This is a genomic window from Conexibacter sp. DBS9H8 (assembly GCF_023330685.1).
Classification (GTDB): Bacteria; Actinomycetota; Thermoleophilia; order Solirubrobacterales; family Solirubrobacteraceae; genus Palsa-465.
This window is the reverse complement of the sequence record NZ_CP097128.1, coordinates 1,809,709-1,865,714: the sequence shown is the minus strand read 5'-3', so window position 1 is coordinate 1,865,714 and position 56,006 is coordinate 1,809,709. Positions and strand designations below refer to the sequence as shown.

The window sequence follows — 56,006 nt, the reverse complement described above, 5'->3', positions numbered from 1 at the left end:
GCCTCGAGGCACACCAGACGATGCTCAACGTCACCGCGAACAACCTCGCCAACGTCGACACGATCGGCTACAAGGCCCAGCGGACGACGTTCGAGTCCGAGCTGGCGACCCTGATCAACGGCGGCTCGGGCCAGACGGCCAACAACGGCGGGACCAACCCAGTCCAGTACGGCCTCGGGGTCCAGGTCGGTTCGATCGACAACATCATGGGGGCGGGCTCGCTGCAGTCGACCGGCAACGCGCTCGACGTCGCGATCCAGGGTGACGGGTTCCTCACGGTCGGCAACTCGACGGCGACGCCGGCGGTCCCCAAGACCGGGTCGGGCACCACGTTCACCCAGACGGTCGCCTCCGGCTCACCGGCCACCGCGGTCGGGACCGGCACCTTCCCGACCGCCTACGGCTACACCCGGGCGGGAAACCTCACCACCGACTCCCAGGGGTTCCTGACGACCGCCAGCGGCCAGTACGTGATGGGCTTCACCGCCCCGCCGACGAGCACGACCGCCACCCCGAACACCTACATCTACATCCCGCCCGGCTCGACGAACGTGTCGATCGGCCCGAGCGGCCAGGTCACCTACACCGACAACATCGTCGGCGACCCGAACAACGGACTGACGGTCACCGCCGGCTACATCGGCCTGGCGACGTTCCCCAACGAGGCGGGACTCAACCGCGAGGCGGGGACGCAGTGGAGCGCCTCACCGAACTCGGGCGCCGCCCAGTACGGGGTCGCCGACAACGGCGGGTTCGCCAACACCCAGGTGATCTCCGGCGAACTCGAGCAGTCCAACGTTGACATGGCGACCGAGTTCACCAACATGATCGAGGCGGAGCGCGGCTACCAGGCGAACTCGAGCGTCATCACGACGGCGAACACGATGATGCAGACGCTCATCCAGATGGCCCCCTGATCCCGAACCTCAGAGAGAGACACGACCATGATCGCGCTGCACCGGCTCGGCCACCAGGCCGAGGAGTTCCATCTCAACCAGGACCTGATCGTGACGGTCGAGGCGAGTCCGGACACGGTGATCACCCTCACCACCGGCACCAAGATCGTCGTCGCCGAGCCGGTGGGGCGCGTCGTGGAGAAGGTGTCGCTGTACCGGGCGGCGATCCTCGCCCGCGCGATCGAACGTTACCCCCGCGTGATCGAGGTGCTGAGCGAGCTGACCGAGGTCGGTCCGGCCGCCGACGGATGACCCCCTGAAGGTTCTCGGCTTCGGGCCGACTACTGAGAACATGAAGCCATCGAGTGCCATCGGAATCGCCGTGGCCACGGCCGGGATCCTGATGGGTGCGCTGATGGGGGGCACCAGTCCGGCCTCATTCATCGACATCCCCGCCTTCCTGATCATCTTCGGCGGCACCTTCGGCGTGACGATGGCGAGCTGTGGCTGGGAGTCGATGCGGGAGATCCCCGCCCTCTACAAGATCGCTTTCCGCGCGCCGCCCGACGGGACCCGGGAACGGGTCGCGCTGATGGTCTCCCTCGCCGAGCAGGCCCGGCGAGAGGGGCTGCTCGCCCTCGACGATCGCATCCGCGAGATCGACGACGAGTTCACCCGCAAAGGCCTGCAGCTCGTCGTCGACGGGATCGATCCCGACCTTGTCCGTGAGGTGCTCGAGGCGGAGATCGAGGGGATGCTCGCCCGCCACACGGCGGGCGCCGCCCCATTTGACAAGGCGGGCGGGTTCGCCCCGACGATGGGGATCATCGGCACGGTGATGGGTCTCGTCCACGTCCTCCAGAACCTCTCCCAGCCGGCGACCCTCGGACCGTCGATCTCGACCGCCTTCGTCGCCACGCTGCTGGGGATCGGGTCGGCGAACGTCGTCTACCTGCCGGTCGCCAACCGGCTCAAGGGACTGTCGGCGAGCGAACTGACTCTGCGCACGCTGACGATGGACGGGATCCTCGCCGTCCAGGCCGGCGACAACCCGCGCGTCGTGGAGGAGAAGCTCTCCTCCTACGTCGCGCCGATGGCCCGCAACGCAGAGGAGGAGGAGGCCACTCCGGTCGCCAGCCTTCAGGACCGCCGCGTCGCTGAGGCGGCCTGAGATGTCCGAGACCGGCGCCAAGGCACGGGCTCAGCGCCCCAAGTCCCGCCACCGCCACGTCGGCGAGCACGAGAACCACGAGCGCTGGCTGCTCACCTACAGCGACATGATCACCCTGCTGATGGCCCTGTTCATGGTGCTGTTCTCGATCTCCTCGGTCAACACGTCGAAGTTCAAGTACCTGCAGAAGTCGCTGCGCGAGGCCTTCTCCCCCGCCCACGTCCTCTCCGGCGGCTCCTCGATCCTCCAGAGCGGCTCGGCCGCCACCCCGACCCGCAGTCTCGTGCCGGCGACCGAGGGGTCGGCGGTCCATTCGATCACGCCGACCGCGCCCTCCACGGTCGCCCAGATGCTCGCCTTCAAGGCCGCCCTCAGCGCCGCCCAGCTCGAACAGGAGAGCCTGCTCGCGCTCGCTCGCCGGATCAACAACTACGCCCGAGCCCACGGGTTCGCCAACCAGGTCAACGCCGTCGTCGCCCGCCGCGGCCTCGTCATCACCGTGCTCACCGACAAGCTGCTGTTCGCCTCAGGGGAGGCGTCGCTGCAACCGGCCGGACTGCCCCTGCTCGATGAGATCGCCCGTCTGCTCAACCTCGACACCGAGCGCCACCCGATCGTTGTCGAGGGCTACACCGACAATGTCCCGATCGACACCGTCGAGTTTCCCTCCAACTGGGAGCTGTCCACCGACCGGGCGACGACCGTCGTCCGCTATCTGATCGGTCGCGGCGTCCCCGAGGATCGCCTCAGCGCGGCCGGCTACGCCGATCAGTTCCCGGTCGCCTCCAACGCGACCGCGGCCGGCCGGGCCAAGAACCGGCGTGTCGAGATCGTGCTCGAACGCATCAACCCCGACCTCGCCCAGACCCAGCCATGAAGAAGAAACTCCTCATCCTCCTGCCGGTGCTCCTGCTCGCCGTCGGCGGCGTCGGGGCCTACGCGTTCGTCCTCCCCCACAAGCCCGCCCCGCCGCTCAAGCTTGTCGGCAACGTCGTGGCGCTCCCGGGCCAGTTCACCCTCAACCTCGCCGGGGGCCACTACGCGACCCTCAGCGTCGCGCTGCTGCTGCCGGCGACCGTGAAGGGGGGGCCGGCGGATGAGCCGGTGATCTCCTCGATCGTCACCAACGACGTGACCGGCCAACCGATGGCCGCGCTCATCTCCGCCCGTGGCCGGTCGATCCTCGAGCACCGGATCATGGAGAACATCAACGGGGAGACGAATGCGGTCGTCACCCGGGTGTACTTCACCAACCTGGCGGTGCAGTGATGAGCCCGGAACGCCACGACGGTGACCTCGGCGGCGTCCGCGATCTGCGCCGCCTCGCCGACGTCCCGGTTGATGTGACGGTGGAGATCGGGCGGACCCGGATGACCGTCGGGGAGATGCTCGAACTCCATCAGGGCTCGATCGTCACCCTCAACCGGATGGCCGGCGAGCCCGTCGACCTGCTCGTCAACGGCACGCCGATCGCCCGGGGGGAGGTCGTCGTCGTCGACGAACAGTTCGGGCTGCGGGTGACCGACGTCCTCGGCGGCGAGGAGCCTCAGCCGGTGGCGACGGCCGTCGTCGCCGCCGCCGAGGCGAGTGCCTGAAGCGCCGCGACGTAGCGCGCGCCCGTCCACACCTCCGCCGCGGCGAACGCCGCGCCAGCGAGCGCAGCGCGCCGCTCGGGGGCGGCGAGAAGGCCCTCCACCGCCTGACGAAGGGCGAGCGGATCGCCCGGCGGGACGAGTTCGGCCGTCACTCCCGCGCGGACGTACCCCTCGAGGCTGCGCACGTCGGAGGCGACGATCGCCGCCCCCGCGTCCGTCGCCGCGGCGAGGCGGATGTGACCCCGCCCGACGAGCCCGTCGGTGACGGCGATGACCGAGATCGTCGCCCGGTCGAGCAGTGCGCTGACGGTGTCGGCGTCGAGCTCGACGCTGATGTGCGCCCCCGCCCGGGTCTGCGCGTTGAGGGCCTCGACCCGCACCCGGTCCGCGGCGCCGACGACGACCTCGAGGTCCCAGCCACGGCCGGCCGCTGCGGCGAACAGCGTCTCCCAGTCACAGTGGGCGCGGCCGGCGGCGAGCACCGGGCCCGCGGCGCGAGGCCGGGGCGGCGGTGTCCCCACCTCACTCACCCGGGCGGCAAAGGGGATGAGGACGAACCGATCCGGCTCGAGCCCGAACCGCGACGGATAGACCGCACGCTCGGCGGGCGTGAGCACCTGAGCGACGGCGAGGCTGCGGCCCAGCGCCCACGACTCGACGCGGGCGATCAGCCGCCCGGTCCACCCGCGCGGCGGATGATCGAAGAACTGCAGGACGACGAGCTTGCGCCGCCGGCCCAGCAGCGCCCGGGAGATCAACAGCGTCCGCCACCCCGGGTCATAGCGGTTGACGGCGACCGCATCCGCCCACCCGGAGAGCCCGGCGAGGACAAGGCCGCGCCGCCACCCGGCCGCGGGCAACCAGCGAGCGACCGGCTCGGGGAGCCGGGCGAGCACGGCGGTGAGGGCCGTCCACGGATGGGGCCCGTCCGGCTGCCCGACCCAGCTGTACCAGCCGTCGGCGATCACACGCGGCCGGCGCGGCAAAGACGGGGTGAACAGGGGGCGGCACACGGGTCCGGTCATTCAAGCAACCGTCGCTCGCGCCGAACACCGGGGGAAAGCGCCACCGAGACCGGCGCGATGACCGTTCACAGAAGGACGACCGATGCCCGACGCCAGCCGCGCCCGCCAACTTGTCGTGTTCACCCTCGGGTCCGAGCAGTACGCGCTGCCGATCGAGCAGGTGCACGAGATCATCCGCTACAACGAACCGCGGTCGGTCGCCTCCCGGATCCCATGGGTGCGCGGGGTGATCAGCCTGCGCGGCCGGATCGTCCCCGTCTACGACCTCGCCGCCCGGCTCGGCCTGGAGGCCGGTCTCACCGAGATCACCAAGATCGTCATCGTTGAGGCGGGCACGGAGATCGCCGGGGTGATCGTCGACGAGGTCGAGGAGGTCCTCACCGTCGAGGCGGACCGATATGAGGAGGTGCCCGGCGCCGACAGCGAGCTGATCGAGTCGATCGCCAAACTCGGGGACCGGCTCGTCGTCCTGCTGAGACCCTCGACGATCTTTGCCCCTCAGGACCACCTCGTCGCGGCCTGACCCGGGCCGCCACCGTCCCGTCCGCGCATGCCTGTCCTCGACACCGAGCCGCCACCCGCCCGCGTTGTCGTCGCCGACGACAGCGCGCTGATGCGCCAGATCGTCTCCGCGTCACTGACCCGCGCGGGCATCCGCGTCGTCGGGTCGGCCGCTGACGGCGACCAGGCGCTCGCGGTCTGTGAGCGGGAGCGTCCGGACGCGCTGATGCTGGACCTGACGATGCCCGGTCTTGACGGGATCGGCGTCCTCAAGCGACTCCAGGCCAGCGCACCGCAGCTGCCGGTTGTCGTCGTCTCGGCCTTCTTCCCCAGCCAGGGTGCGCGGGCCGTTGACGCCCTCGCTGAGGGCGCGTTCGACCTCGTGCCCAAACCGGCGGCGGGCGAGGGTCTCGACGGGTTCGCCACCCAGCTCGTGGAGAAGGTCAAGGCGGCGACCTCCGGACTGCTCGGTGGACGGGCCGGCGCCGGCGAGAGAGTGCACCGCGGCCGCCTGCGCGGCGCGAGCCTGCGGACCGAACACGCCCGTGCGGTCATCATCGCCACCTCCACCGGAGGGCCGCGGGCCCTTGCGGAGCTCGTCCCCCGCCTGCCCGATCACCTCGGGGTCGGGACGCTGATCGTCCAGCACATGCCGCCGAACTTCACCCGGTCCCTCGCCGCCCGGCTCGACCAGGCGTCTGCCCTCACCGTGCAGGAGGCGGTCGGCGGTGAAATCCTCGACCCGCGCGTCGCGCTGCTCGCTCCCGGCGGCCGGCACCTGCGTCTCGACGACTCCGGACGCACCCAGCTCAGTGACGAGCCGGAGATCGGCGCGCTGCGTCCGCGGGCGGATCTCACGATCGCTGACGTGGCTCGCGTGTTCGGCGAGCGCACCCTGCTCGTCGTGCTCACCGGGATGGGGGAGGACGGGCTGCTCGGCGCCGGCGCGGTCAAGCGTCACGGCGGGCGCGTGCTCGTGCAGGAGCAGGAGAGCTGCACCGTTTACGGGATGCCGCGCGCCGTCGTCGAGGCCGATCTCGCCGACGAGGTTCTCTCCTTGACCGAACTGGTTGATGCGATCAGAGAGGAAGCCCGATGAGCCTCAGCACCGACGGACCCGCCCGCACCGGGGCCAACCGGCGCACCTACCCGCGCCCGCGCCCGGCGACCTCCGACGATTACGTCGACTTCTGCCTGTTCCTCCAGCAGCTCTGCGGCATCGAGCTGCTCCAGTACAAGCGGCCGCAGATGGAACGGCGCCTGCGCTCGTTCTACGCCCAGCGGGGGGTCACCGACCTGCGCGACAGCTTCCCGGCGCTCCGCGGCGACGCCACCCACCTCAGCGAACTGCTCGACCGGGTGACGATCAACGTCAGCCAGCTGTGGCGCAACCCCGAGCAGTGGGACCTGATCGAGGCGAAGCTGATCCCCGCACTCGCCGAGCGGGGAGGCATCAACGCCTGGAGCGCGGGCTGCTCCTACGGCGCCGAGGCGTACACGCTCGCCGCCCTCTGTCACCTGGCCGGCGCGGGCTCGCGCTTGCGCGTCACGATCCACGGCACCGACATCGATCGGCGCATGATCGCCCGGGCGCGGCGGGGCCGGTTCAGTGAGGAGGACGCGCGCAGCGCCCCGCGGGCCAAGCTGCTCGCCGGCTTCGCGGAGACCGAGGGAAACTGGCAGGCCAAGCCGGGGCTGATGGCGATGACGAGCTTCGAGCTCGGGGATCTGCTGACGATGTCCCCCCGGCCGGGCTCCTATGACCTGATCCTGTGTCGCAACACCGTGATCTACTTCAACGAACCGATCCGCGATCAGTTGCACGCCCGGCTGGCGAGCGCCCTGCGCCCCGGCGGCTTCCTGATGGTCGGCTCGACCGAGCGGGTCGCCCACGCCGCCGAGCTCGGGCTCGCTTCCGCGTACCCGTTCATCTACCGCAAGAGCTGATGGACACCTCCGAATACATGCCGATGTTCCTCGCCGAGTCCCGCGAGCATCTCCAGGACCTCAACCTCGCCGTCGTCGCCCTGGAGAACGACCCGGCCGACCGTGAGACCGTCGATCAGATCTTCCGGATCGCTCACTCGCTCAAAGGGATGTCGGCGACGATGGGGTTCGCCCAGATCGCCGCGCTGACGCATGAGATGGAGGAGGTGTTCGAGCTGCTGCGCCAGCGCTCTGGCGGGCTCTCCCAGGACGCGGTCGACGCCGTTCTCGCCTGCCTCGACGCGCTGTCGGCGGCGGTCGACTCGATCGAGGAGGTCGGTCGCGAGGACCTCGATCCGGCGTTGCTGATCGACCGTCTCGCCCGGCTCGTGCGGACGACCGCCGCCGGCCAGGTGATGCACGTGCTCGTCTCCCTCGACGAGGCGACCGTGATGCCGGCCGTCCGCGCTCACATGGTGCTTGCCGCGCTCGGTGAGCACGGGGCGATCAACTCGAGCCTCCCCGGCCCCGACGATCTCGACACCTTCAAGGGCCTGGAGATCGAAGCGTGGGTGACGACCGAGCAGGCTCCGAGCGAGCTCGCCGCCGCGATCACCCGCGTCTCCGACGTTGCCGCCGTCGAGGTGACCGAGCACACCGGTGAGCTGCCGGGAGCGTCGCCGGCTCCTGTCACCACCGGGCCGGCCGCCGCTCCCGCCGCAGAGGAGGCCGCGCAGACGCCGGGGCCGCGCCCCCATGCCGTCTACGCGAACCACAGCGCCCAGACCGTCCGAGTCGACGCCGAACGGCTTGACCAGCTGATGCACCTGATGGGAGAGCTGGTGATCCACCGGACGGCTGTGGAGGTGCACACCCAGGGGCTCGGCTCAGCCGCGCTCAACAGCGCGATGCAGAACCTCACCCGCTCCTCCCAGGCCCTCCAGTCGATGGTGATGCAGGTGCGGATGATCCCGGTCGACGTCGTTTTCATGCGCTTCCCCCGCCTCGTCCGAGACCTCAGCACGAAGCTGAACAAGGAGGTCGAGCTCGACCTGCTCGGCCGGGACACCGAGCTTGACCGCAGCGTCGTCGATGCGCTCGGGGATCCGCTCGTCCACCTTGTCCGCAACAGCCTCGACCACGGCCTCGAGCCGCCGGCCGAACGGGAGGCGGCGGGCAAGCCGCGGCTCGGCCGGCTCACCATCGCCGCCCGCCACAGCGGCGGCAGCGTCGTCATCGAGGTGCGTGACGACGGGCGCGGGATCAACCCCCAAGCCGTCGCCGCCAAGGCGGCCGCGGCCGGGCTGATCGACCCCGATGCGGTCGCCTCGATCGACACGCGAGCCGCGATCGAGCTGCTCTTCGCCCCCGGCTTCTCGACCGCGGAGACGACCTCGGACATCTCCGGTCGCGGCGTCGGGATGGACGCGGTGCGGGCGAAGGTCCGCGAGCTCGGCGGCGAGGTGCTCGTCGAGTCGACCCGCGGGGCAGGCACAAGCGCCCAGATCCGCCTGCCGCTCACCCTCGCGATCGTCTCCGTCCTGCAGGTCGACATCGCCGGAGCCTCTTTCGCGCTGCCGATCGATCGCGTCGAACGCGCGCTGCGCCTGAGCGAGCAGAACGTCCGCTCGGTCACCGGCCGCCGGGTCCTCGCCCTCGCCGACGGGATCATCCCCCTGCTCGACGGGGCCGCCACGTTCGGGCAGACACCGACGGGCACCGAGGATCTCGTCGTCATCGTCCGCGGTGCCACCGGCCGTGTCGGGCTCACCGTCGACGCGCTCGTCGGCCAGCGCGAGCTCGTCACCCGCCCGCTGCCGCCGGTCGCCACCGAGGGCCAGCCCGTCTCCGGCGGGGCCGTCCTCGCGGACGGCCAGATCGCCCTGATCGTCGACTGTGACGCACTGATCCCGAACCTCGGATCCGGCGCGGCGGCCCCTCCCGCCCCACCGGCCCCGTCGCGAACCAACGGATAGGAGCATTCGTGACCACGTACAACGAGAGCCAGCTCGACGCCCTCAGGGAGTTGGCGAACATCGCCTCCGGAACGGCGGCGACCTCCCTCTCCCAGATGCTCGGCCGCGAGATCGGGCTGTCGGTGCCCCGGGCCCTCGCCCTCCCGTTTGCCGACGCCGTCGACGCTGTCGGGGAGCCGTCGGAGACGGTGACCGCCGTCGCCCTGCCCGTCGACGGGGACATCAGCGGCGCCGTCCTGCTGCTCATCGATGAGGCCGGCGCAGCCGCGCTGTGTGGCCTGCTCGGCGTCGAACCGGACAGTGAGATCGGCGACTCGGCGCTGTGTGAGATCGGGAACATCCTCGGGGCCGGCTACCTGAGCGCGATCGGCGCGATCACCGGCCATGAGCTCCTCCCCTGCCCGCCCCATTCGGCCACCGACATGCTCGGCGCCGTCGTCGCCTCGATGCTCGCCCAGGCCGCCGGGGCCGACGACACCGCCCTGCTGCTGGACTCCGAACTCGACGTCGCCGGCGAGCCGTGCGCGATCAGCTTCCTGCTGATCGCCGAGGCCGACGCGATCAGCCACCTCCTCGCCCCGCTCGGCCTCGCCTCCGGCGGCGCCTAGCCCGATGCTCGCGAACGTGCGCATGGGTGAACTGAAGGTCGCCGACACGCTGGGAGACGAGCTCGCCGTCGTTGGACTCGGATCCTGTATCGCCCTCGCGCTCTGTGACTCTGAGGCGCCGGTGGCGGGCCTTGCCCACGTCGTCCTCTCCACCAGCCCCGGCGGCGGAAGCGACCAACCCGGCAAATATGCGGACACGGCCGTCCCGGCCCTCCTCGCCGCCGTCCTCGGCGCCGGGGCGCGACGCCGGCGGCTGCGGGCGGTCCTGATCGGTGGCGCGCGGATGTTCGCGACCGGGCTTGACATCGGGGCCCGCAACGCCGAGGCGGTGACCGCCGCGCTGACGAGCGCGGGGATCCCGATCAGCGCCACCGACGTCGGCGGCATTCGGGGGCGGACCGCCCGCGTCCAGGTCGGCGGCGAGGTCACCTCCCAGATGGCCGGCCTCGAGCGCAACGTCCTGCTCGTGCTCGGCCGGGCGGTGCTCGCATGAGCTCGGACTCGCTCAGCCCCGATCAGATCACCGCACTGTTCGAAGCCGCCCGCTCCGGCCAGGTTCCCGAGGCCGCCGGCACCCCCCGACGCCAGCCGCGGCTGCGTTCGGTCGACTTCTCGCGCCCGACGAAGTTCAGCTCCGACCACCAGCGGCGCATCGCCCGCGCGCTCGATACGTTCTGTGCGACCGCGGGTACCCGGCTGTCGGCGGAGCTGCGCGCCCCCGTCGAGTTCGAGACGATCAACACGATGCAGCTCACCTGGTCCGCCGCCCAGGCGCTGCTGCCCAGCCACTCGATCGCCGTCACCCTCGAGGCCGACCCGATCGCCACCCGGATGGTGCTGATGGTCGAATCCGTCTTCGCCCTCGCCGGCATCGAGTGCCTGCTCGGAGGCAGCGCCGACCGCGCCCCGCGGGAGCGGCGCTTCTCCGAGATCGACTGGGCCCTCACCCGCCGGCTGCTCACCTCGCTCGTCAGCCAGCTCTCGGCCGTCTGGCGCGACCTCGGCGGCGTGAGCTTCAGCCTCGGTGAGATCGAGTCCCACACCGACAGCTCGGCGATCGCCTCGGTCTCCGAGCCGACGTTCGCCGCGGTGATCGAGGCGCGGCTCAACCGGCGGTCGAGCTCGATCTCCCTGCTCATCCCGTGGCAGGCGATCGACCCGATCTCCGACCGGGTGGCCGGGCGGGACACGACCTCCGGGGCGGAGGGGATCGACACGCGGATGGGGCGGGCCCTCGCCGCCGCGCCGATCACCCTGCGCGCCGAGGTGGCCGCCGTCGACCTGGAGATCGCCGACATCCTCTCCCTCGGGCCGGGCTCGATCGTGCGCCTCGGCGGCCGGGCCGAGGCGGGGATCTCCCTGTTTGCCGAGAACACCCGGCTCGGACGGGCCAAGCCGGGGGTCCGCGGCGCCCGCCGCGCCGTGCAGATCCTCGGAGCCGAGGGCCTCGACTGATGGCCGCCATCCTGCCCCAGCGCCAGGCGCTCACCCAGCTCGGTGCCGCGACCGCGGAAGCGGTCGCCCGGACCCTCGAGATGCTCGCCCCCGGCACCGTCGAGCGCGGTGAGGTGACCGTCATCCCGGACGCGTCGAGCCCGTTCACCGGGCTGCCCGAGCCAGCCCTCGCCGCGTCGGTGAGCTACGTCGACGGCGTCACCGGGGCGAACATCTTCCTGATGAGCCAACCGTGCGCGCGGGCGCTCGCGGGGGCGATGGGCGTACCCCCCGAACCGGACGGCCCGCTCAGTGAGCTCGAGATGTCCGCGGTCGGTGAGGCGGCCAACCAGACCCTCGCCGCCGCGGCCGCCGCGACGAGCGTCGTGATCGGCCAGGAGATCGCGATCTCCCCGCCGGACGTGCGCCTGCTCAACAGCACCGCCGAGATCCGCGACATCTACGGGCAGGCGCCGTACTCGGCGAGCACGACCTTCACGATCGCCGGGGAGGGCTGCCGGCTCATCCAGCTCGTGCCGAGCGCGTTCGTCGTGCGGATAGCCCGGGCGATCGAGGAGCGCAGCTTCGAGGTCGCCGTCGACGCGGCCAACGGCGGCCACCCCCAACATGCCGATGCCCGGCCGATCTCCGTCGGCGAGGCGCTCAGCGGCACCCGGCTGCGGGTCTGGGCCGAGCTCGGCCGGGCCGAGATGGCCCTCGGTGAGGCGATCGAGCTCCCCGCCGGCGCCCTCGTCGAACTCGACCGCACCGCCGAGGCTCCCGTCGACCTGTTCGTCAACGGGCTCTGCTTCGGGCACGGGCGCCTGCTCATCACCGAGGACGGCGAATGGGCGATCGAGGTCGAATCGGTCACCCACGCGAGCCTGCGCCAGACCAGCTCACTCGCGTTTGCCGGCATCTCCTCCCTGTCTGAACCCGAAGCGCAACCGATCCTGAAAGGACCCCACTGACATGGCCCGAGTGCTCGTTGTCGACGATGCCGCGTTCATGCGCAAGATGCTCTCTGACGCCCTCACCTCCGGAGGGCACGAGATCGTCGGGGAGGCGGGGAACGGCGCCGAAGCCGTCAACCGCTTCCAGGAGCTCAAGCCCGAGCTCACCACCCTCGACATCACGATGCCGGAGAAGGACGGCCTCGCCGCGCTCGCCGAGATCATGGCGATCGACCCGGCCGCCAAGGTCGTGATGTGCTCGGCGCTGGGCCAGGAGGGAAAGGTCCTCCAGGCGGTGAAGCTCGGGGCGCGGGACTTCGTCGTCAAGCCGTTCCAAGCCGCACGGGTCCTCGAGGCGGTCGGCAAGGCGCTCGCCTGAGCACCTGCCGCCGTGACGCCACTCGCCGCGGTGGCCGTCAATCGCGTGCGCCCGCGGTGACTTAAGTCCCGCCCGCCCCGGCCGATCACACGGGCCGACTCCCCCTCGATGGAGTCAGGCTCGTCATGAAGTCGCACGCCCCTGCCCACGCCCATATCCCCGTCCCCGCCCCCGACACGGGGTTTGAGGCGACGCGGATCCACCTCACCCCGACCGCGGCCGCGCACGTGAGCGCCGGCGCCGGCGGCGGGATTCTCCGCACCGTCGTCGCCCTGGCGATCGTCATCGCGGTCATCTACGGGCTCACCTGGCTGATCCGCAAGCTCAAGGGCCGCGATCTCGTGAGCGCCGGCGAGGGGCTCGAGCGCATCGCCTCCCTCCCCCTCGGCGCCGGACAGTCGGTCGCGCTCGTCCGCGTCGGCAGCGAGCTGCACCTGCTCGGCGTCGGGGCGCACACGGTCACCTCGATCCACCGCTTCAGCGAAGACGAGGCGGTGGAGGCGGGGCTGCCGGTCTCCCCGCCCGGCACGCCCGGGGCCGGGCGCCCCAGCCCGCTCAGCCTCGGTGGCCTCGGGCTTGGCCTCGGAGGCCTGCGCGGGGTGACCGACCCCGATGGCCGTGCCCGCGCCCTCGACACGCTCCGGCGGATTACCCAGCGATGAAGCTCGGCTCCTCCAGCGCGGTGCAGATCCTGCTGCTCGTCGGCGGCCTGTCCCTCATCCCCGCGCTCCTCTTCACCGTCACCGGGTTCACCCGGATCCTGATCGTGCTCGGGTTCATCCGGACCGCGGTCGGCACGACCAGCTCACCGCCCAACCAGGTCCTCGTCGGCATCGCCCTGTTCCTGACGATCTTCGTGATGATGCCGACCCTCAACCAGATCAAGCGGGTCGCCTGGGTGCCGCTCGAGCACAACCAGATCTCCACGACCCAGGCGATCACCCGCGCCGAGCAGCCCCTGCGCGAGTTCATGTTCAAGCAGACCGGCAATGAGGAGCTGTCCCTGTTCGTCGGGCTGTCGCACATCAACACCCCCCAGACCGAAGCGCAGGTCCCGACCTGGGTGCTGGTCCCCGCGTTCATCATGAGCGAGCTCAAACAGGCCTTTCAGATCGGCTTCCTGATCTTCCTGCCGTTCCTGATCATCGACCTGATCGTCTCCTCGACGCTGATGAGCATGGGGATGATGATGCTGCCACCGACGTTCATCTCGATGCCGTTCAAGATCCTCCTGTTCGTCCTCGTCGACGGCTGGGATCTGATCGCCCGCGCACTCGTGGCGAGCTTCCACTGATCCCGATGCCGGCCCCCCTGACCCGATGAACCAGGACACGGTCGTCAGTCTCGCCAACCAGGCGATGACGCTCGCCCTCGAGCTCGGCGGTCCGATCCTCCTCGCCGGTCTCGCCGTCGGTCTCGCCGTCTCCCTGTTCCAGGCGGTCACCTCCCTGCAGGAGCAGACCCTCTCCTTCATCCCCAAGATCATCGCCCTCGCGCTGCTGATCACCCTGCTCGGCCCGTGGATGCTCGACCAGCTCGTCCACTATGCGAGCAGCCTGTGGCAGCAGATCCCGCAACTGGTGAGCCCGTGAACCTCACCACCCTCGCCCACGCGCTCGATCTCATCAGCGCCGGGCACGTCACCGCGTTCTTCCTCGTTCTTGCCCGGATCACCCCCCTGTTCCTGCTCGCACCGGTGTTCTCCTCCAAGCTGCTGATCCCCCAGGCCCGCGGGGTGCTCGCGGTCGCCCTCGCGCTCGGGTTGACCACCGTCGCCGCGCACGGCGAGACGATTCCGACGGGAACGGTCACCATCGTCGGACTGATCCTCGTCAACTTCATCGTCGGCCTCGCGCTCGCCCTGGCGATCGGCTGCGTGTTCGCGGCGATCACCGGAGCCGGGGTGCTCGCCGACAGCCTGTCGGGGTTCAGCTTCGGCTCCCAGATCGATCCGATCTTCGGCAACCAGGGCGGCACCCTGACGACGGTCTACAGCATGATCGGGATGGCGCTGTTCCTCGCCGTCGGCGGCGACGCCTGGACGCTGCGCGGGATCGACGCGACCTTTCGGGTCGCTCCGCTCGCCGCCCCGCTCAGCGACGGCCAGCTCCGCGGCCTGATCGGTGGCGCCGAGGCGATGGTCGGCGTCGTCTTCCTCGGCGCGGTCGAGGTGATCGCTCCGGTGATGTTCGCCGTCGTCATCGCCGACATCGCCTTTGGCCTCGTCTCCCGGGTCGCCCCGCAGCTGAACGTCTACGCGGTCGGCTTCCCGGTGAAGATCGGGGTCTCGCTGCTGCTCGTCGGCGTTTCCCTTCCCCTCATCGCCGGCTGGATGTCGGGCGCCCTGCAGAACGCGATGACCACCTTCCTGCAGACGATCTGACGCCATGGCAAACGACGACAAGACCGAGAAGCCGACCGCCAAGCACCGCCGTGAGGCACGGGCGAAGGGCCAGGTCGCCAAGTCCACCGATCTCAGCGGCGCCGTCGTGGTGAGCGCCGGCCTGATCGCCGTACTTGCCTTCAGCGGCGCGATCGCCCACTCGACCGGCGCAGCGATGGTCGCGATCTTCGGACAGATCGCCCGTCCGGCGAACGTCATGACCGGCGCCGGGCTGCACGGCCTGATGTCGCTGCTGGCCAGCACGGTGATCGGTGCCGTCGCCCCGATCGCCGGGGTCTGCCTCGCCGCCGCGGTCATCGTCAACGTCGCCCAGGCCGGCCTCAAGTACAGCCCCAAGGCGCTCAAGCCGACCTTCTCCAAGCTCAACCCGTTGACCAACGCGAAGCGGATCTTCGGGCCCCGCGCGGGTTTTGAGACGGCCAAGTCGATCGCGAAGGTCGCCGTCGTCGGCTCGCTGATCGCGCTCACGCTCGTCCCGGACATGACCCACATCCAGGCGAGCGTCGGGACCGGCCCCGGCGCGCTCGCGGTAATGCTGCGCACCAACCTCACCGGACTCGCCCTCCGGGCGGGGGCCGGCTACCTGCTGATCGGCGTGATCGACTACGCCTGGCAGCGCCGCCAGGTCGAGAAGTCGCTGAAGATGACCAAGCAGGAGGTGCGCGACGAGTTCAAGGCCCACGACCTCCCGGCCGAGGTGAAGTCGGCGATCCGCCGCCGCCAGCTCCAAGCCGCCCGGGCGCGGATGATGGCCGCCGTCCCGCGGGCCGACGTCGTCGTCACCAACCCGACGCACTTCGCCGTCGCTCTCCAGTACAGCGGGGACGTCCCCGCCCCGGTCGTCGTCGCCAAGGGCCAGGACAACGTCGCCCTCTCGATCCGGCGGATCGCGAACGAGCACGCGATTCCGATCGTCGAGAACAAGCCGCTCGCACGGGAGCTGTTCCGGGTCGTCGAGGTCGACCAGATGATCCCCGCCGACCTGTATGCCGCCGTCGCGGAGGTCCTCGCCTTCGTCTACCGGATGGCCGCGCGGCGAAAGGTCGCGGTATGAGCGCCACCGGCCTGCCCACCCCGGCCGCCGCCCCGCGCGGGTTCGCGCGCGTGCTCGCGCACACGGACCTGCTCGCCGCCGTCGCCGTCGTGACGATCGTGACGATGCTCGTCGTGCCGCTGCCGCCGACCCTGCTCGACCTGCTGATCACCCTCAACATCTCCGGCGGACTCGTGATCGTCGTGGTGACGATGTACGTCAACAAAGCGCTCGAGTTCAGCGTCTTCCCGTCGCTGCTGCTGTTGACGACGATGTTCCGGCTCGCGATCAACGTCAGCGTCACCCGGCGGATCCTGTCGACCGGGAACGCCGGCTCGGTCGTGCACGCCTTCGGCCAGTTCGTCGTCGGCAACAACGTCCTGATCGGTCTGATCATCTTCCTCATCCTCGTCGTCATCCAGTTCGTCGTCATCACCAACGGCGCCGGCCGGGTCGCGGAGGTGTCCGCCCGCTTCACCCTCGACGCGATGCCCGGCAAGCAGATGGCGATCGACGCCGACATGAACGCCGGTCTGATCACCGACCAGGAGGCGCGCGCCCGGCGCCAGGAGATCACCCGCGAGGCGGACTTCTACGGCTCGATGGACGGCGCCTCCAAGTTCGTCCGCGGCGACGCGATGGCCGCCGTGCTGATCACCCTGATCAACCTGATCGGCGGGATCGTGATGGGCGTGCTGATCCACCATGACTCCTTCGGCACGGCGATCCACACGTACTCGATGTTGACCGTCGGCGACGGTCTCGCCGCCCAGATCCCGGCGCTGCTGATCTCGGTCGCCACCGGCATCCTCGTCACCCGCAGCGCGAGCCAGCGTGATCTCGGCTCGGAGATCGCCGGGCAGATCCTCAGCCAGCAGCGCGCTCCGATCGTCGCCGGGGCGGCGATCTGCGCCTTCGCGATGGTCCCCGGCCTGCCGAAGATCCCGTTCCTGCTGATCGGGGTGATGCTCATCTTCGTCGGCCGCTACGTGACCAAGCACGGGGTGCCCGAGAGCCTGCTGGCGGTGTCGCCGGCGGCCGGGCCGGCGACACCGGGGATCGCCCCGCCCGCCGCCGGTGCCCTCGGCGACGGAGTCGCGCGCGAGACGGTGCTCAAGGAGCTCGCGATCGACGCGCTCGAGTTGAGCGTCGGCTTCGGGCTCGTGCCGCTCGTGGACCGCGGTGCCGGCGGCACGCTCGCGGGCCGCGTGTCGCTCATCCGCCGTCAGATCGCAACGGAGATGGGAATGGTCATCCCGCGCGTGCGAATCCACGACGAGCTCGACCTCGAGGCCCACGAGTACGAGTTCAAGGTGCGCGGGGTCGCGGTCGCCCGCGGCAAGGTCCTGCCCGGCCATCTGCTTGCCATGGATCCGGGCGACGTCGTCGGCAGCGTCGACGGCATCCCGACCGTCGAGCCCGCCTTCGGCATGGCCGCCCTGTGGATCCACGAGGGTCAGCGGCCCGCGGCGGAGGCGGCCGGCTACACCGTCGTCGACGGTGAGTCGGTGATCGTCACGCACCTCACCGAGACGATCCGAGGGCACGCGGCGGAGCTGCTCACCCGCCAGGACGTGCGCCAGCTCCTCGACCAGCTCAAGACGACGAATGAGGCGGTCGTCAATGAGGTCGTCCCCGACATCCTCAGCCTCGGCGAGATCCAGCGGGTCCTCCAGTGCCTGCTCGGTGAGGGCGTGTCGATCCGCGACCTGTCAACGATCGTCGAGGCCGTCTCGGACAAGGCGCGGCTGACCCGGGACCCGGTGCTGCTGGCCGAGTACGCCCGCCAGGCGCTCGGCCGATCGATCACCGCCCCCTACCTCGGGGTCGACCAGACCCTGCACGCGATCACGCTCGACCCGGCCGTCGAGGCGGAGGTCGTCGCCGCGCTCACCCAGACGACCGAGGGCGAGCTGCTGGCGATGGAGCCCGCCCGCGCCCAGGCGATGCTGACGGCGTTGCGCCAGCAGGCCGAGCAGGCCAACGCCCGCCTTGGGGCGCGTCCGGTGCTGCTCTGCTCCGCCCGGGTCCGCCGCCACATCCGACGTCTCGTCGAGCACGCCCTCCCCCACCTTGCCGTCTGCTCCTACAACGAGATCGCAGCCGGTGTCAGCGTCGAAACGATCGGAGTCGTCCACACATGAGCATCATCGACCGCCCCACCGACGCCGCCGACCGCGCCCCGAGCCGCTGGCTCCCGGACCGCCCCGGCTCTCCGGTTCGTACCTACCGTGGCAAGAACCTCGAGCAGCTGCTGCCACGAATCCGCCGAGAGCTCGGGGAGAACGCGGTGATCCTTCGCGAGCGTGAGGGCCTGATCGGCGGGGTCGGCGGTTTCTTCGCCACGCGCTTCATCGAGGTCCAGGCCCGGGCGGGCGGTCCCGCCGTCGATCTCTACGACGCCGACGATGACGCCGCGCCCGCCTCGCTCCCATCCGGCGGAGACGATGGCGGGCTGCCACTCGAGCTCCCGCGGCTCAGTGGTCTCGCCCTCGCCCCCGCCCCGCCGGTTCTCCCGTCGTTGCCGTCACTGCCGGGTCTGCCGGCACCGAGTGATTTCTCCAGCCGGCTCGATCAGGCGGTGCAGGCCTGGGCCGCCTCGGCGGTCGAGCCGGAGGCGACCCCGGAGGTCGCTCCGGCCGTCGCTGTCGTCGAGGGTGGCCCCGTCGCGGTGGACGTGGTCGTCGAGGCGCCGCTCCCCGCAGTGGACATCCGGGTCGACGCGACGCCCCGCTCGGCGGAGTCCGCCATCGAGCCGACGGCCCCCGCGGCCGAGCCCCGCCTCGACCCAACCCCCACCGTGATCCCGGCGGCGGACGGCGGGAGCCGGCGAGCCTCGGCGGCCCGGCCGCGTGGGGCTCGCCGGAGCACGGTCCGGCACCGCCTCGAGCCGTTCGGCGTCGACCGCGTCGCCGCGCAGGCCGTTCACACCGAGCTGACCGCGTTGGGCACCTCAAGCGCCTTTGCCGCCGCCCTGATCGAAGCCGCCGGCGCCCACGGAGCCGCCGCGCCGGGTGGCCTCCGCGGCGCAGTCCGCCAGGAACTCGCCCGCCGACTCCCTCCCGCTCCGGTCCTTCCCTCCGGGGGCGGCGCGATCGCCTTCGTCGGCGCCGGCGGCTCCGGGAAGACGGTCGCGGTCGCCGCCCTCGCCGACGCGTACCGTCGCCACTCGACCCTGCCGGTGTCGGTCGCCTCCCTCGACGCCCCGGCGACCGCTCGCCGCCTGGGCGAACTGCTCGCCGGGGACGGTATCCCGCTCACCCGGATCGGTGCCGGCGGTCGCGGCGCGGTCGCCCGGGCGGAGGCAGCCGCGGCTGCCCGGGTCGCCCGTGAACGGGAGGACGGGGTCGTCATCATCGACACGCCGTCGGTGTCCCCCGCCGACCCGGAGGCGGTCGGCGCGCTCGCCGCCCGGCTGGCGGCGATCGCCCCGGACGCCGTCTACCTGACCCTCGGCGCCCATCTCGGCGGCGCCGCCGCCGCCCGCCTCCTGGCGGGACTCGGCGGCCTCGCGCCGACCGGCCTGCTGATCAGCCACGCCGACGAGAGCGACCAGTTCGGAGTCGGCATCGAGCTCGCGGCCTCCTCCGGCCTCCCGATCGCCTACCTCACCGCCGCCGCCGACCACCGTCGCGCGCTGATCGGCACCGACCCGGCCGCGCTCGCGCAACTGCTGCTGTCATGAGCCGTCCCGCAGAGGAGGAGGAGGCCACCGATCCCACCGCCGCACCGGTCGCGGCGACCAAGGCGTCCCGGGCGGGGACGGGCAAGGGATCGTCGGGCAACAGGAGCAAGAGCAAGAACAAGGGTAAGGGTAAGGGCAGGCGCGGGGCCGCACCCGAGGCCGGGGCGCTCCCGAGCGTCGCCGGCCACCCCCGGGCCCGAGCGAGCGTCACCCAGATCAAAGCGGGCGTCGGTCTCGGCGCCTTCGGACTCGCCCTGATGCTCTCACTGAAGGCGAGCGTCCCCCTCGTCATGGCAGCCGAGCGGGCGCTGATCGCCGGCGTCTGCGGGTACGTGATCGCCTGGGGCTGCGCCGTCGCGGTCTGGCGGGCGCTGCTCGCCGCCGAGCTGCGAGCGCGCGCCGACGCGCTGCGCGCCGCCCGTGAGGACGCCGGACGGCCCGCTCGCTGAGCGCGGGCCGCGGTCGTATTCGTCGCTCAAGTCGCGACGACACCGGCCGATGATGGAGGGCAAGAGGCGGACACGGAGTCCAGCCTCGGGACGACAACCCACACGCGATCAAGGAGATCGACATGTCCCTGTTCATCAACACCAACTCTGAGGCGCTGATCGCCCAGAACAACCTGACTCAGACCGAGAACGCGCTGAGCACCGCGACGACCGACCTGTCCTCGGGCCTGCGGATCAACACCGCCGCCGACGACGCCGCCGGCTATTCGATCGTGGCGGACCTCACCGGCCAGGTCAACGGCCTCAACCAGGCCTCCAACAACGCCCAGGACGCGGTCTCCCTCGTCCAGACGGCCGACGGCGGTCTCAACGACGTGCAGCAGGTCCTCCAGCGGGTCCGTGAGCTCGCGGTCGAGTACAACGGCGGCACGCTCAACACCCAGGACCAGAACGCGATCGTCTCCGAGGTGGGTCAGCTCGCCGCGGAGATCAGCGACATCCAGAACCAGTCGCAGTTCAACGGCATCAGCCTGTTCAACGGCAGCCAGGCGACCCTGACCTTCCAGGTCGGCGCCAACGACGGGGACACGATCAGCGTCAACCTGACGAACCTCAGCTCGATCACCGCCGGGGTCAGCACGCTCGCCAACACCGCGGGAGCCCTCGGGGCGTCCAACGTGCTGTCGACGATCGACGGTCTGATCAACGACGTGTCGGAGTCCGCCTCCTCCCTCGGTGCGGTGCAGAACCGTCTCTCCTACACGCTCAACAACCTCTCCACCTACTCGGAGAACCTGTCGGCCGCGCAGTCGACGATCCAGGACGTCGACATGGCGGCGGAGACCTCGGTCTTCACCCAGCAGCAGATCCTGGAACAGTCGGGAATCTCGATGCTCTCCCAGGCCGAGCAGGCCCCCCAGCAGGTTCTCAAGCTGATCCAGAACCTGTAAGCCCTTCGCCCGGTCCGGCGGCGTCCTCAAGGCTCCGCCGGGCCGCGCCGGGGTGATGCGTGTCCGTCACCCCGGCGCCCGGCGACCAAGCTCAGAGGCGGCAGGCGTGCCCGACCCTCTGGGACACACACATTCCCGCCCTGCGTCGGCGGGATCACATACAGCACCGTCTCCGCGTTCATCGAGGGAACCGGAACAGGGGTGGGGCGCCGCTGGCGCCCCACCCCTGAGGTGCCTCAGGAGCCCGCCGGCCCCGGGCCCCGCCACTCAAGGAGACCTCGAAGCGGCCGACCACTGAGGACACGGTGTCCTCGATCACCACCCCGTCACCGCGGCCCGACGGCCCGCCTCGCGTCACCCTCGGCGTCGCCACCTACACCCGCGACACCTTCCTCGAGGCGGCGGTCACCAGCGCCCTGGAACAGGACTTCCCGTCGCTGGAGGTGCTCGTCGTTCTCGACGGTGGCGCCAACCCGCGGACGGAGGCGATCCTCGCCCGCCTCGGCGCCGATCCCCGCCTGCGGATCGTGCGTCACCCCGACAACCGTGGGATCGCCGCCGCCTACAACACGATCGTCGACGCCGCCGCGGGTGAGCTGATCGCGATGCTCGGGGATGATGACGTCGCCCTCCCCGGGCGGATCAGCCGCCAGGTCGCGATCTTCGACCGTCACCCGGACACCGCGATCGTGCACGGCGACGCGACGATCATCGACGCGACCGGAGCGACGATCGGCCACTGGCCGAGCCGGGAGCTGGCGCCCCGGCAGCTGCTCGCCGCGCTGCTGTTCGGCCACAACCACATCGTCGACCCGACGCGGATGGTGCACCGCCGCGTGTACGCGGCGATCGGCGGCTATGACGGCCGCTTCCCGATCGCCAACGACTTCGACCTGTGGCTCCGCGCCGCCCCGCACTTCCGCTTCCGCCACTGCCCCGGCGGGCCGCTCGTCGCCGTGCGCCGCCACGGTGGGAACGCCTCCGATGAGACGGCCGGACGGGCCGCCGAGCAGGCCGACCTTGAGGGGATCCTCGCCGACGCGCTGCACCGTCACGACCTGCGCGAACTCTGCCCCGAGCTCGACTGGGCGGTCCTGGAACCGGCAACCGCCACCCGGCGGGCCCTCGAGCAGATCGCCGGGCGGCTCGAGCGCCGCGCCGTTCCCGTCCCCGGCCTCGCCGCCCGCCTGCGCGCCCGCGCCGCCGCCCTCCCTGCCCCGCCCCGGCCGCCGCGGTCGCCCTCGCGGGGCCGGCTGATGATGACCGCATTTGGTTGGAAGGACCCCGGGGGCGGCACGACCGTTCCCCGACTGGCCGCCAAGGCGCTCGCCCGCCGCGGGTGGGAGGTGACCGTCTTTCATGCCGCGACGGCGCTCACCCCCTCGCGGGTGCCCTATGAGACGGTGGAGTGGGAGGAGGACGGCGTGCGGCTCATCGGCGTGCACAACCGGCCCCACGGTCTCTTTGACATGGCCCGCCCGGATCGTGAGCTCGACGACCCCGAGATCACCAGCCGGTTCTCCGCCGCCCTCGACCGCCATCGGCCCGACGTCGTCCACTTCCACAACCTGCACAACCTCGGTGCGGCGCTGATCGACGCCGCCGCCGTCCGCGGCCTGCCCGCCTACTTCAGCACCCACAACTACTGGCTCATCTGTCCGCGCGGATATCTGATGGACGGTGGGGGCGGGATCTGTCCGGGCCCCGGCGACGGATCCCGGTGTGCCCGCTGCACCGGTGTGGAGGACCCACGCCCCCACCAGCGCCGCCTCGACGGGATCCGCTCCCGGGCCCGGCTCGGCCTCGACCGGATTCTCGCCGTGTCGACGGCGGTCCGCAGCACCCTCGTCCACGCGGGCTACCCGGCGGAGATGATCGACGTCGTTCCCCAGGCAATGCCCCACGAGCAGGAGATCTGGCAGCGGGTCGGATCCCGGCGCCGGCCGGGACGGCGCGGGGACCAGCTCACCGTCGCCTTCCTCGGCTCGGCCTACCCGCACAAGGGCCCGCAGCTGCTCGCCGCCGCCGCCCAGCTCACCCGGGCGCCCGTCCGGGTCAAGATCATCGGGGAGACGGCTCCGGCGATGGTCGAGGCGCTCGCGCAGATCGACACCCGTGGGGTGGTCGAACTGTGCGGTCCCTTCACGCCGGCGCAACTGCCCGAACTCCTCGCCGATGTCGATGCGGCCGCGCTCCCGTCCCTGTGGTGGGACTGCGCCCCGCTCGCCGCCGCCGAGTGCCGGGCCGCCGGCCTACCGCTGATCGTTCCGCGGCTCGGCGGTCTCGCCGAGGTCGTCACCGACGGCGTCGACGGGCTCGTCTTCACCGCCCTCGATCCCGCGAGCCTCGCCGGAGCGCTCGACCGTCTCACGCTCGAGCCCGGGCTGCTGGAGCGGCTCCAGCGCGGCATCGGTCCGCCGGCGAGCTTCGACGCCTACGTCGACACCCTCGAGCGGTACTACCGCGGCGAACGCGGCGACACCGACGACCGTCCCGAGGGCCCGACCGTCCGCTGGCAGGGCGCGTTCGGGGCGCCGACCAGCCTGTCCATCGTCAACGACCAGATCACCGAACGGCTCACCGTCGCCCTCCAGCGAGTCCAGGCCGATGGGAAGAGCCTTGACGCGCCGTTGCCTCACACCGCGGCGGTCGAGGTCCGCCATCAGTGGCCGCCGGACCTCTCCCCCGCCCCCGCGGGTGCCCTCTGCGTGATCCTGCCCTGGGAGTTCGGGGCGGTCCCGCGCGCCTGGCTCGAGCCGATCGCCGACCACGTCGACGAGCTGTGGGTGCCGAGCGAGTACGTCCGCCGGATGTACCTCGACGGCGGCATCGCGGCCGAGCGCGTGCAGGTGATCCCCAACGGCGTCGACCTCGAGCTCTTCTCCCCCGCCGACGCGACCCGGCCCGCCCGCGCACCGACGACCGACCCCTCACCTCCGGCGTCCGCCGAGCCCGTGCGGTTCCTGTTCGTCGGCGGGCTGATCTACCGCAAGGGCCCGGACGTGCTCCTGGCGGCGTGGCAGCGGGCGTTTGCCGGGCGCGAGGACGTCGTGCTCGTGATCAAGGACTTCGGCGCCGACGGGATCTACCGCGCCGGCGGTCCGGCCGACCCCATGCGCGACCCGATCCGAGCCCACGTCAGCGCCGGCGCACGGGCGCGGATCGAGCTGATCGACACCGAGCTGAGCCCGGCCGAGCTCGCCGACCTGTACCGCTCCTGTGACGTGCTCGTGCACCCCTACCGGGGGGAGGGGTTCGCGATGCCCGTCCTCGAGGCGATGGCGTGTGGCCTGCCGGTGATCTGCACCGCCGGCGGTCCGACCGACGAGTTCTGCCCTCCGGCGGCGGGTTGGCGGATTCCCGCCCGGCGCGCCGGCTTCCCCGCCGCCCAGCTCGGGGAGCTCGTCCCCGAGGGCACCCCGTGGCTGCTCGATCCCGACGTCGAAGCCCTCACCCGGACGCTCGCCAGCGTCGCCGCCGACCCGGCGGGACGCCGGGCCCGCGGCGCGGCGGCGCGCGCCGCGGCGGAGGCGCTCAGCTGGGATCGCGTCGCCGCCCGCGCCGAGGCGCGGATCGTCGCCCTCGCCCAGCGGAGCCCGGGTGCAGCGCCCGCCCGCACCCGCGCCGGCAGGGAGCCCCGGCCCCCCGGCACCGACCGCTCGTTGCGACTGCTCGCCGTCCCGGCCTGGCGTGGCCGAGACGATCTGGCGGCCCTCCTCGCGGCGTGGGCGGCGGCTACGCAGACCGACGGCGACGCTCACCTGCTGCTCCTCGCGGACCCGGACGCGGCCGGGGACTCCGCCGCCCTCGAGGCCCACGTGCTCGCGGCCGCCGCCCGCGCGGACGTCGATCTCGATCGCTGCGCGGACGTGCATGTCCTCAGCCGTGCCGCCCGAGACCTCAGCGGCGGGTCCCTGCACGCGAGCGTCGACGCCTTGGTCGTCCTGCACCCCGCCAGCGCCGGCCACGTCCGCGCCGCCCAAGCGGCCGGCACGCCGGTGCTCGGCGTCAACGAGCTCCCCGCGCTGCTCGCCGGTCGCCGTCCACGGGCGGAGGTGCCGGCATGCCGGTGAGCTCGATCATCATCGTCACCTACGGGCAGCGTGCCCGCACGGAGGCGTGCCTCGCCTCCCTCGAGCGCTGTCTCGGAACCCGGCTCGGCGACGACTGGGAGCTGGTGATCGTCGACAACGCCTCCCCCGACGACACCCGGCAGCTGCTGGTGGGCTGGACGGACCGGGCGACCGTCAGCCTGCTGGAGGAGAACGTCCACTTCGCCGCGGGCTGCAACCACGGGGCCCGCCTCGCCTCCGGGGACGTCCTCGTCTTCCTCAACAACGACACAGAGGTGGCTCCGGGAGCCCTGGAGACCCTTGCGGAGCAGGCCCGCGAGCCGGGCGTCGCCGCCGCCGGCTGTCGTCTGCTCTACCCCGACGGCACCCTCCAGCACGCCGGGGTCGCCTTCCTCGCCTCCCCGGCCCACGGCGGCGCCGCGATGGCCGAACACGTCCTCCACCACCGTGAGGGAGAGCTCGCGGCGAGTACCGGCCGCTGGGAGGCCGACTGCGTCACCGCCGCCTGTGTCGCCGTCTCGACGAGCGCCTTCGCCTCCGTCGGCGGCTTCGACGAAGGCTACGTCGACGGGCTCGAGGACGTCGACCTGTGCCTGAAGCTGCGCAGCGTCGGGGGCCGGATCGTCTACCGCGGCGACGTCAGCATCATCCACCATGAGGGCGCCTCCCGCGGACAGGGCGCCGCCCAGTGGTTGACCCCGGAGCGGGCCGCCCGGATGGCCGGCAACGACCGCCGCTTCATCAGCCGCTGGGGAACGCTGCTGGGGCCCGACGACGACCTCGCCGCCGCCGTCTGGGACGCCCGGCTCGAGCGTCACCCACCGGCCCGGGATCCCGCCGCGGTCGGTGACGTGCTCGTGCTCGGCGCCCCCGCGGGGATCGGGCCGCTCGGTGACGAAACCCGCGCCCTGCTGCTCAGCCTCGAGGCGACCGGTTGGACGCCCGCGGCCGTCGATCTCCCCGCCAGCCTGCTCGTCGCCCGCGGCACCGGCGCGGCGGCGCAGGCCGCCGAGCGGGCCCGGCGCGCGAGCCTGCCGACCGGGGTACCGGTGATCCGCGTGGGTACCGCGGGCCCCGCCCTTGACCTGCCCGGCTCGCCGCTGACCGTCCGGCTGCTCGGCGGTCGGCTCGGCCCCGACCTCGCCGGCGCCACGGCGGTCTGGTGCCCGAGCCCGGCGATGCTCGCCACGGCGGCTGCGGCGGGGATCGCGCCCGCCCGGCTCGAGCTCGTGCCCCCGACGGTTGCCCCCCACCCGCCGGGCGGGGGCGGGGCGGGCATCCTCGCCCTCCTCCCCACCCACCTCCCCGCCCAGGCCGACGCGACGCTGGCGACTCTGTCGCGGCTGCCGGGCGGGATCGAGCTGCGGATCCTGCCCGCCGCCACGGTTCGCGGGCTCGACGCCGAGCTGGCCGCTCGGCTCCCCGGGGCCGAGCTGCTCGGCCCCTGTGCCGATGAGACGAGGTTTGCGACGCTCGCCGCGGAAGCGGACGTCGTGCTCAGCCTCGACCCGTGGGACGTCTGCGAACGGCGGCTGCTCGTCGCCGCGGGCGTCGGGGCGGCCGTGGTGGGGGCCGGACCCGGTGGTCCGGCCGCCCACGTGCTCGGTCTCGACCCTCATTCGGTGAGCCTGGAGACACCCGCTGAGCTCCGGCGTGCCCTCGCGAGCGCCGATCGGTCCGCGCCGGCCCGCGCCGATCGGGCGCGACGTGTCGTGGCCGCCTGCGCACCCGAGGCGATCGCACAGGTCCTCGCGGGGTGGCGCGGCGGGCCGCGCCGGGCGCAGGCGGGGCTGGCGACCGGGGCCGGGTCGGTGCGCTGATGCCACGCGTGTCGATCCTCCTGCCGGCCTTCCGGCCCGACTTCCTCGACGCCTGCCTCGCCAGCGCGCTCGCCGAGACCTGCGGCGACGTCGAGCTGCGAATCGGCGCGCTAGGGCAGCGAGGCGAACACCGGCGGGGCTGAGCGGTCCAGCGCGGCGCGCAGTGCCTCGGGGTCGGCGGCGCAAGCCGTGGTGAGGCCATCGGGCCAACGGCCGGCGCCGATCAGGCCGACGAGCCGCGGATCGGCCAGCACATCACCGATCTCGGCCCCGACGACGGCGTCAGCGATGTCGTCGGGGTCGACGCCGATCGCCTGGAACGCCGCCATCACCCGACCTGTGATGCGCGCCGGATCACCGGCGAGCACGAGCGCCACCGGGGTGTCGGCGGGGAAGGCCGCGGCGTAGGCGCTCAGTGTCCCAGCCAGGTCGGCGTCGGAGAGATGCGCGGCGTCGCAGGCGAGCATCCGGGGGTGGGGGTTCGCGTACACGCCATGCTCGCTCAGCCCGACCATCGGACGCAGCCGCGACGCCAGTCCGGGGGCGGGGGTGTAGGCCCCGGCGTCCCGGCCGGCGATCCAGCGTGCCGAGTCCGCGAGCGACCAACGCTCGAGGATCTCCGCTCGTGCCGCCGCACCGAGGCGAGCCAGGTCCACCTCCCCGGCGAACGCGGACCGCATCACCGCCCGGACGTCGGCCTCGCTCGCCTCCGCCCAGCGCTGTCCGCGGTAATCGGGACGCTCGCGTTGCAGGCGGGCGTCCACCGGCACGAGCGGAACGCGCGCGGGGATGAGCAGTGCGTTGTCGGCGTGCATGAACTCGGTGCTGCCGGACCAGTCGATGCAGGCCGCCGCCTTGCCCATCGCCATCTGCTCCATGCAGGGCATGCCCCAACCGTTGGCCCGGTCCGTCGAGATGTAGAGGTCCGCCCGCCGGTGCAGAGCGGCGAGCGCCTCGCGCTCGAGCGCCTCGTCGATGATGACCACCCGCGGCAGGTCCTCGGAGAGCAGGTCGACCCGGTCGAGGATCGACTCGGCGAGACGCGCGCGGATGCTCCGCACCGCCCCCGGCGGCTCGAAGATCTTCAGCACGAGGGTCACCGGATCCGCTCGCGTGAACTCCTGGAGGTAGGACGCCAGCAGCAGATCGAAGCCCTTGCGCCAGTCGAATTGGAACGTGTAGAGGAACACGAAGTGGTCGTCGGGCGCGACGCTGCGGTTCACCAGCCCGAGGGGCTCCCACGCCTCGCCATCGATCCCGTAGGGCACAAGGCGCAGCTTGTGCGGGTCGACGCCCGAGGCGGCGAAGGTGAGCAGGTTGAAGGTGGTCGGGACCCACACCTCGTCGGCCAGGTTGCAGGCGGCGGCCCACTCGGCGGACAGGCGGTCGGTCTCGGCGATCGTGCAGGCGGCCACCGGGGTGCCCGCGACCGCGCGCAGCCGGGGGACGAGGTCGACGAGCATCGGCGGGGGCACGTGGGCGACCATCGTGTCGACGCCCGCGAGGTCCCCGTGGGCGAGGTCCCGCAGCAGCTGCTGATCCCGCTCACCGATGTCGGGATCGGTCGGGCCGATCTGCGCCAGCGCCGGCGGGGACCCGGCGTCACGGAGACCGCGCACGAAGTTGCGCGCCGCGTTCCCGTATCCGCCACGGTCGCCGAGCACGCTGGCCCAGCCCAGGATCTCCGTCATCGACTCAGAGGAGCCGTCCGACACCACGCGATGATCGTGTCAGCCAGGTGCTCGAGCTGCTCGGCGCCCAGGCCCTGATGGCAGCCGACGTAGAACCCCGAGTGGTCGATCCACTCCGCGGTCGGGTGGCGGCCGGGTGTCGCGTCGAGCAGGTTCCCGTCTCGGTAGACGGGTTGGGTGAGGATCGGGAGCATGTCCCGCGTCTCGATTCCCGTGGACTCGAGGTGCTGCACGAGTTCGCGCTTGGGCTCGTCATGGAGGACGAGCGGAAACATCATGAACGAGTGGTCGGTCTCGGGCCGCCGTGCTGGGATCTGGATGCGGTCGCTCACCTCGCTCAGGCGTGCGGTGAGATACGCGCCGTGGGTGCGCCTGATGGCCACCATCTCCTCCCACGTCTCCAGCGCGGCCACACCCAGGGCCGCTTCGAGCTCGGTGATCCGGGCCGAGTGCCCGACCCGGTCGAAGCGGAAGCGGCGGTCGACGATCATCTCCCGCTCGACCCGGCTGGATCCCGTGTCGTCGATCGAGATGTAGATGCCGTCACGGCCATGATTGATGAGCGAGCGGGTGATGGCCGCCAGGTCCGCGTCCGACGTCGTCGTCAACCCGCCCACGCCGGTCACGATCAGGTGGGCGATGTAGGTCGAGAAGGCGGCGGCGTCACCGAAGGACCCGCACATACGACCCGCGTGACGGGCGAACATCGTCTCGCAGCTGTCCTCGAGGACGCGGAGTCCGTGGCGGCTCGCGATGGCCATGATCGCGGTCATGTCGCAGGGCTGGCCGAACAGGTGCACCGGGATGACCGCTCGCGTGCGCGGAGTGATCGCCGCCTCGAAGGCGGCCGGCTCCAAGCCGTAGAAGTCCGGTTCGACGTCGACGAGCACCGGCCTGAGGTTGTTGTGCAACACGATGTTCGCCGTGGCCACGAAGGTCACCGCCGGGACGATCACCTCGTCGCCATCCGCCCAGCCGTCGACCTCCTTCATGGCCTGGAGGGCGACCTGCAGGGCGGCCGTACCGCTGCTCGACACCACCGCGGACGCGGACTGGTGGATCGCGGCGAATTCACTTTCGAACCGCCTGGAGTACGGGCCGTAGGAGAGCCGACCCGTCGTGAGGACGTCATCGACATAGCGACGGGCCGCCGGGGTCGCTTCGAAGGTGCCGAGCGTCACGGTGTTCAGAGCCGTGCGCGCACGCGAGCTGCGGACGCCCCGGATCGGCGTGGTGGAGGAGAGAAGCATCGCACCCAGGAAGATCGGGCGCTCCCGCGCATCCTTGAGCGGCGGTGGAGACTCAGCGTCGGCGCAGCGCGCCGGACACCGCCGCGAGCTGTCGCGGGGCGGTCCTGAGCCACTGCTCGCGATAGGCGCGCCCGCGGCCCCGCGCGGCGGCCCCGAGCCGGGTCCGGGCGGCCGCGTCGCCGGCCAGCCGGTGGATGTGGCGCGCGGCGACGAGAAGATCGGGCTCGGCCCAGAGTCCCCCGCCCGGATACTGCGGCGGCGAGTAGCAGGGGTGGCCGTCGACGACCGGGGTGAGGCGGAAATCGACCACGGCGGCGCACTCCTCGTCCATGAAATCCATGTTCCCCGACCAGCCGGTGGCGATCACCGGCTTGCCCAGCTGCATGGCCTCCTGGATGCCCAGCCCCAGTCCCTCCGCGCGATGCAGGGAGATGTAGGCGTCACAGGCGGCATAGAGCCCCAGCACGCGGCTGTAGGGGAGGTAGTCGGAGATCACCACGACCCGGTCCGCGGGCAGTCTGGACAGCTCCCGCAGGAACAGCGGGTCGGTGACGTCCCCGTTGAGCTTGATCACCAGCACCGCGTCGGCGCCGAAGTCGAGTGCGGCTGCGAAGGCACGGACCACGCCGGTACCGTTCTTGCGCTCCAGGCCGCTGTTGGTGTCCCAACTCGTGGCGAAGGCGACCTTCCCCTCGGGAATCCCGAACTCGGAGCGATCGATCGCGGGAACGTGACCGACGTCGGCTGCCATCGGAAAGCGGCGCACGGGCACCGACACGGCCCGACTCACCGCGGCGGCGATGTGCGCGGTGGGGGCGAGCACGACGTCGTAGCGGGCCAGCGGTGCGAGCCACCCCGGCGGGAGGTCCACCAGCTCCCAGAAGGGGACGATGCAGTTGACCCCACCCGCGAACCAGGCGGGGAACCGCTCCCAGAGCACCGAGGCGTCGTCCGGGTTGTAGTGGATGAGGTTCACCGCGTGAGGCAGGGACTGGAGGTTGTCGACCCGCAGGTGGTGGTAGGACGTGTCGGCGTTCGAGCGCGCCCCGAGCGACACGTCGACCACCGCGACATCGACATCGGCGGCGAGCAGCGCCGCGATCGTCGCCCGGGCGGCGATGCCGAGCCCCAGCGATCCGCTCACATAGCCGATGACGTTGACGCCCGGACGTTCGGAGATGACCCGCACATCCTGGGCGCACACCGTCGCGTCGTCGGCGTCCGGCGCCGTGCGTGCCGCCGTCCACTCCGGGAGCTCGTCGGCGCCGATGCGCGGAAGCTCCGCGAGCTCCGCCGGCACGGGCGCGGCCCCGAAGATGGCCGTGCAGCTGCCCGACAGCCGGATGAAGTCGACCTCGTCGAGCGGTCCGGTCATCACGACGATATCCGGGGATGCCTCGCCCTGATCCAGGCCGGCTCGGGCGAACAGCGCCGGCGCCTCGGCTTGGACCCGCTCGGGATCCCAGCCCCCCGGAACGACGACGAGCGTGACGGGGTCATGGGGGCCCACGCACGCCGACCAGGCGGCGAGGAGCTCCGGAGCTTCGGCGAGCTCCTCGAGGTTGGCCAGCGCGGCGTGCGTGCGCGTCGCCTCGGTCATCGCCATCTCTCAGCCCCCCGTGACCTGCGCGTAGAGCGACGGGAGATCCGGATACCGGCTTGAGGCCCAGCCCGAGGACTGCAGGGCACTGATCTGAGCCTGGGGAGAGGCACCGACGGTCGAGAGGATCGCCTGGATGCCGCTGGAGGCCGTCGCGTAACCGGGGATCGACGCCTGCCCCTCGAGCCACTGGGCGGTCGCGGTCGCCGCGCTGACAGGGTTCGACCACACGGCATCCGCGGCCCCGACCGTGCCGCTGTCGGTGTAGCCGACGTTGAGCCAGTCGTTGTTGTTGGCCGCCTGCCGGGCCTGCGCGGCTGAGCCGCTCTCCTCCGCGAGCAGCCAGGCGCTGACGACCGCCGGGTTGAGGCCGGTCTGGGCGACGAGCGTGGAGGCGAACTGCTGCTGGGCGCCGGTGAGCTGGGCGGTCGCCGCGGGAGGCAGGGCGACCGCGGCGGGCGCCACCCCTCCAGACAGCGAACCGGCCGTGCCGGTGCCCGCACCAGCGCCGATCAGGGTCCCGAGCCCGGAGGCAAGGGCGCCGGCCGACATCGGGGTTCCCGAGGGCTGGGCCCCGGCGGCCTGAGCAGCAGCCAGAGCGGCGGCAAACGCGGCCGCGCTCTGGGGCATCCCGGTCACGGTCGACGGCGTCGGGGTCATCGCAGTCGGCGCGCCGTTGCCCGCCGTCGCGGCGCCGGCGCTCGCCCCGGCGGCGGCGACGGCGACGGCGCCCGGACCGGCGGCGAGCGCGGCCGGGCCGGCGTTGAGGGCGGCGAACTGCTGCTGAATGTCGGCGATTCGGGTGAGCGCGTCGGTGATGCTCATGCTCCAGTTCCCGTCATCGGCGGGAACGAGGCGACCTTGACCGCCGACCCGGAGCCTAGGATGGTCGCCGTGCCGCTGCTGCTGATCGCCTCGCGTCTCGTCAAAACCCTGTCCCGGCGCAGCATCGCGGCCCTGCTCGGCTTTGTCGTCGCCGTGCTCGTCCTCGGCGCGGCCGGCTTCTCACTCACCCAGCACATCAGCTTCGGGACGGCGCTCTACTGGGCGATCACCACCGCGACGACGGTCGGCTACGGGGATGTCACCCCCCACAACACGGCCGGACGGGTGATCGCCAACGTCGTCATGCTCGCCGCGATCCCCGCCCTCGGGGCGGTGTTCGCGATCTGGACGAGCTCCGCCATCCTCACCCACCTCCGGAGGTTGTTCGGCATGGACTCACGTCTGCCCACCACGCCCTTTACCGTCATCTTCGGCGCCAACGCGATCGTCACCCGAGCACTCAACGAGCTGCTCGCCACCGGTGTGCCCGTCGTCCTCGTCGCCCCGACCAAGCCGGGCGACTTAGACGACCGCGTCACCTACATCGCCGGTGACCCCGCCGATGAGCAGGTGATCGCCTCCGCTCACCCCGAGCGGGCCGATCGGGCGCTGATCGCCTGTGACAGTGACGCCGACGCGCTCGTCTGCGCCGTCGCCCTGCACCACCTCGCTCCGTCGCTGGAGAGCTATGCGCTCACCCGTTCCAGCCACGTCTCCCGTGCCCTTGCCGAGCTCGGCGTCCATCACACGCTGTCGGCGGATGAGCTCGTCAGCCACACGCTCGCCAAGAGCCTGGAGACACCCCAGGCCGGGGACGTGCTGCTCTCCCTCGTCGACGGCACGAACTATCGGATGGTCCAGCAGCCCGTCGGATCCGCCCTCGTCGGCCGGGCCCTGTCGGCCGCCCGTGTCGAGAGTGACGGGTTCGTCCTCGGGATCTACCGGGAGGGGCGCGTCGATCTCGGCATCGGAACCGACCCGATCCTCTCCCCCGCCGACAGTCTGATCATGCTCGCCGCCGCCTGACCCCGCCCCGGCCCGAGGCCTTGCGCTGGTGACGTCACCGGATCGGCTCAACCCAGGCGGCTCCGAAGCGCCCTCAGTCCCAGCGGTGGCGGCCGGCCCGAAGGGCCCGCAGCTCGGCGACACCGTCGGAGTCGTCGGCTGACCCGGGCCGTCCGGCACCGGCTCCGCCGAGCAGGTGAACGGGCTGCGGGGTCCGGCGGATACCACCCTCTCCGTCCGCCTCGATCCGTTCGACCGCGGCAGTGGGACTGGAGCGGACGCAGCGGGCGAGGCGCGGGCCGTGGTAGACGAGCGCGGCGCCGTCGTCGACGGCGTACCCGGGCGCGAGCGCCCCGGTGGCGACCGCCTCTGCGTAGGCGGGCAGCCGCTCGGGCTCGCTGGAGCGGTGGACCGACAGGCTGTCGGGGAGCAGGCCGAGCCCGCGCACGACCTCGGGCGCCCCGCCGCTCATCGACACGCCGGCCTCACACCAGCACATCGCCCCGGCCGAGAGACCGGCGAGAACGATCCCGCGCTCCCAGGCGGTGCGCATCACCGCGTCGATCGCGTGCTCCCGCCAGATCGCGAGCATGTTGCGCATCGAGCCGCCGCCGACGTAGATGGCGTCCTGGGCGAGCAGGTGGGTCGCCGGGTCCACCCGGTCGCGTCCGAGATGAAACAGCGACAGGGTCGAGGGCTGACACGGCCAGGTGTCGAAGCGTTCATGAAAGCGGGTGATCTGCTCACGCGGATCGCCCGAGGCGGTGGGAAGGAAACAGATCCGCGGCACCGGGCGGCCGGTGAGCTCGAGCACGAGACGGTCGAGACCGGACGCCCGTTCACCCATCGTGAAGCCTCCGCCCCCCATCGCGAGGATCCGCCGGGAGTCCCAGGCGCGGGCGGCCGCCGGCGGATCGCCCGGGCCGGTCACGCCGCGACCGCGATCGGCTGCGCGGGCACCTGCACCGGAGCGCCGGCGGACTCTCGCCGTGCGCCGAGATAGCGGACGACGAGCTCCTGCTCCTCAGCCCGGCCATCACGGGCGACACCGACCCGGACCGCCCGCGCCTGGGGCCGCGAGCTGACGACCTCATGCAGTTCGGTCCCGATGAAGTGCAGCGCAGCCGAATCCCCCGCCCCGTAGCCGTCGCGCATCCCCGCAGCGACCCCGGTGAGGAAGTCGCTGCGCCGGCCGGCCTCCTCGTAGTAGTGAACGGCGATCGAGTGCGGCAGCAGGCCGAGCGCCTCAATCCGGCGCGCGGGCCCCTCATGAAAGCCCGACAGCGCCTCAGCGAACCAGCAGAGCGCCCCGGCCGATCCGCCACACAGGATCACCCCCGCCTCCCACGCCTCACGGAGGATCGCGTCGAGCCCGTGCGCACGCCAGGTCCCGAGCAGGGAGACGAGCGAGCCGCCGCCGACGTAGATGACGTCCTGGGCGAGCAGGTGCGCCCGCGGGTCCTCGACCCCGGTCTCACGGCGGAACAGGGAGATGTGGGAGGCCTCACACCGGCTTGCCGGGAACGCCCGGTAGAACCGCACGACGTAGTGGTCGGCGTCCCCGGAGGCGGTGGGTAGGAAACACACACGTGGCCGGACGGCCCCGGTGAGCGCGAGAACATGGTCGTCGAGGAGACTGTTGCCCCATTCCATCGAGAACCCGCCGCCGCCGAAGGCGACGATCTGCCGTGTCCGTTCACCCGTCCTCTCACCCATGACGGGAGCTTCGCGGGTGCGCCGGAGCCGATCATTGGCCGCGTGGCCAGAGTCATCTCCGGCGCCTGCGCCACGTGGCGGCGTTCGCTTTAGCCCTCGTTGTGGGTGAACTCGCGGAACAGACCGGTGACGACGAAGACGGTCTGCTCGGCGATGTCGACCGTGTTGTCCCCGACCCGCTCGAGACAGCGGGCGACGAGGACCATGAACATCGCCCACTCTCGCACCTCGGGGTCGTCTCCCACCGCGACCGCGCGCTGGAAGATCGCCCGGTTGAGCCGGTTGATCTCCGCGTCCTGGCGCACGAGGTCCTGGGCGAGCTCGACGTGGCGACTCTGGAACGCCTCCCGGGCGAAGCCGACCTGCTGGCGGGCGCAGATCCCCATCTTCTCGATGTGATCGAGGATCACCTTGTCCTTGGGCGCCTCGAACCCCGACAGCGGGACGAGTTTGGCCATGTTGACGCACTGGTCGCCCATCCGCTCGACACAGCGAATGATGTGGAGCAGCGCCGCGACGACCCGCAGGTCGGTGGCGACCGGGGCCTGGCGGGCGAGCAGGCCGAGCACCCCCTGGTTGACCTCCAGGTAGCGGCCGTCGATGCGATCGTCGTCCATGATCACCATCCCGGCGAGCTCGACGTCCTGGTACTTCATCGCCTCGAGGGCGCGGTCGAGCTGGGTGACGACAAGGTCGAGTCCGCCCATCGCCTGGGCCTCGAGCTGGTGGAGTTCGTCACGGAACTCCTGGCGGATCCCCTGAGCCATCCACGCCCCCTCAGCCGAAGTTGCCCGTGACATAGCGTTCGGTCCGCACGTCCCGCGGCCGCGTGAACAGCTCGAGCGCGGGCGAGTGCTCGATCACCCGCCCGTCCATCATGAACACGATCGTGTCGGCCACCCGCGCCGCCTGCTGCATGTTGTGGGTCACGAGGACGATCGTGTGGTTCGCCGTGAGTTCGCCGATGAGCCGCTCGATGCGCAGCGTCGCGATCGGATCGAGAGCGGAACAGGGCTCGTCCATCAGGATGACCGCCGGGTCGGGCGCAAGGGCCCGGGCGATGCAGAGGCGCTGCTGTTGGCCGCCGGAGAGGCTGACCGCCGGCACCCCGAGGCGGTGGCCGAGCTCGTCCCAGAGGCCGACCACCTCGAGGGCGGCGACGACGGTCTCCCGGACGGCCGGGCCACGCGCCCCGGCGAGCCGGAGGCCGACGGCGACGTTGTCATAGACCGACATGCTCGGAAACGGGGTCGGCCGCTGAAAGACCATGCCGACGACCCGCCGGACCGCCGGCAGCTCGATCGCCGGGCCGTAGACGTCGATCCCGTCGACGGTCACCCGGCCCTCCAGTCGCGCACGGGGCACCTCCTCATGGAGCCGGTTGATGCAGCGCAGGAGGGTCGTCTTGCCCGACCCCGACGCTCCGATGAGTGCCGTCACGGCGTTGGCGGGCACCTCCAGATCAACCCCGGCGAGCGCCTCGACATCCCCGTAGAAGGCCCGTAGACCGGCGACCTCGACCCGTGGGGCGGCCGCGACGCCTGGCCCCGGCTCGGGCATCGTGGCGGGGCCAGGGAGACCCAGGCCGGGATCGGGAAACGGAGGGTTCATGGTGGCGGCATCCGGCCACGGTGGGCTGCGCCGGGGCGGCCCACGGACTCGGTCACCGCGGGATGTTCGCAGGTGTACGGGGCGGCGTCGATCAGCGCCGCAGCGCCGCGACGCTGCGGTCATGCAGCACCCTCGCGATGAGGCTGAGGATGAGGACGCCGAGGATCAAAACGAGCGCGGCCGCCCACGCCTGGGCATGGCTCGTCGGCGAGGGCGACTCGGAGAGATCGAAGATCGTCACGGGAAGGTTGGCGAGGGAACCCCCCGGGTTGACGCTCAGCCCCGGCCCGGCGAAGGAGGTGGTGAAGATGAGCGGGGCGGTCTCCCCGGCCACGCGGGCCACCGCGAGCACCGCGCCGGTGAGCAGGCCGCCGACCGCGGTCGGCAGGATGATCGAGACGATGATGCGCCAGCGGCGCAGACCGAGGGCGAGACCGGCCTCCCGCAGGCGCTCGGGGACGAGGGTCAGGACCTCCTCGGCCGAGCGGCCGACGATCGGCAGCTCAACGATCGCGAGCGCGACCGCCCCGGCCCAGCCGGACTGGCGTCCGCCGATGACGAGCACCCCGAAGACGAACACACCTGTGACGATCGTCGGGACGCCGTTGAGCACGTCAAGGGCAAAGCGGATCGACCGCGCCGTCCTCGACCCGGCGAACTGCGTGCTGAAGACGCCGACGAGAATGCCCGCCGGCACGGCCATCCCAGACGCGAGCGCGATCAGAATGGCGCTGCCGACGATCGCGTTGGCGATCCCGCCGGTGTTGACCCCGAACGCGGAGGTGTGGGGGTTGTGGGTAAGGAACCGCCATGACAGCGCGGGCGCCCCGTTGATCAGCACGGACGCGATCACCAGCGCAAGGACGGCGACGGCGAGGAGGGCCGCGGCGGTCGCCCCCGCGGTGAAGCCCCGGTCGAGCCAGCGCCGGCGCCGCATCCCGGGCGGGGGAGCGAACCGTCCGAGCGGATGCAGCTCGGTGTCGGGCACCTCAGGCGCTCCCGCTCCGCCGGGCCGCGCGCGCGACGATCAGGCGGGCCGCGCCGTTGACGATCACGGAACTGGCGAGCAGGATGAGCGCGAGATACATCACCGCGGATTGACCGAGACCCGGGTTGGCGCTCTGGTATTGAGCGGCGATCTGCCCGGCCAGGGTGCCACCCGGGGCGAACAGGGAGACCCGGAACTGATCGGCGTTGCCGATCACCTGCGTGACGGCGATCGCCTCACCGAGGGCGCGGCCGAGGCCGAGGATGGCGCCGGCGAGAATCCCGCGGCGCGCCCCCGGCAGGACGACCATGGTCACCATCTCGGCCCGCGTGGCCCCGAGCGCGTAGGCGGCGTCCTTGAGCTCGGGGGGGGTGGCGGCGCACATCTCCCGTGTCACGGTGGTGACGATCGGCACCGTCATGATCGTCAGGATGAGCGCCGCGTTGAGGACGCCGAAGGGAGATGGGCTCGAGCCGAAGATCGGCAGCCACCCGAAGGCGGAGCGCAGCAGCGGCTCGAGGTCGTCGGCGAGAAACGGGCCGAGGACGAGGATGCCCCAGAGCCCGAGAATGACGCTCGGGATCGCCGCAAGCAGCTCCACGAGGATCGCGACGGGGCGACGGACGGACGGCGGTGCCAACTCGGTGAGATAGACCGAGATGGCGATCGCCAGCGGTGTCGCGAGCGCGAGCGCGATCAGGGAGCTGACGAGCGTACCGAGGATGTCGTCGAGCGCCCCGTAGATCCCGTGCACCGGGTCCCAGCGCTGATGGAGGAGAAACCCGAGCCCGAACTGCCCGACCGCCGCGCCTGACTGGTTGACGACGGTCGCGGCGATCCACAGCAGGAGCAGGACGACACCGGCCGCCGCGGCGGCGCTGCCGGCCCGCAGGGCCGGCTCAGCGACGCGATCACCGAAGCGCCCGGTGAGCCGAAGGCGATCGGGGGCGGGGACCGTGGACGGGTCCATCCGGACCGCTACCGGATCGCCGCGGCCGCCGCGCGGTCGGCGGCGACGATCCGCCGAGGCAGCGGCGCGAAGTCGAGCGCCGGCCCGCTGCGCTGCCCACGGGTCACGGCCCAGTCGATGAAGCGAACGATGACCCTGCCCCGCCGGGAGGCGCGCGGCACGATCACGTAGGTGAAGGTGGAGATCGGGTACGCCCCCGGAGCGGTGGCGGGAGGATCGGTGAGCGAGATGCCGCCCCGGCCGCTGTGGGGGACCGCAGTCAGCGCCGCCGCGGCGGCGGAGATGCTCGGGAGGCCGGGGACCGGGAAGCGTCCGGCGGCGTTCTCGATCAGTCCGTAGTCGAAGTGGTTGGCGAGCACGTAGGCGATCGCAATGTAGGCGATGGACCCGTTGGTGCCGGCGAGGGCGCCTCCGACCCCGGCGTTGCCCGCGGCGCCGATCCCTCCGGGCCAGTTGACGGTCGTGGCGTGTCCGATCGCCGTGGCGAAGCTCGGGCTCACCTTCGAGAGATAGTCGCTGAAGGCGAACGTGTCACCGGACCCGTCGGTCCGGTGGATCGGGACGATCCGGGTCGGCGGCAGATGCACGCCCGGGTTCAGCCGCTCGAGCGCCGGCGCGTTCCAGCGGGTGATCGCGCCGGTCCAGATCGCCGCGAGCACCGGGCCGCTGAACCGCAGCCGGTTGGGAACCCCACCGACGTGATAGGCGACGTCGGTCGCCGCCAGCGCCCACGGAATCTCGACGCAGGCTCCGCACGCCCGCGCCTGGGCGGGGGTCATCGGCGCGTCACTGGCCCCGAAGTCGACGGTCCGGGCGGTGATCTGCTCGATCCCGCCGCCCGAGCCGATCGGGTCGTAACTGACGGTGACGCCCCCCGACCGCGCGTACTCAGGCTGCCAGACGTTCAACAGCGGAGCGACGAGGGTCGACCCCGCTCCCTCCAGCCCGGCGAATCCGCCACCCGCGCTGCCGCAGGCGGCAAGCCCAAGCGCCGCGAGGATCGTCGCGGCGCTCAGCCGGAAACGTCGTACGCGCACACGGGGCTCCTAGGGCCGAGGGAGAAGAGGAGGCGCGTCCGCACACCGCTCACGCCCTCCGAGCGCCGAGTGTGGAGCCCAAGCGGCGCCGAGTTGTTATTGAGTTGTGAACGCAGAGGCGCCGCGATCGGGCTCGGGCGCGAGCCGATAGCCGAAGCCGAAGTGGGTGTGGATGAACAACCACCCGGGAACGACCTCGAGGAGCTTGACCCGAAGCTTGCGGATGTAGACGTCGACGGAGCGATCACCGGGGCGCATCTCACGATCCCAGACGACCCGGAACAGCTCCTCACGGGAGACGATCCGATCCGGCCGGCGGGCGAGCTCGGTGAGCAGGCGGAGCTCGCGCAGCGACAGCGTGAGCGTGTGCCCATCCGCCCGAGCGAGGTGTTCGGCCGGACGCACCTCCAGGGGACCCACGGTCAGGACGTGGTCGTCAGAGGGTGCGATCGTCATGCCGTGATGCTGCGATCACGGGCGCCCTCAGTCGTTATCCAGGAGTGAACCCAGTGTGAACTAGCTGTGAACCACGGTCTCAGCGCGCGGGTCGAGGCGGTCCAATGATGTCCGCCCGCCCCCCTCCGCGACGTCGAGGTCGCGCCTGTCGGGACGCGGCTCGATCGTCCCGGACGGGTCCTCGATCGTGTCAGGCCCGTCCTCTGCCCCGTCGGCCCGCTCGGGGGCAAACCGGTAGCCGACGCCGAAGTGGGTGTGGATGTAACTCCACTCCGGAGAGGCGGTCTTGAGCTTCTGACGCAGCTTGCGCACGAACACGTCGACGGAGCGATCCCCATGCGCCATCGCGTATCCCCACACCCGTTCGTAGATCTCCTCGCGGCGCAGCACCCGGTCAGACTGGCCCAGCAGGGCGAGGATCTCGAACTCGCGGGCAGTGAGCTCGAGGCTCTGGCCCTCACGGTAGGCTTGGTAGAGGTCGGAGCGGATGACGATCTCCCCGACGGTGATGGCCTCCTCGACCGCGGGCATCTCGTTGCGCCGATGGCGGCGGATCGCCGCCTCGATCACGCAGATGAGCTCCTCGGCATGGCACGGTTTGGTCATCCAGGCATCCGCACCGAGCCGCAGGCCGCGGACGCGCTGAGCCACGCTCGAGGGGCCCGTGCAGACGATCACCGCGAGGCCGGGGAGACGGAGGCAGATCCGCTCGAGGTACTCCCATCCCGACGGTCCGAGGATCGCGAGATCCACGACGAGCGCGTTGAGCCGCATCCCGACGAGAGCCTCCACGGTGACCGGAGTCGAGAGGGCCCGCAGCTCCCAGCCGAGCGTCTCGAGGCGGTTGGTGAGCACCTGCAGGAAGCCCGGGTCGCGGTCGATGATCGCAAGCCGAGGCCGACTGTGCGCGCGCTGCGCCGTGGTAGCGCCCACGAGCCCCGTCAGCGCGTCGCTCGTATCTGGCGACATGGTCGGAACTCTACCTCACCCCCGCGGTCCCGCACGAGCTGCCGGGGACCGGGCCGCGCCCGAACTGTCCGCATTTTGCGGCCGCGGAGGGCCCGAAGCGCCGGCCAGGGGGCGCCACCGGCCGCGGTCGGCCCGGCAGAACTCTTCAGGAGGAATCGGGGTGAGGCGCTATCTTCCGCACAGAAGTGGCGTCCGGCCGGGCGGCGTGTGTGGCCGTCCGCCTCCGGCGAGCGAAGGAGCACAACGATGAAGGCGCAGGCAAAGACGACCGGACGGGCCCGCTTCCAGGCCCCGGCTCCGATCGCCACGCGCCCCGAGCCGCGGATCGGCGAGCGCGGCGCGGCGCGGGCGGAGCGTCCCGCTCGTTCGAAGCTGACCGTCGCGATCGTCGTCTTCACGGTGATCGGCCTGCTCGACGCCGGCTACCTCACCTACATCCACTTCTACGGTCTCAGCGCGCTGCTCTGTTTCGGCAAGTCCCACGGCCACTCCTCCTGTCTGACCGTGCAGTCCTCGCAGTGGTCGAGCCTCGCCGGGATCCCCGTCGCGATCCTCGGGCTGATCGGCTACCTCATCCTCCTCGTGTCGCTGCGGATCCCCGGAGAGTGGGGCCGGCTGATCGGCTTCGGGACGGCGCTGATCGGCTTCCTCTTCAGCCTGTATCTCACCTACCGGGAGGCGTTCAGCATCCACGCCTACTGCGAATGGTGCCTCGGATCCGCAACCTGCCTGACCGTCCTCGCGGTGCTCACCGGGATCCGCTTCCTGCGCACGCCCCCCGGCGCCTGACCCGGCGGCGTCGCCGGCGCCTTCACCGGCTGATCACAGGATCTTGGCCGCCTCTTCACGGGTGCGCCGGCGGAGGTCACGATCATCGCGGCATGCACGATCGCCACTCCTGCGTCGACGTGGCGGTCATCGCCCCCGACGATCCCGTGGACGCGACGCTCCCGGCGCGGATCGCGGCCGCGTTGGCGCGCCACCCGACCCCAACCGTCAGGGTCGAACGCCACAGCGGACAGGAGCCACTCGGCCCTGGACACGACCTGGTCTGCGTGATCGGGAGTGACGCCGGCGCCGCGATCGACGGCGCCGAGCTGGCCGCCGACGCGCGCCGGCTCGGCATCCCGATCGTCGGGATCGACCCCAACGTCGTGCCCGGGCTCGAGCCGACCGACTGTGCGGTGGCCGTCGCGACATCCGCGTTCGCCGCAACCCGGCTCCTCGCCTGGGGAACCCCGCCGCAGCGGTGTCGGCACTGGCAGCCGGGCATCGATCCCGAGGCGTTCGGTCCCGGCCACTACGAGACCCGGTGGGCGCCCCGGTCCTCCGACGGCGTCCTCACCCTCATCATCGGCGACCACGCGCAACCGGGCCGGTGGGAGGACGCGCTCGCGGCCGCCCTCGCCGTCGAGCCACGGCTCGAACTCGTCCGTCTCGGGGGGGACCCCGGGCTTGGCCGCGCAGCCCGGTACGCCAGCGCGGACCTGCTCGTCCATCTTGGCGCCTCATCCGCCTACCCGCTCGCGGTCGTCGAAGCCCAGGCATCCGGTCTCGCCGTGATCGCCCGCGCGGATGCCGGCGCCTGCGGGATCATCGAGGCCGGGCGTACCGGCGTGCTCATCCCGCCTCAGCCCGCCGCCCTCCGGGAGGCCCTCGTCACGCTCGCCCGCCGCCCCGCCCTCCGTGAGCGGCTCGCGCTCGGCGGCCTCACCGCGGTCCGGCGGCGGACGTGGGCGGACGCCATCGGCGAGCTCATTGCGATCTGGCGGACCGTGCCGGGACGGCGGGACGAGCCCGCGGCTCTCGTCTCCGCCGCTTGAGCCGATGACCGACGGCCCGGGACTGCTGGCGGTGACGATCTACGGGATCGAGCCGCGGACCTTTGCCGCGGCCCGGCTGATGCGACGGTGGCTCACCGCCCGCGGAGTCGGCGTCGTCACCCTGGCGGTCGTCCCCGCAGCTGATCGACATCCGTTTGCCACCCGCTCCCCGCACCTTGCCGCATGGCTGCGGGCCCGGGTGGCCCGCGGTGACGCGGTCGCCCAGCACGGCTTCCATCCCGGCGTGGGGGACCCGGAGTTTCGCCGTCGACACCCCGATGACTGCGCGCAGAGAGTGCTCGCCGGACGCCGCCTGATGGCCGCCGTCGAGCTCGACGCCCACGGGTTCATCGCCCCCGCCTATCGCTACACGCCGGCGTTGCGCATGCTCCTGCTCACCCACTTCGATTGGTTCGCCGAGCGCCACCACGTGCAGGGAACCCACGGGCGGCTGACCGCGGAGACGCAACCGCTCCGCGGGCCGCTCGCGCGGGTGCCGCCGTCGCTCGAGCGCGCCGTCCGGCGCGCCCGCAGGAGCGGAGCACCGGTCGTGCGGCTCGACATCTCCCCGGCCGTGATCGAGGTGCCGGCGCTCACCCACCGCCTCGAGCGGCGCCTCGCGGGGGCCTGCTGGCACGACGCCGTGACCTATGACGGCCTGTGCGACCACGGCCGGCTCTGACGCAACCGCACCGCCTCACCGCAGGTCAAACCTCGCACTTTGCAGGCTCCGGCGATCTGGGGGGTCCTGTTCGTCCGAGCGGATCCGGATCATCGCAGCACCATGGAATCTGCGGCGAAACGGTCATGAGCTGGAGAACCACCCGCGCGAGCGCGGGTGAACGTCCGCCCCAGACGGCGGTCATCGACCTGGGATCGAACTCCTGGCGTCTTGTCGTCTACTCCTACGGAACCGAGCCGTCGGGCACGTGGTGGAAGCGCAGCGATGAGCTGTATGAGGCGGTCCGGATCGGTGCGGGGCTCGAGCGGGGTGACGCGGGCCCGCCCGCGCTCACGGACACGGCGATGGCCCGCGGGCTGGAGACCCTCACCGTGTTCGGGCGCTTCTGTCACGCGAACGCCCTCGCTGCCGGTGACGTCCACGTCTTTGCCACCTCGGCCATCCGCGACGCCGCCAACTCGGCCGCCTTCCGTGCACAGGTGAACACCCAGACGGGCTTCGCGGTCGAGCTGCTCTCAGCCGTCCAGGAGGCCCACTACGGCTATGTCGCGGCGGTGAACTCGACGACCCTGAGCGACGGCACCGTCCTGGACATCGGGGGCGGCAGCCTGCAGCTGATCGAGGTGGCCGGCCGCCGCCAGGGTGAGCTCGTGTCCCTCCCGTTCGGGGCGGTGCGGATGACCGAGCGCTTCCTCGCCGAGTCTGACGGGGCACGCTGTGGGCGCCCGCGCAAGCGCGACATCCAGCGCCTGCGGGCCCACGTCGAGCGGTCGCTCCAAGACATCGGCTGGCTCCGCGGACGCGGCGGCCGGCTCGTGGCCACCGGCGGCGCGGTGCGCAACCTGGCCGCCGCGGTCCAACGGGCGCAGTACCCGACCGTCAGCGGGGGCATCGACCTGGGCGTCCAGGGCTTTGTCATCACCGCTGAGGAGCTCCAGGAGATCACCGCCGAGCTGGCGACGATGACGACGGCACGGCGGCGGGCCGTTCCCGGCATCAAACCCGGCCGTGCCGACATCATCCTCGCCGCCGCACTGACCCTGGAGACGGTCATGCGCGTCGGGGAGTTCGCCGGGATGGAGGCGACCGAGGCGGGCCTGCGGGACGGGATCTTCCTCGCCCGCACGATCCTCTCCGAGGATCAGCCGCTGTTTGCGAACGTGCGGGAGGCGGGGGTGCGCAACCTCGCCATCCAGTACGAGTCCGACCTCCCTCACACCGAGCACGTCGCCCGCCTGGCCCTGCAGATGCACGCCTCCCTGGTCGACGGCGGGCTGATCGACACCCAGCCCGGCGAGCGTGAGCTGCTGTGGGCGGCGGCGATGCTCCATGACGTCGGCGCGACGATCTCCTACGACGACCACCACAAGCACTCGCGATATCTCATCCTCTCCGCCGACCTGCCCGGCTTCGACCCGCGTGAGCGGGCGCTCATCGCCCAGATCGCCCGCTACCACCGCAAGGGACTGCCCAAGCTCGGTGAGTGGGCTCGGTTGGCCCACACCGGTGACGAGGCCCTGCTGGGCCGGGCCGCGATGATCCTGCGCCTCGCCGAACACCTCGAACGCGGACGCGACCAATCGGTCCGTGAGGCGCGCCTGGAGACCAACGGCGACGGCGTCGCCCTCCATCTGCATGCGAACGGCGACCTCACGCTGCCGCGTTGGAGCGTCGAGCGCTACGGTGACGACGAGGCCTTCGCGCGGGTCTTCGGCCGCCCCCTCGTGATCGGATAGCCAGAGGCGCCGCGCGTTCAGGCCGAGGCGAGCGGCGGAGCGCCCGCGCCGACCAGCTCGGGATGCAGCTCACGGGCCAGCTCTCCGCCCGACAGCTCGGCGGGCACCGCACTGGGCAGGAGCCGGATGACGACGGACTTCGAGGTCGGGGTGCCGCTCTCATCGGCGACCGAGTCGAGCGGGACGAGAGCGTTGGTCTCGGGGTAGTAGGCGGCCGCGCATCCGCGGGCGGTCGGGTAGGCGTGGACGCGGAAGCGAGAGGCCCGGCGCTCCACCCCGTCCTCGGCGACGCCGACGAGATCGACGACGTCGCCCTCAGCAAGTCCGCGCTCGGCCATGTCGTCGGGGTGCACCATCACAACCCGACGACCTGCGTGGATGCCGCGGTAGCGGTCATTGAGCGCGTAGATCGTCGTGTTGTACTGGTCGTGGGAGCGCAGCGTCTGCAGCAGCAGAGCGTCCTCAGGCAGTTCGATCACGGTGATCTCGTTGACGGTGAGCTCCGCCCGGCCCGAGGCCGTCTCGAACCGACGCGCGTCGCGTGGCGGGTGGGGCAGGGTGAAGCCGTCGGCGATCCGCCCGTTGAAGTCGTGGAAGCCGGGGATCGCCTCGGCGATGAGCTCCCGGATCGCCCCGTAGTCGTCGGCGAGGGCCCGCCAGTGCACGCGGCCGCGGTCCCCGACGGTGAGCGCGGCGAGCTCGGCGACGATCCGCACCTCCGAGCGCAACTGGTCGGAGGCGGGCTCCAGGGTGCCGCGGGTGGCGTGCACCGCGCTCATCGAGTCCTCGACGGTGACGAACTGGGGCACGCCGCCCTGGCGGTCGATCTCGGTCCGGCCGAGGGTCGGCAGGATGATGCCCTCACGGCCGTGGACGAGATGTCCCCGGTTCGGCTTGGTCGCCACATGGACGGTGAGCTCGCAGCTGCGCAGGGCCGCTGCGGTGACCGCGGTGTCCGGCGCGGCGGAGAGGAAGTTACCCCCCATCCCCATGAACACCCTCGCTTCACCGTCGCGCATCGCCCGGATCGCGCGCACGACGTCGACGCCGTGCTCGCGGGGCATCGGGAAGCCCAGCGTCGTCTCAAGCGCGTCCAGCAGCGCCGCCGGCGGACGCTCGAAGATGCCCATCGTCCGGTCGCCCTGGACGTTGGAGTGCCCGCGCACCGGGCACACCCCAGCGCCGGGGCGACCGATGTTGCCCCGGAGCAGCAGGAAGTTGACCACTTCACGGATCGTCGGTACCGAGTTCTTGTGCTGGGTCAGGCCCATGGCCCAGCAGACGATCGTGCGCTGGGAGGCGGCGGCGAGCTCGATGAAGGCGGCGATCTGCTCCGGCGCCAGCCCGGTGGCGGCCGCCACCGTCGCCTCATCAAGGGCCTCGAGGTGGGTAGCGAGCGCCCCGTAGCCGCTGCAGTGCGCGTCGAGGAACGCGCGGTCAACCGCGCCCCGGCGGATGAGCTCGCGGTTGACCGCCTGGAAGAGGGCGAGGTCCCCGTTGACGCGGATCGGCAGATGGAGATCCGCCAGCGCGGTCCCGACGCCGAGCATCCCACGCGCCGTCTGGGGGTTGTTGAACTTGATCAGACCGGCCTCGGGCAACGGGTTGATCGAGACGATCTTGGCCCCGTTGCGTTTGGCGGTCTCCAGCGCCGAGAGCATCCGTGGATGGTTCGTGCCCGGGTTCTGGCCCGCGACGACGATCAGGTCGGCGACGTGAAGATCCTCGAGGCTGACCGACCCCTTGCCGATCCCGATCGTCTGCCCGAGCGCGGTCCCGCTCGACTCGTGGCACATGTTCGAGCAGTCGGGCAGGTTGTTCGTGCCCAGCGCGCGGACGAAGGCCTGGTAGAGGAACGCCGCCTCGTTGGAGGTGCGCCCGGACGTGTAGAAGATCGCCTGATCGGGAGCGTCGAGCCCGCGCAGGCGCTCGGCGACGAGCTCGAGCGCGTCCTCCCAGGAGACCGCCCGGTAGTGGCTCTCCCCCGGCCCGACGTACAACGGCTGGGTGAGCCGGCCGAGCTTGCCGATCCAGTGATCGGAGCGCTCGAGCATCTCGGCGATCGAGTACCGGGCGAAGATGTCCGGGGTCGCCCGGGAGCGCGTCGCCTCCTCAGCCACCGCCTTGGCCCCGTTCTCACAGAACTCGGCCGTGTGCCGGTGAGCGGGGTCAGGCCAGGCACAGCTCGGGCAGTCGAAGCCGTCCCGTTGGTTGAGGGCGAGCAGCGCGCGGGCGGTTCGGCCGACGCCCATCTCGGCAACGCCCTTCTGCATCGAGGAGGCGACAGCCGCCAGCCCGACCGCCTCGTGCTTGGGCGAGCTCACCCGGCGGGGTAGGTCGTCGCCGTGGTCGTGGCCCTGTGGCGTCCTGCTCATGGAAGACCTCCTTCTGACTCAGCCCGGTCCGCCTCCTCGAGGCGATCGGCACCGCTGTAAAGGTTAACCGACCCCCCGCGCGCGAACCCGCCGAGGGTGAGACCGTACTCCCGCGCGAGGGAGACGGCGAGGGATGTGGGCGCCCCGACCCCGACGAGCCCGCGTGCTCCAGCGGTCACCGCCTTCTGCACGAGCTCGAAGGAGAGGCGGCCACTCACGCACAGCAGATGGGCCGGCAGCGGCAGCAGGTTCTCCGACAGCGCCCACCCGATCACCTTGTCCATCGCGTTGTGACGGCCGACGTCCTCCCGTACACAGAGCAGCTCGCCCGTCGCATCGAAGAGACCGGTCGCGTGCAGTGCGCCTGTGCGGGCGAAGCCCGGCTGGACCAGCCGGTCGGGGAGGCTCGCAAGCCGCGCGCGGGTGAGCGGGGGGCCGGGCCAGCCCGGCCGCACCCGCGCGGCCGGGACGGTGATCTGCTCGATCGCCCCCTTACCGCACACCCCGCAGGAGGATGTCGTGTAGAACCGCCGCGCGGGGAGCTCGCGCGCAAGCGGTCCGGTGACGACGACGACGTTGGCGGCGAAGTCGTCACTCGGGCCCGCCGGTCTCGGCGCGTCGATCAACCCCTCCCCGTAGAGGAACCCGAGCGCGAGCTCCTCGTCGTGGCCGGGGGTGCGCATCGTCACCGCGAGCGGCTCCTCCCCCACGCGAATCTCGAGCGGCTCCTCCACCGCGAGCCAGTCCCGCTCACGGTCGGGCCCGAGAAAGGCGATCGTTTCGGGGCCATACTCAGCACGTGTCATCGGCTTCACACGATAGACCCCTCAGCGCGCTGCTCCTCACCGGCGGAGCGAGCCGCCGGATGGGCTTTGACAAGGCCCGGATCCGGATCGAGGGACGGCCGCTCGCGGTGCGCCTCGCTGCCCTGGTGTCGAGCGTCGCCACGGTCTGCCTCGAGGTCGGCCCCGGCGTCTCGGGCCTCCCCTGCGCGCCGGAGCGGGCGCCCGGATCCGGCCCGCTCGTGGCCATCGCCGACGGGGTCCGGGCTCTCCGGGCGGCGGGGGCGACCGGCGACGCGCTCGTGCTCGCGACCGACCTCGCGGCCCTGGACGCGAGCACCCTCACCCGGCTCGCGGGCTGGCCCGGCGAGCAGTCGGTCGTCCCGACCCTCGACGGTCGCGCCCAGCCGCTGTGTGCCCGCTGGTCTCGGGTCGACATCGACGCCTGCGAGGCCCTCGTCGCCGCCGGCGAACGGTCCCTCGCCCCGCTGCTCGCTCGCCCCGGCGTCGAGCTGACCGACGCCCTCGACCCGGCCCGCCTCCGCGACGCCGACACGCCCGACGACCTCAACGAACTCGGCCTAGACTGGAGTCCACCGTGACCGCCCCTGAATGGATCGCCGCGTTCGCCCGCGAGCTGGAGATCGCCCCGCCGAGCCCGGAGGAGGTCGATCACCTCCTCGCCCTCGCAGGGGTCGCCGCGCACGCCTCCGCCCGTCAGGCCGCTCCGATCTGCACCTGGCTCGCCGCCCGAGCCGGCGTCGAACCGGCCCGGGCGCTCGCCTCCGCGACCGCACTCGCCGAGCGACTCGGGGCTGACGCGGCCGGCACCGACACGGCGGCCTGATCACGCTGGCCGGTCCGGCAGACCGGCCAGCGGGCCACCCACCTCGGCCGACCCGGGATCAGCACCGTACCCTTACGGCGATGTCCGCCTCGGCCCACCCCCACCCTGCACGGGAGCGGCTCGACCCAAGCCTGTACCTCAACCGCGAGCTCTCCTGGCTCGACTTCAACGAGCGGGTGCTCGAGCTCGCCGAGGACACGCGGCTGCCGCTGCTCGAGCGGGCGAAGTTCCTCGCCATTCACACCGCCAACCTCGACGAATTCTTCATGATCCGCGTCGCCGGCGTACAGGAGCACATCGCGGCCCGGACGATGCACAGCGGGGCCGACGGGATCCCACCGACGAAGCTGATGGGCCGGATCGCCGCGAAGGTGCGCGAACAGGACGCCCGTCACGCACGCGTGTTCGCGGAGGAGATCCGGCCTGCGCTCGGGGCGCACGGACTCGCGATCGTCGACGTCGACGATCCGCGCGTTGACCCGGACGTCGTCGCCACCCGCTTCAGAGAGCAGATCTTCCCGGTGTTGACCCCACTGGCAATCGGTCACGGCCGGCCGTTCCCCTACATCTCGAACCTCAGCCTGAGTCTCATCGTCCATCTCCACGACCCTGAACTCGATGCCGACGTGTACGCACGGGTGAAGGTGCCCAAGGAGGTCGTCGAACGGTTCGTCGCGGTGGATGTGGACGTCTTCATCCCGCTCGAGCAGATCATCGCCCGCCACCTCGACGCCCTGTTTCCCGGAATGGCGGTGATCGCCCACAGCCTGTTCCGGGTGACCCGGGACGCCGACTTCGAGATCTCGGATGAGGCCGACGACCTCGTCTCCGCCGTCGAGAACGAGCTGCGGCGGCGGCGCTTTGGCGAGGTGATCCGGCTCGAGGTCGCCGCCGGCATCGAGCCGGAGATGCTCGGCCAGCTGATGGAGTGGCTGGACCTGCACGCCAACCAGGTGTACGAGACGACCGGGCTGCTGGATCCCAGCGACCTGTTCGGAATCGTCGGGGTCGAGGGCCATGACGAGCTGCGCCACGCCCCGTGGACCCCGCTCACCCACCCGGCCTTCCGACCCCACGCCGAGGAGGCCGACGGCCCCGCCGACGTGCTCGCGGCGATGCGCAACGCGGACGTGCTCGTCCACTATCCCTACCACTCGTTCGCGACGAGCGTGGAGCAGTTCGTCACCCAGGCCGTCGACGATCCGAACGTGCTGGCGATCAAGATGACCGTGTACCGCACCTCCGACGACTCGGCGCTCGTGCCGGCGCTGATCGCCGCCGCCGAGCGGGGCAAGCAGGCGGTCTGCATGGTCGAGCTCAAGGCGCGGTTTGACGAGCGCCGCAACATCCGCTGGTCCCGCAAGCTCGAGGAGGTCGGCGCCCACGTCGTCCACGGCATCCCCGGACTCAAGACGCACGCCAAGCTGATCCTCGTCGTCCGCCGCGAACGGGACCGCGTGCGCCACTACGTGATGATCGGCACCGGCAACTTCCACGCCAAGAACGCGAAGCTGTATGAGGACTTCGGCCTGTTCACGACCGATCCGGAGATCGGCGCGGAGGTGGCCGGGCTGTTCAACGCGCTCACCGGGTACGCCCATCCGAGCCGCCAGCACAAGGTGCTCGTCGCCCCGGACGCAATGCGGGTCCCACTGCTGGAGTGCATCGAGCAGGCGACCGCCGCACACCGCGCGGGCGAGCCGGCGCTCATCCGCATGAAGATGAACTCGCTCGTCGACCGCGCCTGCATCGACGCGCTCTACCGAGCCTCCCAGGCCGGTGTGACCGTCGAACTCAACCTGCGCGGGATCTGCTGCCTGCGGCCGGGGGTGCCCGGGGTATCGGAGAACATCCACGTCGTCTCGGTCGTCGGACGGTTCCTCGAGCACAGCCGGATCTTCAGTTTCCGGGCGGGCGTGACGCACACGGTGTACATCGGTTCCGCGGACCTGATGCCGCGCAACCTCGACCGTCGCGTCGAACTCCTCACCCCGGTCGAGGCGGCGCCGCTCGTCGCCGACCTGGAGGACACCCTCGATCGCTGTTTCGCCGACGACACCGACAGCTGGGAGCTCGACGCCGACGGCCACTGGGAACGTCGGCACGGGTGCACCCGCTCGGTGCACCGGGAGCTGATGGAGCGAACCGCCGCTCAGGCGTCGGCCGGGGCTGCCCTCGGCAGCCCCGCCGCCTGATCCGAATGCGGAAGCCGGGAGGCCGGTAGCAGCGAGGCCGGAAAAGAAGGAGGGGCCGGCCCGATGGGGCGATCGGACCGGCCCGCGCGGCCTTTCGGCCGCCTTCCGCGCCCGGGGCAGGGGGTGGCGTGGGCGCGGAAATCTGTGCTGCGTGAAGAAGCCCGGCGCTACCCCGAGGTGGGCGCGGTCGCGGGCCGGTTCCCGAGGGTGACCTGAATGGTACGCCGTGTCGACCCGTGTCCCGGAACGGTTACCGTGAACGTAACAGTCTGACCGGGTGAGTACTTGCTGAGGACGGCGACGAAGTCGTCGGAGGAGCTGATCTTGATCCCGTTGACGGCGGTGATCACATCTCCGGGCTTGATTCCCGCCCGGGCCGCCGGTCCGCCGGCGACGACCGGACCGCTCGGGCAGCTCTGCCCGCTGGTCGTGGCCACCTGCGCACCGGACCCAGTCAGCGGGTTCTGGACGCACAGACCGACGTAGGCGTGTTGCACCTTCTTGCCGGCGATCATCTCGTTGGCGACCTGGACGTCGGTGTTGCCCGGCGTCGCGAAGCCGACCCCGGCGCTGCTGCCCGAGCTCGTCTGGATCTGATCGTTGAGACCGAGCACCTGGCCGTTGGCGTCGAGCAGGGGGCCGCCCGAGTTGCCCGGGTTGATCGCCGCGTCGGTCTGGATCGCACCCGTGATCGTGTACCCGTTGGGTGCCTGGATGGCCCGGCCGACCGCGGAGACGATCCCGGCGGTCACCGTCTCGGGCAGGCTGAACGGGCTGCCGATCGCGACGACCGGGTCACCGACCTGAGCTTTGCTCGAGTCGGCGAAAGGAATCGGGTGCAGCTGGGAGGTGGGGACGTTGACGTGGATGACGGCGACGTCAGTCGAGGCGTCGGGGGTACCGACGATCGTCGCGGGCGCGTTGACGCCATCCTGGAAGTGCACCTCGATCTTCGGGTCGGTGCCGGCGACGACGTGCTCGTCGGTGATGATGTCGCCCTGCTTGTTGTAGACGACCCCGGCACCCTCGTCCTCCTGGGTCTGGCTCTGGCCGCCGAGCCCGAAGAAGCCCGATCCGGCGCCCGCGTTCGTCACCGAGGTCACCGTGATGTCGACGACGCCGGGACTGTCCTGGCGGTAGATCTGGTTGATCGTCATCCCGGACCGGTTGTTGGACTGGGAGGTCGGGACGGCGGTCGCCGCGGGCGCGGTCACCGGAGTCGACACGATCGTCTGGGTGACCGTCTTGGACGAGCTGCCGGTGCCGATGACGACCGCCACGATCGCGCCGGCGATGGCGCCCGCGAGCACCGGGAGGGCTAGTGAGATCCGTCGCATGTGGGCTCCTGAACGTCGATGGCCCGATCTACGGAAGCAGGGCACCTTCAGAGCTTGATAAGACGTGACGGGTTCAGCTCACCGCGCCGGCGACCGCGAACACGTCGAGGTCGGCGGGGGTGCCCTTGGCCCGGAAGCGCGGGCGGCGCTCGATCACCAGGCCGGCAAGCATGTCGGATCCGACCGCGCCGAGCACCGCTCCGCTGACGAGGATCTGACCGGGTGCGGCGGCCTCGGCGAGGCGGGCGGTGATGTTGACGTCACGGCCGAAGTAGTCCCCGTCGACGCGTTGGGGCGTTCCGACGTGCAGGCCGATACGGAGCCGGGGATGGTCGGGCTCGGTGGCCAGCGGAGTCGTCCGGTCGATCATCGCGAGGGCGGCGGCGAGGCCGTCCCGGGGACGCCGGAAGGCGGCCATGTGACCGGACCCGAGCCGCTTGACGAGGCGGCCGCGGTGGGCGCCGATGAGTGGCTCGGCGACCGTTCCAAGCGCCCGCAGAAGCTCAAGGGCACGGTCGTCCCCGGCGTCGAGCACCCAGGTGGCAAATCCGGCGAGATCGGAGAACAGCAGCGTCGTCTCGACCGCCAGACCGTCGACCTCGGGCGTGAGGCCGAGGCGCTGGGCAAGCGGACTGAGCGCGCCGGCGATCGGCTGCCCGTCGAGTTCACTGAGGAAGCGACCGACGAGCCCGGCCGCGCGGCCGGCCGCCTGGGCCAGCGCACCGTCAGAGCGCTCCTCAGGAGCCATCCGGGGCCAGGTCGGCAAGCGCGGTCCGGGCCGCCGCGAGGAAGCCGTCGAGGACGGCCGGGTCGGCGAGCGACTCGCGGCTCAGCACACGGTCGACCGGGGTTCCGGTGAGGATCCGTTTGACCGGCACCTCCAGCAGCTTGCCCGAGAGGGTCCGAGGCACCGCGTCGACCGCGGTGATCCGGTCCGGCACGTGACGCGGGGAGGTCGTCTCCCGGATCCGGGCGGTCAGGGTCCGCACCAGCTCGTCGGTGAGCTCGGTGCCGTCAGCGAGCACGACGAACAGCTCGATGCTCCCGTCGCCCGCGGCGGTCCCCAGGTCGATGACGAGCGCATCGATCACGGCGTCGCAGGCGAGGACCGCGGCGTAGATCTCGGCCGTCCCGATCCGCACGCCCCCGCGGTTGATCGTCGAGTCTGAACGGCCGTGGATGATCGCCCCGCCACTCGGTGTCAGCTCGATCCAGTCCCCGTGCCGCCAAACCCCCGGGTAGGTGGAGAAGTAGCTCTCACGCAGGCGCACCCCGTCATCATCGCCCCAGAAGGCGACCGGCATCGACGGCATCGGTCGGGTCAGCACGAGCTCGCCGACCTCCCCGACGACCGGCTGCCCGCTCTCGTCCCAGGCGGCGAGGGCGGCCCCGAGCGCCCGCGCCTGCAGCTCTCCGGCCCTGACCGGCAGCGTCGGAACCCCGCCGACGAACGCGGTGCAGACGTCGGTCCCGCCCGACGTGCTGAAGAGCCAGATGTCGGATCCGACGTGCTCGTAGACCCAGCGAAATCCGTCGGGCGACAGCGGCGAGCCGGTCGAGCCGACCGCCCGGAGCCGGCTGAGGTCCCGCCCCCGAGCCGGCTCGATCCGCGCCTTGGCGCAACTGCTGAGGTAGGCGGCACTCGTGCCGAAGGTGGTGATCTGCGCCGCGGCGGCGAGCTCCCACAGCCTGTGCAGGTCGGGGTAGCCGGGATTGCCGTCGAACAGCACGATCGCCGCATCGGTCAGCAGCACCCCGACGAGCAGGTTCCACATCATCCAGCCGGTCGTGGTGAACCAGAACACGTTGTCGGTCGCGCTGGCATCGAGGTGGAGGCCGCCGAACTTCAGCTGCTCGAGGAGGATCCCCCCCTGGGATTGCACGATCGCCTTGGGCAGCCCCGTCGTTCCCGAGCTGTAGAGGATCCACAGTGGGTGGTCGAACGCCACGGGCGTGAAGCTGAGTTCGTGTTCGACCCTCGGGGGCGCCGCCGTCTCCGGCTCGGGCTCCGGCTCAGCGGACCACCCGCCGCCGTACAGGTAGCCGAAGGTGAGGACCGCCGGGGCGGATGGGATCGCCGCGGCGATCTCCGCGACGGCGCCGCGGCGATCGAAGTCACGGCCGCCGTAGCGGTAGCCGTCGACGGCGAGGAGGACCTTCGGCGCGACCTGGGCGAACCGGTCGATCACTGCCCGCGCACCGAACTCGGGGGCCGCACTCGACCAGATCGCTCCGAGTGACGCGGTGGCGAGAAAGGCGGCCACGGTCTCAGGCAGGTTCGGCAGATAGGCGCAGACGCGGTCGCCCTGACCGACGCCGAGCACACGCAGGCGGGCGACCATCTGCGCGGTCTCCAAAGCCAGCCGGCCCCAGGTCCAGTGATCGAGCGAGCGCAGCTCGGAGGCGTGGCGGATCGCCACCCGGCCCGGGTCCCGCCCGGCGAAGATATGGTCGGCGTAGTTGAGTTCAGCGCCCGGGAACCACTGCGCGCCCGGCATCCGTTCGGAACCGAGGATCCGTTCAGGCTTGCGGTGGAAGCGCACCCCGAAGTACTCGCTGATGCTGCCCCAGAAGCCGTCGAGGTCCTGGGTCGACCAGTGCCAGAGGTCCTCATAGCCCTTGACCTGGAGGCCGTGCCGGCGGTCGAGCCACTGCACGTAGTCGGTGAGCCGCGCCTGGGCGACCCGGTCTGCACTGGGGGTCCAGAGCACCTCTCGCGATTCCATCCCGCCAGTATCCCGCCTTCGGCCCCGGGCCCTCTCGCCGGCGGTGCGGCGGGTGGCCGCGCCGCCCTCAGCGCGACCACCCGCCCGGTGACCCCATTCACCACGCCCACCCCACCGGACACTCACCCCCGTCCGGCCGCCCGTCGCGTGGAGAGATGGTCCCAGCGCCACCTCGCCGACGACAGCGCCCGAGGGCGGACATTTCACCCGTCGGGGTTATCCAGCGGGCGAACCGCCTGTGGGGAGGGCCGGACCCCGGCGAGCGGTGCGAACAGGAGTCAGAGTTCGCACGCTCGCCGGGTCCGTGGCGGCGGAGGATGGAAGCCGCCGCTCAGCGACGGGGCGCACGCCGTCGCAGCCGATGGACGTCGGTGTGGCACGGGCACACGATGGAGCGCGGGGATGTCCCATCTTTCCGCCCGAACCCACCTGAAGGACGCCGGTTCAGCATGAGACGGAGACTATGGGCGGGACCGTCAACTGGGCGTAAGCGGCGACCGACGCTCA

The 56,006-nt window shown here is 71.6% G+C and carries 54 protein-coding genes (1 of these 54 running past the window's edge); 35 read left to right on the top strand and 19 right to left on the bottom strand.

Features of this window, described 5'->3' with window-relative positions; genetic code table 11:
- The 6 genes in view from M3M55_RS08795 to fliN are tightly spaced (at most 40 nt apart) and all read left to right on the top strand, a layout consistent with a single transcriptional unit that may run on beyond the window.
- A protein-coding gene (locus M3M55_RS08795; protein WP_249009131.1) for a flagellar hook-basal body protein crosses the window boundary here: on the top strand, positions 1-917 show its 3' portion. 19 nt of this gene lie to the left of the window's left edge; 917 of the gene's 936 nt are visible here — the last part of the coding sequence; its start codon lies beyond the left edge, outside the window; it ends in the stop codon at positions 915-917.
- A gap of 27 nt (positions 918-944) precedes the next feature.
- The gene (locus M3M55_RS08790; RefSeq protein WP_249009130.1) at positions 945-1,208 is read left to right on the top strand and encodes a flagellar FlbD family protein; all 264 of its coding nucleotides are present in this window, start codon (positions 945-947) and stop codon (positions 1,206-1,208) included.
- A gap of 40 nt (positions 1,209-1,248) precedes the next feature.
- Complete coding sequence (locus M3M55_RS08785) at positions 1,249-2,067, top strand: flagellar motor protein (protein ID WP_249009129.1); 819 nt, start codon at positions 1,249-1,251, stop codon at positions 2,065-2,067.
- A gap of 1 nt (position 2,068) precedes the next feature.
- Positions 2,069-2,944 carry a flagellar motor protein MotB gene (locus M3M55_RS08780; protein WP_256469003.1) on the top strand — a complete coding sequence of 292 codons (876 nt, stop codon included), beginning with the start codon at positions 2,069-2,071 and terminating at the stop codon, positions 2,942-2,944.
- Positions 2,941-3,336, top strand: a complete 396-nt coding sequence (locus M3M55_RS08775; RefSeq protein ID WP_249009128.1) for a flagellar basal body-associated FliL family protein — start codon at positions 2,941-2,943, stop codon at positions 3,334-3,336. Before M3M55_RS08780 ends, M3M55_RS08775 begins: the two co-directional genes overlap by 4 nt.
- The gene (gene fliN, locus M3M55_RS08770) at positions 3,336-3,662 is read left to right on the top strand and encodes a flagellar motor switch protein FliN (RefSeq protein ID WP_249009127.1); all 327 of its coding nucleotides are present in this window, start codon (positions 3,336-3,338) and stop codon (positions 3,660-3,662) included. The genes M3M55_RS08775 and fliN overlap by 1 nt, the downstream gene beginning before the upstream one ends.
- Here the strand turns inward: fliN and M3M55_RS08765 are convergent.
- Positions 3,614-4,687: a glycosyltransferase gene (locus M3M55_RS08765; protein WP_249009126.1), complete on the bottom strand. Its 1,074-nt coding sequence runs from the start codon at positions 4,685-4,687 to the stop codon at positions 3,614-3,616. The two genes, fliN and M3M55_RS08765, sit on opposite strands and share 49 nt — an antisense overlap.
- Positions 4,688-4,769: 82 nt before the next feature.
- Here M3M55_RS08765 and M3M55_RS08760 point away from each other — a divergent pair, with 82 nt between their 5' ends.
- From M3M55_RS08760 to M3M55_RS08660, 21 genes are all read left to right on the top strand, one after another.
- Positions 4,770-5,210, top strand: coding sequence for a chemotaxis protein CheW (locus M3M55_RS08760; protein ID WP_249009125.1), 441 nt, complete (start codon positions 4,770-4,772; stop codon positions 5,208-5,210).
- 27 nt (positions 5,211-5,237) lie between these two features.
- Positions 5,238-6,287 (top strand): chemotaxis-specific protein-glutamate methyltransferase CheB, encoded by a 1,050-nt coding sequence (cheB, locus tag M3M55_RS08755; RefSeq protein WP_249009124.1) that lies wholly within the window; start codon positions 5,238-5,240, stop codon positions 6,285-6,287.
- On the top strand, positions 6,284-7,135 hold the full coding sequence (locus tag M3M55_RS08750) for a protein-glutamate O-methyltransferase CheR (protein ID WP_249009123.1): 852 nt from the start codon (positions 6,284-6,286) through the stop codon (positions 7,133-7,135). Before cheB ends, M3M55_RS08750 begins: the two co-directional genes overlap by 4 nt.
- Complete coding sequence (locus M3M55_RS08745) at positions 7,135-9,090, top strand: chemotaxis protein CheA (protein ID WP_249009122.1); 1,956 nt, start codon at positions 7,135-7,137, stop codon at positions 9,088-9,090. The genes M3M55_RS08750 and M3M55_RS08745 overlap by 1 nt, the downstream gene beginning before the upstream one ends.
- 8 nt (positions 9,091-9,098) lie before the next feature.
- A complete protein-coding gene (locus M3M55_RS08740; RefSeq protein WP_249009121.1) occupies positions 9,099-9,698 on the top strand; it encodes a chemotaxis protein CheC in 600 nt (199 codons plus the stop codon).
- 4 nt (positions 9,699-9,702) lie between these two features.
- Positions 9,703-10,191 (top strand): chemotaxis protein CheD, encoded by a 489-nt coding sequence (locus M3M55_RS08735; RefSeq protein WP_249009120.1) that lies wholly within the window; start codon positions 9,703-9,705, stop codon positions 10,189-10,191.
- The gene (locus tag M3M55_RS08730) at positions 10,188-11,153 is read left to right on the top strand and encodes a flagellar motor switch protein FliM (RefSeq protein ID WP_249009119.1); all 966 of its coding nucleotides are present in this window, start codon (positions 10,188-10,190) and stop codon (positions 11,151-11,153) included. The genes M3M55_RS08735 and M3M55_RS08730 overlap by 4 nt, the downstream gene beginning before the upstream one ends.
- Positions 11,153-12,103: a FliM/FliN family flagellar motor switch protein gene (locus M3M55_RS08725; protein ID WP_249009118.1), complete on the top strand. Its 951-nt coding sequence runs from the start codon at positions 11,153-11,155 to the stop codon at positions 12,101-12,103. Before M3M55_RS08730 ends, M3M55_RS08725 begins: the two co-directional genes overlap by 1 nt.
- A gap of 1 nt (position 12,104) precedes the next feature.
- Positions 12,105-12,464, top strand: coding sequence for a response regulator (locus M3M55_RS08720; protein ID WP_249009117.1), 360 nt, complete (start codon positions 12,105-12,107; stop codon positions 12,462-12,464).
- A gap of 125 nt (positions 12,465-12,589) precedes the next feature.
- Positions 12,590-13,126 carry a flagellar biosynthetic protein FliO gene (gene fliO / locus M3M55_RS08715; protein WP_249009116.1) on the top strand — a complete coding sequence of 179 codons (537 nt, stop codon included), beginning with the start codon at positions 12,590-12,592 and terminating at the stop codon, positions 13,124-13,126.
- A complete protein-coding gene (fliP, locus tag M3M55_RS08710; protein WP_249009115.1) occupies positions 13,123-13,758 on the top strand; it encodes a flagellar type III secretion system pore protein FliP in 636 nt (211 codons plus the stop codon). The genes fliO and fliP overlap by 4 nt, the downstream gene beginning before the upstream one ends.
- 25 nt (positions 13,759-13,783) lie before the next feature.
- Positions 13,784-14,056, top strand: a complete 273-nt coding sequence (gene fliQ / locus M3M55_RS08705; RefSeq protein WP_249009114.1) for a flagellar biosynthesis protein FliQ — start codon at positions 13,784-13,786, stop codon at positions 14,054-14,056.
- Positions 14,053-14,847 carry a flagellar biosynthetic protein FliR gene (locus M3M55_RS08700; RefSeq protein WP_249009113.1) on the top strand — a complete coding sequence of 265 codons (795 nt, stop codon included), beginning with the start codon at positions 14,053-14,055 and terminating at the stop codon, positions 14,845-14,847. Before fliQ ends, M3M55_RS08700 begins: the two co-directional genes overlap by 4 nt.
- Before the next feature lie 4 nt (positions 14,848-14,851).
- Positions 14,852-15,922: a flagellar biosynthesis protein FlhB gene (gene flhB / locus M3M55_RS08695; RefSeq protein ID WP_249009112.1), complete on the top strand. Its 1,071-nt coding sequence runs from the start codon at positions 14,852-14,854 to the stop codon at positions 15,920-15,922.
- Entirely contained in the window at positions 15,919-18,045 is a 2,127-nt protein-coding gene (flhA, locus tag M3M55_RS08690; RefSeq protein ID WP_249009111.1) for a flagellar biosynthesis protein FlhA, read from the top strand. Before flhB ends, flhA begins: the two co-directional genes overlap by 4 nt.
- The gene (locus M3M55_RS08685; RefSeq protein ID WP_249009110.1) at positions 18,042-19,586 is read left to right on the top strand and encodes a hypothetical protein; all 1,545 of its coding nucleotides are present in this window, start codon (positions 18,042-18,044) and stop codon (positions 19,584-19,586) included. The genes flhA and M3M55_RS08685 overlap by 4 nt, the downstream gene beginning before the upstream one ends.
- Positions 19,583-20,035, top strand: coding sequence for a hypothetical protein (locus M3M55_RS08680; RefSeq protein WP_249009109.1), 453 nt, complete (start codon positions 19,583-19,585; stop codon positions 20,033-20,035). The genes M3M55_RS08685 and M3M55_RS08680 overlap by 4 nt, the downstream gene beginning before the upstream one ends.
- Positions 20,036-20,157: 122 nt before the next feature.
- Positions 20,158-20,985 (top strand): flagellin, encoded by an 828-nt coding sequence (locus M3M55_RS08675; protein ID WP_249009108.1) that lies wholly within the window; start codon positions 20,158-20,160, stop codon positions 20,983-20,985.
- 305 nt (positions 20,986-21,290) lie between these two features.
- Complete coding sequence (locus tag M3M55_RS08670) at positions 21,291-25,058, top strand: glycosyltransferase (protein ID WP_249009107.1); 3,768 nt, start codon at positions 21,291-21,293, stop codon at positions 25,056-25,058.
- Positions 25,049-26,878: a glycosyltransferase family 2 protein gene (locus M3M55_RS08665; RefSeq protein ID WP_249009106.1), complete on the top strand. Its 1,830-nt coding sequence runs from the start codon at positions 25,049-25,051 to the stop codon at positions 26,876-26,878. The genes M3M55_RS08670 and M3M55_RS08665 overlap by 10 nt, the downstream gene beginning before the upstream one ends.
- Positions 26,878-27,021 carry a glycosyltransferase gene (locus M3M55_RS08660; protein ID WP_249009105.1) on the top strand — a complete coding sequence of 48 codons (144 nt, stop codon included), beginning with the start codon at positions 26,878-26,880 and terminating at the stop codon, positions 27,019-27,021. Before M3M55_RS08665 ends, M3M55_RS08660 begins: the two co-directional genes overlap by 1 nt.
- On the opposite strand, the gene M3M55_RS08655 is transcribed toward M3M55_RS08660, so the two are convergent.
- The 4 genes from M3M55_RS08655 to M3M55_RS08640 are packed head-to-tail and all read right to left on the bottom strand — an operon-like array spanning position 26,989 to position 32,244.
- Positions 26,989-28,569, bottom strand: coding sequence for a glycosyltransferase (locus M3M55_RS08655; protein ID WP_249009104.1), 1,581 nt, complete (start codon positions 28,567-28,569; stop codon positions 26,989-26,991). The genes M3M55_RS08660 and M3M55_RS08655 overlap by 33 nt on opposite strands.
- Positions 28,566-29,819, bottom strand: a complete 1,254-nt coding sequence (locus M3M55_RS08650; RefSeq protein ID WP_249009103.1) for a DegT/DnrJ/EryC1/StrS aminotransferase family protein — start codon at positions 29,817-29,819, stop codon at positions 28,566-28,568. The genes M3M55_RS08655 and M3M55_RS08650 overlap by 4 nt, the downstream gene beginning before the upstream one ends.
- A 52-nt stretch (positions 29,820-29,871) precedes the next feature.
- The gene (locus M3M55_RS08645) at positions 29,872-31,419 is read right to left on the bottom strand and encodes a glycosyltransferase (protein WP_249009102.1); all 1,548 of its coding nucleotides are present in this window, start codon (positions 31,417-31,419) and stop codon (positions 29,872-29,874) included.
- 9 nt (positions 31,420-31,428) lie between these two features.
- Entirely contained in the window at positions 31,429-32,244 is an 816-nt protein-coding gene (locus M3M55_RS08640; protein ID WP_249009101.1) for a hypothetical protein, read from the bottom strand.
- A 69-nt stretch (positions 32,245-32,313) separates the two neighbouring features.
- Between M3M55_RS08640 and M3M55_RS08635 the strand changes: the two genes are divergently transcribed.
- Complete coding sequence (locus tag M3M55_RS08635) at positions 32,314-33,270, top strand: TrkA family potassium uptake protein (protein ID WP_249009100.1); 957 nt, start codon at positions 32,314-32,316, stop codon at positions 33,268-33,270.
- A gap of 73 nt (positions 33,271-33,343) precedes the next feature.
- Here the strand turns inward: M3M55_RS08635 and M3M55_RS08630 are convergent, their stop codons facing one another.
- The 9 genes from M3M55_RS08630 to M3M55_RS08590 all read right to left on the bottom strand — a co-directional run bounded on the left by M3M55_RS08630 (position 33,344) and on the right by M3M55_RS08590 (position 40,996).
- A complete protein-coding gene (locus tag M3M55_RS08630; protein ID WP_249009099.1) occupies positions 33,344-34,180 on the bottom strand; it encodes a peptidase E in 837 nt (278 codons plus the stop codon).
- Positions 34,177-34,965, bottom strand: a complete 789-nt coding sequence (locus tag M3M55_RS08625; RefSeq protein ID WP_249009098.1) for a peptidase E — start codon at positions 34,963-34,965, stop codon at positions 34,177-34,179. Before M3M55_RS08625 ends, M3M55_RS08630 begins: the two co-directional genes overlap by 4 nt.
- 89 nt (positions 34,966-35,054) lie before the next feature.
- On the bottom strand, positions 35,055-35,732 hold the full coding sequence (gene phoU, locus M3M55_RS08620; protein ID WP_249009097.1) for a phosphate signaling complex protein PhoU: 678 nt from the start codon (positions 35,730-35,732) through the stop codon (positions 35,055-35,057).
- 10 nt (positions 35,733-35,742) lie between these two features.
- Positions 35,743-36,525 (bottom strand): phosphate ABC transporter ATP-binding protein, encoded by a 783-nt coding sequence (locus tag M3M55_RS08615; RefSeq protein ID WP_249009096.1) that lies wholly within the window; start codon positions 36,523-36,525, stop codon positions 35,743-35,745.
- Between the two features lie 142 nt (positions 36,526-36,667).
- On the bottom strand, positions 36,668-37,564 hold the full coding sequence (gene pstA, locus M3M55_RS08610) for a phosphate ABC transporter permease PstA (protein WP_249009095.1): 897 nt from the start codon (positions 37,562-37,564) through the stop codon (positions 36,668-36,670).
- Position 37,565: 1 nt separating this feature from the next.
- The gene (gene pstC / locus M3M55_RS08605) at positions 37,566-38,534 is read right to left on the bottom strand and encodes a phosphate ABC transporter permease subunit PstC (RefSeq protein WP_249009094.1); all 969 of its coding nucleotides are present in this window, start codon (positions 38,532-38,534) and stop codon (positions 37,566-37,568) included.
- 8 nt (positions 38,535-38,542) lie between these two features.
- Positions 38,543-39,571 carry a phosphate ABC transporter substrate-binding protein PstS gene (gene pstS / locus M3M55_RS08600; RefSeq protein WP_249009093.1) on the bottom strand — a complete coding sequence of 343 codons (1,029 nt, stop codon included), beginning with the start codon at positions 39,569-39,571 and terminating at the stop codon, positions 38,543-38,545.
- 96 nt (positions 39,572-39,667) lie between these two features.
- Positions 39,668-40,027, bottom strand: coding sequence for a winged helix-turn-helix domain-containing protein (locus M3M55_RS08595; protein ID WP_249009092.1), 360 nt, complete (start codon positions 40,025-40,027; stop codon positions 39,668-39,670).
- A gap of 60 nt (positions 40,028-40,087) precedes the next feature.
- Positions 40,088-40,996, bottom strand: coding sequence for a response regulator transcription factor (locus M3M55_RS08590; protein WP_249009091.1), 909 nt, complete (start codon positions 40,994-40,996; stop codon positions 40,088-40,090).
- Between the two features lie 246 nt (positions 40,997-41,242).
- On the opposite strand from M3M55_RS08590, the gene M3M55_RS08585 reads away from it, so the two are divergent.
- The 4 genes from M3M55_RS08585 (at position 41,243) to M3M55_RS08570 (ending at position 45,237) form a co-directional block, all read left to right on the top strand.
- The gene (locus M3M55_RS08585; RefSeq protein ID WP_249009090.1) at positions 41,243-41,785 is read left to right on the top strand and encodes a vitamin K epoxide reductase family protein; all 543 of its coding nucleotides are present in this window, start codon (positions 41,243-41,245) and stop codon (positions 41,783-41,785) included.
- Positions 41,786-41,877: 92 nt separating this feature from the next.
- On the top strand, positions 41,878-42,819 hold the full coding sequence (locus tag M3M55_RS08580) for a glycosyltransferase (RefSeq protein ID WP_249009089.1): 942 nt from the start codon (positions 41,878-41,880) through the stop codon (positions 42,817-42,819).
- Between the two features lie 4 nt (positions 42,820-42,823).
- Positions 42,824-43,501, top strand: coding sequence for a DUF2334 domain-containing protein (locus M3M55_RS08575; protein ID WP_249009088.1), 678 nt, complete (start codon positions 42,824-42,826; stop codon positions 43,499-43,501).
- Between the two features lie 125 nt (positions 43,502-43,626).
- The gene (locus M3M55_RS08570) at positions 43,627-45,237 is read left to right on the top strand and encodes a Ppx/GppA phosphatase family protein (RefSeq protein ID WP_249009087.1); all 1,611 of its coding nucleotides are present in this window, start codon (positions 43,627-43,629) and stop codon (positions 45,235-45,237) included.
- A gap of 17 nt (positions 45,238-45,254) precedes the next feature.
- Here M3M55_RS08570 and M3M55_RS08565 read toward each other — a convergent pair whose 3' ends face one another.
- The gene (locus tag M3M55_RS08565) at positions 45,255-47,612 is read right to left on the bottom strand and encodes an FdhF/YdeP family oxidoreductase (protein ID WP_249009086.1); all 2,358 of its coding nucleotides are present in this window, start codon (positions 47,610-47,612) and stop codon (positions 45,255-45,257) included.
- Entirely contained in the window at positions 47,609-48,418 is an 810-nt protein-coding gene (locus tag M3M55_RS08560) for a formate dehydrogenase accessory sulfurtransferase FdhD (RefSeq protein ID WP_249012404.1), read from the bottom strand. The genes M3M55_RS08565 and M3M55_RS08560 overlap by 4 nt, the downstream gene beginning before the upstream one ends.
- On the opposite strand from M3M55_RS08560, the gene M3M55_RS08555 reads away from it, so the two are divergent.
- From M3M55_RS08555 to ppk1, 3 genes are all read left to right on the top strand, one after another.
- Complete coding sequence (locus tag M3M55_RS08555; RefSeq protein ID WP_249012403.1) at positions 48,412-48,996, top strand: molybdenum cofactor guanylyltransferase; 585 nt, start codon at positions 48,412-48,414, stop codon at positions 48,994-48,996. The two genes, M3M55_RS08560 and M3M55_RS08555, sit on opposite strands and share 7 nt — an antisense overlap.
- The gene (locus M3M55_RS08550) at positions 48,993-49,241 is read left to right on the top strand and encodes a DUF6457 domain-containing protein (protein ID WP_249012402.1); all 249 of its coding nucleotides are present in this window, start codon (positions 48,993-48,995) and stop codon (positions 49,239-49,241) included. Before M3M55_RS08555 ends, M3M55_RS08550 begins: the two co-directional genes overlap by 4 nt.
- An 80-nt stretch (positions 49,242-49,321) precedes the next feature.
- Complete coding sequence (gene ppk1 / locus M3M55_RS08545; RefSeq protein WP_249012401.1) at positions 49,322-51,436, top strand: polyphosphate kinase 1; 2,115 nt, start codon at positions 49,322-49,324, stop codon at positions 51,434-51,436.
- A gap of 167 nt (positions 51,437-51,603) precedes the next feature.
- Here ppk1 and M3M55_RS08540 read toward each other — a convergent pair whose 3' ends face one another.
- The 3 genes from M3M55_RS08540 to M3M55_RS08530 form a co-directional block, all read right to left on the bottom strand.
- Entirely contained in the window at positions 51,604-52,773 is a 1,170-nt protein-coding gene (locus M3M55_RS08540) for a S1C family serine protease (protein ID WP_249012400.1), read from the bottom strand.
- Positions 52,774-52,846: 73 nt separating this feature from the next.
- Entirely contained in the window at positions 52,847-53,521 is a 675-nt protein-coding gene (locus tag M3M55_RS08535) for an adenylate/guanylate cyclase domain-containing protein (protein WP_249012399.1), read from the bottom strand.
- Positions 53,511-55,499, bottom strand: coding sequence for an acetoacetate--CoA ligase (locus M3M55_RS08530; RefSeq protein ID WP_249012398.1), 1,989 nt, complete (start codon positions 55,497-55,499; stop codon positions 53,511-53,513). The genes M3M55_RS08535 and M3M55_RS08530 overlap by 11 nt, the downstream gene beginning before the upstream one ends.
- Positions 55,500-56,006: the final 507 nt, after the last annotated feature.

What these genes read in the sequence shown, in the direction of transcription:
- M3M55_RS08790 (WP_249009130.1), top strand. Translation starts at nt 945, where the DNA reads ATGATCGCGCTGCACCGGCTCGGCCACCAGGCCGAGGAGTTCCATCTC.
- M3M55_RS08785 (WP_249009129.1), top strand. Translation starts at nt 1,249, where the DNA reads ATGAAGCCATCGAGTGCCATCGGAATCGCCGTGGCCACGGCCGGGATC.
- M3M55_RS08780 (WP_256469003.1), top strand. Translation starts at nt 2,069, where the DNA reads ATGTCCGAGACCGGCGCCAAGGCACGGGCTCAGCGCCCCAAGTCCCGC.
- M3M55_RS08775 (WP_249009128.1), top strand. Translation starts at nt 2,941, where the DNA reads ATGAAGAAGAAACTCCTCATCCTCCTGCCGGTGCTCCTGCTCGCCGTC.
- fliN (WP_249009127.1), top strand. Translation starts at nt 3,336, where the DNA reads ATGAGCCCGGAACGCCACGACGGTGACCTCGGCGGCGTCCGCGATCTG.
- M3M55_RS08765 (WP_249009126.1), bottom strand. Translation starts at nt 4,687, where the DNA reads ATGACCGGACCCGTGTGCCGCCCCCTGTTCACCCCGTCTTTGCCGCGC.
- M3M55_RS08760 (WP_249009125.1), top strand. Translation starts at nt 4,770, where the DNA reads ATGCCCGACGCCAGCCGCGCCCGCCAACTTGTCGTGTTCACCCTCGGG.
- cheB (WP_249009124.1), top strand. Translation starts at nt 5,238, where the DNA reads ATGCCTGTCCTCGACACCGAGCCGCCACCCGCCCGCGTTGTCGTCGCC.
- M3M55_RS08750 (WP_249009123.1), top strand. Translation starts at nt 6,284, where the DNA reads ATGAGCCTCAGCACCGACGGACCCGCCCGCACCGGGGCCAACCGGCGC.
- M3M55_RS08745 (WP_249009122.1), top strand. Translation starts at nt 7,135, where the DNA reads ATGGACACCTCCGAATACATGCCGATGTTCCTCGCCGAGTCCCGCGAG.
- M3M55_RS08735 (WP_249009120.1), top strand. Translation starts at nt 9,703, where the DNA reads ATGCTCGCGAACGTGCGCATGGGTGAACTGAAGGTCGCCGACACGCTG.
- M3M55_RS08730 (WP_249009119.1), top strand. Translation starts at nt 10,188, where the DNA reads ATGAGCTCGGACTCGCTCAGCCCCGATCAGATCACCGCACTGTTCGAA.
- M3M55_RS08725 (WP_249009118.1), top strand. Translation starts at nt 11,153, where the DNA reads ATGGCCGCCATCCTGCCCCAGCGCCAGGCGCTCACCCAGCTCGGTGCC.
- M3M55_RS08720 (WP_249009117.1), top strand. Translation starts at nt 12,105, where the DNA reads ATGGCCCGAGTGCTCGTTGTCGACGATGCCGCGTTCATGCGCAAGATG.
- fliO (WP_249009116.1), top strand. Translation starts at nt 12,590, where the DNA reads ATGAAGTCGCACGCCCCTGCCCACGCCCATATCCCCGTCCCCGCCCCC.
- fliP (WP_249009115.1), top strand. Translation starts at nt 13,123, where the DNA reads ATGAAGCTCGGCTCCTCCAGCGCGGTGCAGATCCTGCTGCTCGTCGGC.
- fliQ (WP_249009114.1), top strand. Translation starts at nt 13,784, where the DNA reads ATGAACCAGGACACGGTCGTCAGTCTCGCCAACCAGGCGATGACGCTC.
- flhB (WP_249009112.1), top strand. Translation starts at nt 14,852, where the DNA reads ATGGCAAACGACGACAAGACCGAGAAGCCGACCGCCAAGCACCGCCGT.
- flhA (WP_249009111.1), top strand. Translation starts at nt 15,919, where the DNA reads ATGAGCGCCACCGGCCTGCCCACCCCGGCCGCCGCCCCGCGCGGGTTC.
- M3M55_RS08685 (WP_249009110.1), top strand. Translation starts at nt 18,042, where the DNA reads ATGAGCATCATCGACCGCCCCACCGACGCCGCCGACCGCGCCCCGAGC.
- M3M55_RS08680 (WP_249009109.1), top strand. Translation starts at nt 19,583, where the DNA reads ATGAGCCGTCCCGCAGAGGAGGAGGAGGCCACCGATCCCACCGCCGCA.
- M3M55_RS08675 (WP_249009108.1), top strand. Translation starts at nt 20,158, where the DNA reads ATGTCCCTGTTCATCAACACCAACTCTGAGGCGCTGATCGCCCAGAAC.
- M3M55_RS08665 (WP_249009106.1), top strand. Translation starts at nt 25,049, where the DNA reads ATGCCGGTGAGCTCGATCATCATCGTCACCTACGGGCAGCGTGCCCGC.
- M3M55_RS08660 (WP_249009105.1), top strand. Translation starts at nt 26,878, where the DNA reads ATGCCACGCGTGTCGATCCTCCTGCCGGCCTTCCGGCCCGACTTCCTC.
- M3M55_RS08655 (WP_249009104.1), bottom strand. Translation starts at nt 28,569, where the DNA reads ATGACGGAGATCCTGGGCTGGGCCAGCGTGCTCGGCGACCGTGGCGGA.
- M3M55_RS08650 (WP_249009103.1), bottom strand. Translation starts at nt 29,819, where the DNA reads ATGCTTCTCTCCTCCACCACGCCGATCCGGGGCGTCCGCAGCTCGCGT.
- M3M55_RS08645 (WP_249009102.1), bottom strand. Translation starts at nt 31,419, where the DNA reads ATGACCGAGGCGACGCGCACGCACGCCGCGCTGGCCAACCTCGAGGAG.
- M3M55_RS08640 (WP_249009101.1), bottom strand. Translation starts at nt 32,244, where the DNA reads ATGAGCATCACCGACGCGCTCACCCGAATCGCCGACATTCAGCAGCAG.
- M3M55_RS08625 (WP_249009098.1), bottom strand. Translation starts at nt 34,965, where the DNA reads ATGGGTGAGAGGACGGGTGAACGGACACGGCAGATCGTCGCCTTCGGC.
- phoU (WP_249009097.1), bottom strand. Translation starts at nt 35,732, where the DNA reads ATGGCTCAGGGGATCCGCCAGGAGTTCCGTGACGAACTCCACCAGCTC.
- M3M55_RS08615 (WP_249009096.1), bottom strand. Translation starts at nt 36,525, where the DNA reads ATGCCCGAGCCGGGGCCAGGCGTCGCGGCCGCCCCACGGGTCGAGGTC.
- pstC (WP_249009094.1), bottom strand. Translation starts at nt 38,534, where the DNA reads ATGGACCCGTCCACGGTCCCCGCCCCCGATCGCCTTCGGCTCACCGGG.
- M3M55_RS08595 (WP_249009092.1), bottom strand. Translation starts at nt 40,027, where the DNA reads ATGACGATCGCACCCTCTGACGACCACGTCCTGACCGTGGGTCCCCTG.
- M3M55_RS08590 (WP_249009091.1), bottom strand. Translation starts at nt 40,996, where the DNA reads ATGTCGCCAGATACGAGCGACGCGCTGACGGGGCTCGTGGGCGCTACC.
- M3M55_RS08585 (WP_249009090.1), top strand. Translation starts at nt 41,243, where the DNA reads ATGAAGGCGCAGGCAAAGACGACCGGACGGGCCCGCTTCCAGGCCCCG.
- M3M55_RS08580 (WP_249009089.1), top strand. Translation starts at nt 41,878, where the DNA reads ATGCACGATCGCCACTCCTGCGTCGACGTGGCGGTCATCGCCCCCGAC.
- M3M55_RS08575 (WP_249009088.1), top strand. Translation starts at nt 42,824, where the DNA reads ATGACCGACGGCCCGGGACTGCTGGCGGTGACGATCTACGGGATCGAG.
- M3M55_RS08570 (WP_249009087.1), top strand. Translation starts at nt 43,627, where the DNA reads ATGAGCTGGAGAACCACCCGCGCGAGCGCGGGTGAACGTCCGCCCCAG.
- M3M55_RS08565 (WP_249009086.1), bottom strand. Translation starts at nt 47,612, where the DNA reads ATGAGCAGGACGCCACAGGGCCACGACCACGGCGACGACCTACCCCGC.
- M3M55_RS08560 (WP_249012404.1), bottom strand. Translation starts at nt 48,418, where the DNA reads ATGACACGTGCTGAGTATGGCCCCGAAACGATCGCCTTTCTCGGGCCC.
- ppk1 (WP_249012401.1), top strand. Translation starts at nt 49,322, where the DNA reads ATGTCCGCCTCGGCCCACCCCCACCCTGCACGGGAGCGGCTCGACCCA.
- M3M55_RS08540 (WP_249012400.1), bottom strand. Translation starts at nt 52,773, where the DNA reads ATGCGACGGATCTCACTAGCCCTCCCGGTGCTCGCGGGCGCCATCGCC.
- M3M55_RS08535 (WP_249012399.1), bottom strand. Translation starts at nt 53,521, where the DNA reads ATGGCTCCTGAGGAGCGCTCTGACGGTGCGCTGGCCCAGGCGGCCGGC.
- M3M55_RS08530 (WP_249012398.1), bottom strand. Translation starts at nt 55,499, where the DNA reads ATGGAATCGCGAGAGGTGCTCTGGACCCCCAGTGCAGACCGGGTCGCC.